Below are 57,547 nucleotides of genomic sequence, written 5' to 3' on the forward strand. Positions count from 1 at the left end.
TGTATTCACATGTGCGCGCGAGAGGGGAAAAAGAAGCAAAAAGGGGGAAAGATAGAAACTAAATGGGTAAAAGGAAAGGATTAGGAGAGGAAAAGAGAAAGATTTGGAGGAAGAAAGAATAGGAATTCAGAAAAGAAAGATAAAGGGGCAAAAAGTCATATTAAAGATTGCCCCTTCATCAAAAAAGTCTTCTTTATCTTAAAAGACAAAGCTACTACTTGCATGCAACACTCGCCACTTGTTCACAGATACTCTTCATACCAGCTACAGAAGGATGACCAGATTGTTTTTCCACATCATGCAAAAGGATGTTCTGCACATTGTAATGACGGCATATCTCTGCCATTGAAGATGTTACTTCAGCTGACAATTCCGAATTGGTAATATTATAAATGGTTGCCTCCGGATACAACTTGATCAGGGAATCGAGCAAAAAGCAAAAAGCCGGACGGAACTGATACAAATCTTCTTTGCTCCAATCGGAATATTGATATTCTCCAATCGGGGCACCTGCCCAACTATCATTTGTCCCACCAAATATAAAAATCACATCGGGACGTCCCAGATTATACATACGGGTGATAAAAGCCCGATCAGAATAGTCGTTCTTATCATAACCGGTACAACAGACGGTAGCTCCCGAAAATGAATTATTACGCTCCAACTGATAGCCGTTTTCCTTTATCAGCCGATACCACCAGGTCTCTTCCACATGCCGTACATCGTTTTGAGCATTCTTACCTCCTACTTCAGCATCGTACCAGCAGATATTAACAGACGGAGAAACATAACCTCCGTACGTAGAATAAGAGTCACCTAAAATAGAAACTTTCTTTTGTGCAAAAGCATTGGTATACAAGCATAAAGAAAGCAAAAGAACAGATAACAAACAAAAATTTCTTTTCATATTAAATCAAACTAAAATATATAACACTTAATCAAGGAAACTGCCCAGTTTAAGCCTGATTACTGAGGTTTCCGGCATACAAAAATAATAAATATAAAGTAAAACAGATGCAGAGCATTATGCCTTATAAGATTTTAAGAAAACAAATATAAAAATCCGTGGATTTTAATAACTTTGCAACCTAATCCTTAAATAATTAACCATATGAAAAAGTATCTTTTACCAATTGTAGCACTTGCTTTTGCCGCTTGTTCTTCGAATGAGCAACAAGCCTCCTACTCCGTGGTTCCCCTCCCGCAAGAGGTTAACCTTACACAAGACTCTCCGTTCAAGCTGACACGAAGCACAATAATAGCCTATCCGGAGAATAACCCGTTACTGAAACGCAATGCAGAATTTTTGGCTGAATACATTGCTCAATCGACCGGTTATACCCTCCAGACTAAAGCCATAAAGGAAGGAGAAAGTGCAACAGGATGTATCACTTTAGGCCTCAACAGCGAAATAACCAATCCCGAGGGATACAAGTTAAGTACTTCGGCAGAAGGCATCCGCATTGAAGGACAGACCGAAAACGGTGTATTCTACGGCATACAGACATTACGCAAATCTATCCCAGCCGTAGCTCAAGGAGCTACCCTCCTATTGCCCGCAGGCGAAATTAACGATGCCCCCCGTTTTGCTTATCGTGGTATGATGCTGGATGTAGGAAGACACTTCTTCCCCGTTGAATTTATCAAAGAGTATATCGACCTGCTGGCTCTGCATAACATGAATACTCTGCACTGGCACCTCACCGAAGACCAGGGCTGGCGAATCGAAATCAAGAAATATCCGAAACTGACCGAAATTGGCTCTACACGAAACCGTACCGTCATCGGACACAATACCGACCAATACGACAACACGCCCTACGGAGGTTTCTACACTCAGGATGAAGCACGCGAAATCGTACGTTACGCGCAAGAGCGCTACATCACCATTATCCCCGAAATAGACCTGCCCGGACACATGCTGGCCGCCCTTGCATCCTATCCGGAGTTAGGCTGTACCGGAGGTCCGTATGAAGTCTGTCCCCGCTGGGGCGTATTCGAAGACGTGCTTTGCATCGGAAACGAAAAGACTTTACACTTCTTGGAAGATGTAATGACAGAAATCATCGATATTTTCCCCTCGAAATATATCCACATCGGTGGTGACGAAGCACCACGTACCCGCTGGGCAAAGTGTCCTAAATGTCAGGCCCTCATCCGTGCCAAAGAACTGAAAGCCGACAAAGAGCACAGCGCCGAAGACCGTTTACAAAGCTATTGCATGGCACACATCGAGAAATTCCTGAATGAGAAAGGAAGACAGATCATCGGATGGGACGAAATCCTGGAAGGCGATGTAGCTCCCAATGCCACCGTTATGTCGTGGAGAGGCAGTGCAGGAGGTATCAAGGCGGCCCAGATGGGACACGACGTCATCATGACGCCGAACACCCATTGCTACTTCGACTACTTCCAGAGTACAGATAAGGCCAATGAGCCTTACGATGCCATCGGAGGTTATGTACCGGTAGAAAAAGTATACAGTCTAGAGCCTACTGAGGGGCTTAACGATGAACAGAAGAAGCACATTCTGGGAGCACAAGCCAACTTGTGGACCGAATACATACTGTCACCCGAACAAGTAGAATATATGGTACTTCCCCGCATGGCAGCCCTTGCCGAAGTACAATGGACGCAACCCGAGAAAAAAGATTATAAAGACTTCGTAAAACGTCTGGTTTCTCTTGTTCATCTGTACCAAAGAGACGGATTGAACTATGCCAAACATATATTCGATATCCAAGCCGAAATATCGACTCCTCAAGCCGGAAGCTCATCGGAAAGAACAGCACAAATCACCTTAAGTACCGTCGATAATGCACCTATTTATTATACCCTCGACGGCAGCCAACCCAGTGAGAAGTCGCAGCAATACGACAATACCGGCATCACCATCGACAAGACAACCCAACTGCAAGCCATAGCCATCCGCCCGGACGGCAGCAATAGCAGGGTACTGAAACGCGACTTCTTCTTCAACAAAGCCACTTTCTGCCCTATCCAACTGACTGGTATACAGCCATCGCCGAAGTATACGTATGCTGGAGCACCCATGCTGGTAGACGGACAACGGGGAAGTGACAACTTCGCTTCGGGCGACTGGCTCGGTTTCATCGGTGGCGACATAACAGCAGTAATCGACCTGGGCAAAAGCGGAAACGAAATCAAAAGTGTCGCTACTCATGGGTTCGTATCTTTGGGCGACTGGATTATGGGATGCAAAGAAATGCGCATAGCTATCTCCGACGACGGGCAGTCCTATCGCGAAATAGCCACCAAAGCATTTCCCGTAAAGACAGCTCCCGGAACAAGAGGCATCGAAGACTATAGCATCGACTTCGACCCCGTACAGACACGTTATGTACAACTTACCTTGAAAACAGCCGTATTGCCCGAAGGACACAACGGAGCTGGCAAACCAGCCTTCCTCTTCCTCGACGAAATAGAGATAAACTGATACCGACAGATCAGAACTGGAAATAAATGAAGGGCTGGATGTCCGAACTCTTCATCTGAATAACCAGATAAATCAGTGCAATCATCAGTACCGCCTTTCCCAGCAGGGGGAGGCGGATTACTGTTTTTGTACAGGCACGTTCCCAACTGTCGGGCAGGAAGTGAAGCATATATCCCAGCCCCATCAGGGCAAACACTTCCCAATAACCGGCCAGCAATTGCGGCAACAGTTGCGGACGGAACACGGTAAAAATCTGCCGAAGCATATCGACCGACGTAGCGAAGTCGGCGTTGCGGAAGAAGATCCAGCAGAAACATACGAAGTGGAAAGTTACGACTACTCCGAAGAAACGCCGGATGCCATGACTCTGCTCGCCCTTCTTGCGCCCCGTCAGCGACATCCAAAACTTATGCACTGCCAAGGCCACACCGTGAAGCACACCCCACAACACAAAGTTCCAGGAAGCACCATGCCACAGCCCACCCAGAAACATGGTAATAATCAGATTGACATACTGCCGCACTTTCCCCTTCCGGTTGCCTCCAAGCGAGATGTACAGATAGTCGCGCAGCCAGCTGGACAGCGAGATGTGCCAACGGCGCCAGAACTCAGTGACAGACGCTGATTTATAGGGCGAATCAAAGTTGATATTGAAATGGAAGCCAAGCAACAAGGCTATTCCTATCGCCATATCGCTATAGCCCGAAAAATCGCAATAGATTTGCAACGCATAGCCATATACTCCCATCAGGTTCTCTACTCCCGAATAGAGCGTAGGATTATCGAAGATGCGCTCTACAAAGTTCACGCTGATATAATCGGATATCACGGCCTTCTTAAACAAGCCGCTCATTATCAGAAAAATGCCGTGCCCGAACATCTCGTCGGAAACAAACAACGGACGGCGGATCTGCGGGATAAAGTCGCGAGCACGCACAATGGGACCCGCCACCAGTTGCGGGAAGAAGGATACATAGAATGCATAATCGAGCAAATTGGTGAGTGGCTTTATCTCGCGCCGATACACATCGATGGTATAGCTCAACGACTGGAAGGTGAAAAACGAAATGCCCACAGGCAGGAAAATGTCCAGCATGGAGAAGCTACCGCCCGTCAGCGACGCCCAGCATTCGAGCAGGAAATTCGTATATTTGAAATAGCACAGCAAGCCCAGGTTGACACAGAGACTGACGACCACCCACAACTTACGTTTCCAGCGGGTCACCGTATGCTCCATCAGCAGAGCAAGCAAGAAGTCGCTTACGGTGACAACGGCCAGCAAAAAGAAATAAGTACCGCTGCTTTTATAATAGAAATAATACGAGAACAACGTGACAAACATCAGCCGGGCCGTCGTACGGCGCTGCAACAGCAGATAGACTACGATAAAGGCTGCAAACAGCCAGAGAAAAATGCCACTGCTGAAAATCATCGGCGAGTGCGGATCGTACAAAAAGACATCGCGCAAACGCGTCGGATCGATATGGAGCCAGGTAAACAAATCATCCATAGAACAACTGAATTTAGAGTTTCGTTAAATCTTATCTTATCCCCAGGCAATAATCGTTGTAAGCCTTCAGCAGAGCCTGATACAGCATTTCGCCCTGCAAACGATAGCCCTCGGGCAAATAGTGTACATGGTCGGGACGCATCAGGCCAGCTTCCTGCCAGTTCAGGCAGGCCCGTCTGACACCTCCTGCTATATTATACAGGTCCCAGACAGCCAGACCGTTGTCGTCGGCATAGCGGCGGATGGTCTGCACGGTCCTATCCGTACGGGGATTGATTTTATAGGTACGACGACGCCGGCTTTGGCGGAAACTTTCGTACGAACCGGGAGGGGTCGTCATCAGCATAGGTACCTCCGGCAAACGTTCGCGCAGCATGCGCACCAGGTCGTCCATCTGTTTGTAGTGGGTCATGGAGTTATATCGGCGGTTATGGCTCTCGTTGGTACCAAACGACAGTATCAACAAATCAGGATGCAAGTCGGCTATTTTGTCTACACGGTCGGGACGGGTAAAGGTGATACAGAATGCACCGTTAATGCCAACGTCGGTATAACTGATTGTGCCAAAATCGCGTTGCATCGCTTCGCCTACCCTGCGGGGGAAGATATGCCCACGAATATGGCTGTCGCCTACATGGACGATGCGCAACGTGTCGGTAACGACGCCAATGTGGCGCAGCCTCAACTGCTCCCAAAACGGCTTGAGGATGCCCAGACTGTCGGTCAGCACGTTGTCGGCCAACTGCCGGAAAGCAGCCGGATACGTCAGCCGCAGCACAGCAATGGTATCGGTACGCATGGAGCAGACCGGCAACGTATCGGAACCTGCCGTCACCTTGTCCGGCATGGGGCAAAGCGGAACCGCATCCTGTGCCTGCACGGCCTGCGCAGCCATCAGCATCCACACCAGGCAGCACAGCACATGTCGCCATCCTGCCGACACCTTGTCAAGGTTCCATTTCTTCATAAGTACGCCTCCTGTCATACTGTTCCTTTCCATAAACCAGTGCTTCGTAAAGCAGTTGCGCCAGGTGTTTTCCACCGCGGAAATTGATGTGGGTATAGTCGTAATTGGCCATCGCAGGTTTCGCCTCCACCAGCCGTACCATGCTGCAATCGCCGCCCATGGCCTCGAACAGATTCCAGAATGCCACACCGGCATCGGCTGCCAGATTCTGCTGATAACGCATCAGGTTCTTCACTCCCGGCATGGTTCGCAACTCGCCTTCTTCGGTCTTGTAGTCACGGTCGCCTACGCCCACAATCAGGATGCCGGCCTGCGGAAAGGCTTCCTTCAGATGCTCCAGTGCGGTATGCATACCGGCAATGTATTTATCGTAGTTCCTGCCAAGCTCGGTAGCCACATTCAGTCCGTACTGAAGAACGATGAGGTCGTAAGGACGTTCGCGACCAAATTCGCGCAGCGTATGCATCGGTATGGAGCGCAGAGAGAGCCCCGACGTGCCACGCAGCGAAAAATTGTCTACCGCTATGCCAGCGTCACCATCCATCGTTGCTCCATAGAACAGCGTAGAGTCGGCCCGTTCCACTGTCCAGCGGACAGACCCGATACGGCCTTCTACGGTCATTGCCTGCAGACTGCCGGTAGGCTGGAATGTTTCAGAAACGGGTTCGTTGCGGTTGACACGTGCCGTAATGGTAACCTCGCCCTTGTTATAGAATAGAATGGAGACGCGCCGGCAGGTATCCAGCAGAGAGGCATACTTGTTCTGTCCCTTCAGTTCGACATAGGCACCGGGTCCGGGAATGAAGTAATGACCGGAAACACCCTGCCGACTCTTGTCGAAAGCCACCGAGTCCATAGCCGAATGGCTTTCCCAACCGCCAAAGGTATGACGCACGGTAGGGCGGAAACCACTGACGTTGGAAGTAATAGGCACAAAACCGACTCCACGGCCACCGTATTTCTGCTGAAGCATCTCGCGCAGATCGGCAGTCAGGATATCGCCTTCGATAAAGGAATCGCCGAAATAGGCTATGCGGACCATCCGGCGCGAACGGGACAACAATTCGTCCAGTGCCCGGTAGAAAGGTGTCATGCCACGCATGGCAGAATCGCTATAGTCTTCGATGCAGGTCATGCCCGTACGGCACGTATCGACAAAGGCCGGCTTCACCTTGGGCGGTGGCGGCAACAGCGTATCCGGTTCTTCGACCGGAGCAGCAGGCGGACGCACATCGCTCAGCAGATCGACCCGCCTCAGCTTATGCCCACCAATCGTCAGCCCGGGCAGCAGGTGCATCAGCAGCAACCCGCCTAATACAAGAAAAATCCAAATGCCCGTATATCGCAAAACACTCTTTTTCATACTTACTTTTTAGAGGAGGGCAAAAGTACGAAAAATGCAGGAAACGTTATCGCTTGTTTCTACGATATTCACGGATAAAGTTTTCCAATTCCTGCGCGCCCCTTTCGGTAGAGATGCCCCGCAGGTAAGTAAACATAATCGATTCGTAAACAGACAGGAAAGAATACTTCTGACAAATGTCCGTATTCATCAACAGGTCCAGCTGTTCGCGCACAAGCAGACCCATGATCTCAAAATTGACATCGTCACGGAAAATACCCTGCGAAACGCCTTCCTTGAAGAACTGGATAGCCGCCTCCGAGTTGCGGTCGTGACGGCGCATCATCATTTCCGACACCCGCGGATATTTCTTTATTTCCTCAAAAAATTTCTTATTGGTGGCATGAAACTGCTCGATGCTGTACTGGAAAAGTTTCAATATCACCTCCAGTACGTTGCTGGCTACGGCAAGTATTTCCTTCAGATACTGTTCCTCCTTTTCCTGCCTGCGCAGCACACACGCTTCCAGCAGCGTCTCCTTATCGGAGAACACCTCGTAGAGGGTACGTTTCGAGATGCCCAGTGAGGCGGCAATCTCGTCCATGGTGATACTCTTGATGCCATGTTTTGTGAATGCCTCGACTGCTGTATCAATGATACGTTCTCTCAGTTCAGCCCGCAAGGCAGAATTCTTCACATTTTCTTCCATATCGCTAATCTCTCTCTGTATAAACTCGTTACTATGGATTTCCTGTTGAATATAAAACGAGACAAAGATAGGAAGAAAACTCAATAAAAAAAGTGAGTTTTCTTCCTATCGTAGAAAGATTAATAAATATTATATAATTCAATAATCAAACTTTGTCCGGTTCAGGAAAGCAACGGTCTTGTGAATTTCCTTGTACATCACGATGTCGTCTTTCACAAAAGGCACTTCCTTGCGGTACTCGTGCAGGAAGCGTTCCAGCAGGGGCGACGTCTTGAGCGGACGGCGGAACTCAATACCCTGCGCAGCGTTCATCAGCTCGATGCTGAGGATGTGCTCCAGATTGTCCATGATGCGGAAGAGCTTGGTGGCGGCATTGGCACCCATGCTGACGTGATCCTCCTGCCCGTTGCTCGACACGATGGAGTCGCTGCTGGCGGCGTAGCAGTACATCTTGTTCTGGCTGACCATCGAGGCGGCTGCATACTGCGGTATCATGAAGCCGGAGTTCAGCCCCGGATTGGCCACAAGGAACTCGGGCAACCCGCGCAGGCCCATGATGAGCTGGGCAATGCGTCGCTCGGAGATGTTGCCTAACTCGGCCAGGGCGATACCCAGGAAATCGTACGAGATGGCCAGCGGCTGACCGTGGAAGTTACCGCCGGAGATGATGCAGTCCTCGTCGGGGAAGATGGTGGGGTTGTCCGTCACCGAGTTGATTTCGGTGAGCAACACCGACGACACGTAGCGGATGGCGTCCTTGGTGGCGCCGTGCACCTGCGGAATGCAACGGAACGAATAAGGGTCTTGCACATGCTGTTTGGGCCGGGCGATGAGCTCGCTGCCCTCCAACAGCGTGCGGAAGGCTGCGCCTGTCTCTATCTGTCCCTGATGAGGGCGTATCTGCTGGATGCAGTCCATGAAGGGGTCGATGCGCCCGTCGAAGGCTTCGAGCGACAGGGCGGCGATGAGGTCGGCCTTCTTGCTGAGGCGCCGGGCCTTGAGGATGGCGAACACACCGTTGGCGCTCATGAACTGGGTGCCGTTGAGCAGCGCCAGTCCTTCCTTGCTCATCAGGTGGACGGGCTCCCAGCCGAACTCGTCGAGCACGCTGATGGCTTCGCGTTTCTTGCCTTTGTAATAGACGTCGCCCACGCCGATGAGGGGCAGGAAGAGGTTGGCCAGCGGTGCCAGGTCGCCCGAAGCGCCCAAGGATCCGCGGTCATAGACGATGGGCATGACGTCGTTGTTGAAGAAGTCGAGGATGCGCTGCACGGTGATGACCTGCACGCCGCTGTGCCCCAACGACAGGGCATGTGCCTTGAGCAGCATCATCAGTTTCACGATAACGGGCCTTATCTCCTCGCCCACGCTGCAGGCATGGCTCTTGATGAGGTTTTCCTGCAGGGTGCCCAGTTCGTCGGGCGAGATGTTCTTGTTGCACAGCGAGCCGAAGCCGGTGGTGATGCCGTACAGGGGTACGTCGGATTCGGCAATCTTCCGGTCCAGATAGTCGCGGCAGCGCTGGATGCGCAGCTTGGCTTCCGGAGCCAGTTCCAGTTTCAGGTTTTCGTTGATGATTCGCTCGATCAGTTCGAAGGTCAGGTCGCCCGACCCTACATAATACACGTTGTTCATACTCGCAGCTCCCGGTTTATTTCGTCCAACAATGCTTTCTCTTTCAGCAGGGCCTGGCGTTCCAGTTCGTCGGCCTCGTCCTGCAAGCTCAGGGCAAACTCCTTGTCCTTCAGCGAGCCTAAGTTGATGCGCACGTTCATCAGTGCGCCCAGCACGGCACTGCGGGCGGTCATCATAGCCACGCAGGCGTCGGTCACGGCGTTGCGGTTGCCGTGGCGGGCCACTTCCACGATGACGCTCATCAGCTCGTAAGCGTTGCGCGCCACCTGCATCGGTACCAGAGCGGCGTGCTTCGTGGCCTCCTGGATGGCGGCGCTGCGGGCACTCTTCTCCTCATCGGTGGCCTTGGGCATCTTGAAGCAGGCAAATACGCGGTCGTAGGCTTCGGAGTCGCGGTCGATGTCGGCCACGAAAACGTCCTTCCGTTCCGCTGCCAGCGCGGCGATGTGCTGCATCTGCTCCTGGCAGGCTTCGTAGTTCTTCTTGCCGAGGGTCAGGTTGGCCACCATGGCGGCTAAGGACGAGGCGATGGCACCACACAAGGCAGCCACACTGCCGCCGCCGGGCACGGGGGCGTTGCCGGCTACTTTATTCAAAAACTCTTTTACGGTTAAATCGACTAACATGATATTCTGATTTTAAGGTTTTACTTCTGTTTTTTCGGGTGTCCGAATGGCGGGACCGACGGGTAAATGTAACTTTTTATAACCATCAGCAAGCCTTTCTGTAAACCACTGACTATCAGAGCTCTATATTTAGACCCTCTCAGTCGTATAGAGAGGGGGTCTCAGTCCTATACTTAGGTACCCTCAGTCCTATACTTAGGCCCCCTCGGTCGTATAGCGAGGTGGAAAGGGCACAAGACTGTCAGGAAAAGCTACCGGTTCTTACCTTCGGTCACAGCCGGACACATTGCTTTATGAGGCAGGTCAGGAGGGATAAATCACTCCTTCCTTGATGGTCGCAATCACGCAGTTCATGCCGATGTAATAGGGCAGGAAATGGTAATTGTCGGTGTTCAGCACCACCAAGTCGCCCTTCTTGCCCACTTCGATGCTGCCTATCGAACCGGCACGGTTCAGCGCGGCGGCACCGTTCAGGGTGAGGGCCGTGATGGCTTCTTCGATGCTCATCTGCATATAGATGCAGCCTAAGGCAAACGTCAGCGGGATGGAACCCGAGAAGCAGCTGCCGGGGTTCAGGTCGGTGGCTAAGGCCACGGCACAGCCGGCATCTATCATGGCACGGCCGCGGGCGTAGGGTTCCTTCAGTGCAAAGGCAGTCAGGGGGAGCAGCGTGGCGACAACTCCCTTCTCGGCCATGGCGCGAATGTCGGCATCGGAGGCATGCAGCAGGTGGTCGGCCGACGTGGCAGACAGTTCCGCTGCTAATCCGGCACCGCCCAAGGGCACTATCTCGTCGGCATGCAGCTTCAGGTTGAAGCCCATCCCGCGGGCGGCGAGCAGCAGTCGGCGCGACTGTTCGATGGAGAATACCCCCTGCTCACAGAAGACGTCGCAGAACTCGGCCAGCCCGGCCTCGGCCACACAGGGCATCACCTCGCGAATGAGGAAGTCGATGTAGTCGTCGGTGCGTCCGGCATACTCCTGCGGCACGGCGTGAGCACCCAGAAAGGTGGGCACGATGTCCACCCGGCGGTGCTCGTCGCCATTCAGGCTGCGCATGATGCGAAGCTGCATCAGTTCCGTCTCTTTGTCCAGTCCATAGCCGCTCTTGCCCTCCACGGTTGTCACGCCCATGGCGTTCATCTGCTTCAGGAAACCTTCGGCCTTGGCGCGCAGACGTATGAAGTTGGAGGCTCGCGTGGCCTTCACGGTGCTGACAATGCCGCCGCCCCGCTCCATGATGCTCATGTAGCTTTCGCCTTTCAGCCGCCACGAGAACTCGTCGGCCCGCTCGCCTCCGAAGACGAAGTGCGTGTGCGAATCGACAAAGCCGGGCAGCACGCAACGGCCGCGGGCGTTGTAGTGCCAGTAGTGCTGATAGTACCCGTCGCGGTTCTCGCCGCGGTTGGGACCCACATAGGTGATGACGCCGTCGGTCACCTCGATGGTGGCGTGGTCCATCACCAGCAACTCGCCCATCTCTGCTCCCTTGCGGGCGGCAAATCCCATTGGGGTCACTACACGGGCATCGAATATAATCAGGTTTTCGCTCATAACTCCTTGTCTTTACTCCATAATGCGTGCTTCCAGTACCTGCTGCATCGAGAAATTCTCCAATCCCAAGTAGTAGGAGGCGGTATCAATCAGGGCTTCCATCGGCACCAAGCCAATGATCTCACTACCCACGATGCTCACGCCGTAACGACGTGCTTCGATACGTACCAACTCGAAGGCACGGTAGAGGGCAGTGCGGGTATAGTCGGTCATGTTGATGGACACCTGCGTGATGCCGCGGTCCTTCAGCTCTACGCCCATCGCCTTGCAGTAGCGCAGGCCGCCGCCAATGAAACGTATCTTCTTGGCAATGTCGTGGGCAATCTCCAGGCTGGGTGTGGAAAGGTTGATGTTGTAGGCCACCAGCGGCATGCGTGCTCCGATGGCCACAGTACCAGCGGTGGGGTGACGCTCGGTCGGACCGTAGTCGGGATGCCATTCGGGCTGGTGTATCTTCTCGGCCATGCCTTCGAACTCGCCTTTACGGATGGCCGCCAGGTTCTCGCGATGGGGAGCCGTGGCCGACTTCTCGTACAGGAAAACGGGCAGCTGGTAGCGACGGGCCACTTCCTCGCCAACTTCGCGCGACAGTGCAATGGCCTCTTCCATCGTCACGCCCTTAATAGGGATAAAAGGCACCACATCGACGGCACCCATACGCGGGTGTTGTCCCTGGTGGTGGTTCAGGTCGATCAGTTCTACTGCCACGCCGATGGCTTCGATGACTGCCTCGCGCAAGGGTTCGGGTTCGCCCACTACGGTCACTACCAGGCGGTTGTGGTCTTCGTCGTTGCTATAGTCAAGCAGTTTCACACCGGCACGTGCACGGAACGGAGCTACAATCTGGTCAATCTTCTGCAAGTCGCGTCCTTCGCTGAAGTTGGGGACGCATTCCATAATTCTGTTCATATACATTAGATATAAGCCTTTCCGTCCTCATCCCCGCCCCTCTCCCAAGGAGAGGGGGAAAAGGAAAGAGCGGAAAAGGGAAAAGTGATTAATATTTCTATTCAGGTAAAGAAGCGTTTATTCTCCCCTCTCCTTGGGAGAGGGGCCAGGGGTGAGACCTGCCAAACTATTTATCAGCTCCTCATCCGCCAAATAGGGCATCGTGATGTGATAGCCGTCTTCATGGGTGCGGTTGAAGGTCTCGCTGGTCTCCATGGCGTGCGGATTGCGGGCCCACGAACGGCGGGCTACACCGCCCATCACGTCCCACAGCATGGCCGAGCGCAGAATCTGGTCTACCCGCTCACTGCCGTCGCACACCATGCCGAAACCACCGTTGATGGCTTTGCCGATGCCTACGCCACCACCGTTGTGCAGGGCTACGAGGCTCATGCCGCGGGCACAGTTGCCGGCAAAGCACTGTACGGCCATGTCGGCCATGACGTTACTGCCATCCTTGATGTTGGCTGTCTCACGGAAGGGCGAGTCGGTGCCACTGACGTCGTGGTGGTCGCGCCCCAGCATGATGGGACCTACCTCGCCACGGCGCACCATCTCGTTGAACCGCAGTGCTATCTTCATGCGTCCCTCTGCATCCTGGTAGAGGATGCGGGCCTGGGTGCCCACTACGAGGTTGTTCTTCTCGGCATCGCGAATCCAGTTATAGTTGTCCCTGTCCTGTCCGCGGCGGGTGGGGTCGATGCACTCCATGGCGGCACGGTCGGTCTTGATCAGGTCCTCGTGCTTGCCGCTCAGACATACCCAGCGGAAAGGACCGTAACCGTAATCGAACAGTTCGGGGCCCATGATGTCCTCTACGTAACTGGGGAAGATGAAGCCGTTCTTGTCGTCTCCGCCGCGGGCTATCTCGGTGACGCCTGCGTCGAAAACAGCCTTCATGAAGGAGTTGCCGTAGTCGAAGAAATACGTGCCGCGGTCCACCAACGTTCGGACAACCTCGAAGTGTCGCTTCAGCGAAGCGTCTACCAGGCGGCGGAATGCGGCCGGATCTTTATGAAGTAACTCGGTGCGTTCGGCAAAGGTGATGCCTGCGGGGCAGTAGCCGCCATCGTAAGCGGCATGGCAAGAGGTTTGGTCGGACAGGAGGTCGATGCGGATGTTGTGGTCGGCGGCATACTCCAGCAAGTCCACAACATTGCCGTGGTAGGCAATGGAAACGGCTTGTTTCTGCTGCATGGCCTCATCGGCCAAGGCAAATGCTTCGGGGAGGGAGGAAGTGACATGCCCTACCCAACCCTGTCGGTGGCGCGTCTCAATGCGCGAAGCGTCCACCTCGGCTATGATGGCTGCCGCTCCGGCCATTTCGGCGGCCTTGGGCTGTGCGCCGCTCATGCCGCCAAGTCCCGAAGAGACGAAGAGGCGGCCTGCCAGATTGCCGTCCTGCGGGATGCCCAGTTTCAGGCGTCCGGCATTGAGCAGGGTGTTGAACGTGCCGTGTACGATGCCCTGCGGACCGATGTACATCCAGCCGCCGGCCGTCATCTGACCGTAGTTGGCCACGCCCATCTGCATGGCGGTATGCCAGTCTTGCTGATTGTCGTACAGCCCTACCATCAGGGCATTGGTAATAATGACGCGGGGCGCTTCGGGTTTCGATTTGAACAGCCCCAGCGGATGTCCGCTCTCGATAACGAGCGTCTGATCCTGCGTCAGCACCTCCAGGTATTGCTTGATGAGCCGGTACTGCATCCAGTTCTGACACACCTGGCCCGTCTCGCCATAGGTAACCAGTTCGTAAGGATAGAGGGCAATGTCGAAACAAAGGTTGTTGTCGATCATCACCTGAAAGGCTTTCCCTTCGATGCAGTTCCCCTTGTATTCGTCAATCGGCTTGGCCTTCAGGTCGCCCTGCGGACGATAGCGGTAGCCATAGATGCGTCCGCGGGTACGGAGCTCTTCCAGAAACTCGGGAGCCAGGGTCTCATGCAGTTCTTTAGGGATATAGCGCAGCGCATTCTTCAATGCCGTGGCCGTCTGCGCGGGAGTAAGTGTATAGCCACGGTCCGGCGCCCGCCGGATGCCCTCCACAAAACTGGGATAGGGAGGCAATGTCTTGCTCAGGGTTATTTCCATGATATGATAGGTTAAGGATTTACAAAGTGTCAGTCCATTACAACTGATTCGTGTTGCAATATAGCAATTAATCCGGAAATACCCAATGAAAGAGGGTGAATATTTATCAAAAGGAAAGGAGAGAAGTCAAAAGCAGATAAAAACCAACCTGCAAGTATGATTCAGGCACGGATACACGACAGAACGGAGAGCTACACTCCGCACTTGTTCGTGCTATCCGTGCCTGAACACATTATCGGTACAATTACTTCCGCGTACACTCCGACTCGTCCATGTACAAATAGGACTTGCGGTAGCCACCGAGATCGACTACAATCTTCTCCAGTACCACGGCGGGGTGAAGTGGCTTGAAGTCGAGCGTATAGGTACCGTCGGACGAAGCGGGAAGGGTGAGCGTTACTTCCTTTTCAATCACGCGGCGGGCCACGGTGGGATAGAATACGGAGTAGACGTTCTCGGGCAGTTCGTTCAGGTTATGGTTGAAGTTGACAGTTTCTTCGTTGCCGCCCCGGAAGCCGACGGTGTATTTGTGGCCCTCAACGTCCTGGAAGGCCAGAGTGGACTTCACTACGACGATGACCTTCACCTGCTTCAGGTTGCGGGCCTCTTCGGGCAACTTCATCTTATAAGAGAGGGACGAACCGGCCACAGGCACAGTATAGGGCATCAGCGTGACGCCGCCCAGCGTGCGACCCATGTCGGGAATCACTTTCCACGACGTACCTTCAGCGGTCTGACACTCGAAGAAGTGGGGAGCCTCCATGGCTACATAACCGTCGGCACCCGTAAAGACATAACCGCCCACGGCTTTCTCGGGCTCGGCGATGCGGAATACTTTAGGCAGACGGTCGGCAGGGAAGTTGTCGTTCCACGAAGTGTATCCGATGTGTTTCTGTATCATCATGTTCTTCCACTTGCCACCGGACATCACGTTGTTGTAGTCGTCGCTCAGGGCCTTATCGCGTGCAAAGGCTTTCTCCACCTTGTCGGCCCAGGCATTCGCTTCTGGATTGCCTTCAGCATAGAGCTTGTGGTTCATGGCCTGGGCGTAGTACATTTCGTAGAGGTTGGACATGGCCTGCACAGGGAAGAGTATCAGTTGCTTGTAAGCGTCGCGGTAGGCAGGAGCCAGCGTGAGGTACTGGCGGAAGGCTTCGGCCTCAAGGCGGGCATAGTCGTCGGCCACCTGCTTCCATTCGCCCGTAGCGAGGTTGTAGGTGCGGGCATCGAGCATCTCGGCAGTCACACGACCGTTGTACTTGCTGTAGAGGTTGAGGATGCGGGCAGCCTCGTCGGCCTGTTCTTCACCGAAAGCCTGGGCACAGAAGTTGCGGGGATGCTGCATGAAGTTCTCGGCAGTATAGGCCAGCGGATTCCAGGCCATGTCGAGGAAGAGGGTGATGGGATATTCCATCGGTTTGAGGTCGCCCACGTTGAGCACCCAGAGTTTATCCACACCGTACTCATAAGTCAGGTGGAGCTGTTCCCACATGCCTTGGATGGGGGTCACGTTCAGCCATTTCGTATTACGGGGAGCGCCTACGTAGTCTACGTGGTAGTACATGCCAAAGCCGCCGGGATGCTTGCGTTCTTCGGCATTGGGCAGACGGCGTACGTTGCCCCAGTTGTCGTCGCAAAGCAGCATGATGACGTCGTCGGGCACGCGCATACCCTTATCGTAATAGTCGAGCACTTCCTTGTAGAGCGCCCATACCTGCGGTGTCTCCTTGGCGGGTCGGCCGGTGACTTCCTTGATGATGCGGCGTTGGTTGTCGACAATGTCTTCGAGCAGTTTCACGTTGGTGTCCTCGCTCATGGCTTCGTCGCCATCGCCACGCATACCGATGGTCACCACGTCTTCGGTACCTTTCATGCGCTCGATGCCCTCGCGGAAGAATTGGTCGATGACTTCTTTATTGGTCGAATAGTTCCAGGCACCGTACTCCTTGCGCTTGCGTGCCCACTCCTGATGGTTGCGTGCCATCGGTTCGTGGTGCGAAGTGCCGATGATGACGCCCATCTCGTCGGCCAACTTGCCGTTCTCGGGGTCGTCGGCATAGAAAGCCCAGCTCCACATGGCAGGCCACAGGAAGTTGCCGCGCAGACGGAGAATGAGTTCGAACACCTTTCCGTAGAATTCGTGCCCGCCGTAATTGGTGCCGAAGGCGTGCTTCACCCATCCGGTCAAGCAGGGTGCCTCATCGTTCAGGAAGATGCCACGATAGGTCACCGCAGGCTCACCGTCGGTATAGACACCGGGACAGACGCAGACAGCCTCGCGGGTCGGTACAGGCACGTCGGCCCACCAGTACCAGGGCGATACACCCATCTGGCGCGACAGCTCGTAGATGCCGTAGATGGTACCGCGCTTGTCGCTGCCAGCAATGAGCAGCACGTCGCCTTCGATTCCCTCAAGGGGTGCGTGGAGGGTGGTGATGATGTATTTCTCGCGGGCGCCTTCCAGCTGTTTCTTGTCCAGCTTCTTGGCTTTTATCAGTTGTTTGATGAGGGGACTTTTATCGGCTGAACCGACAATGATCTTCACGCCGGCAGCAGCGGCGGTAACTTTACCGGGTTTCACCCCGACTACTTTTTCGAAATCGGCCTGCAGGTTTTCCACGGCCATCAGTACGCCCTTATGGTCGTCGTCGCTGCACCAGATAGTGGGTGCGGGACTGCCAGCGGCGTAAAGGGTAAGGCCGCCTTCGGACGGAGCAAAAGTGACAAACTGGTCGGCTGCCTGCACAGACAATACCGACATCCATAATAACAGAAATAAGGTAGAAATGTATTTCATGACATTTTTAAGTTAATAATGCCACAAAAATAACATCTTTCGGGCAAACAGACCTTACGGCTACGTTACATCACAGCCTTTTTGGGGCTACAGAAAGGATATTCGGAGGAAAACAAACCCGTACGGCGGCCATCGTGACTGCTGGTGCGGACGGAAAAGAAGACAGGCAACAAAGTCATTGCACACTGGCTGCACAGCGACTGCACACTGGTTGCAGCATCGCTGCATACAGGTTGCAGAACTACTGCACGCAGGTTGCAGAGCCACTGCAAACGGCTTTGCAGTAACACTGCACACAAGCTTGCAGTAACGCTGCAAACAGGCTTGCAGTCGGACTGCAACCAGTGTGCAGCGGTGTACAGTCCTGCCGGGCAGGACACAACCATCCGTATGATGAAGGAGAATTACCAGACTAAGGCTTGCTCGTAACCGTCGAAACGGGGTGCCGCAGCCAGTCCCATGTCACGGAAGACAGCTGTTATCCGGCGTTGTTCTTCGGGAGTAATGAGACGCTTGCCGTTACGGCTGAGGTAGAAATAGCGTTCGCACGAGAAACAACCCACTATGCGGGCGCGCAGCTCGGCGGCCTGCTTCACAGGAACTTCGTCGAACAGATGCATCATTCCCCGGGCAAAGCGTACCGGTGTGTCGGGACGGTAAAGGGGACAGGCGGAAAGGTCGGGCAAGCGGTCAACGTAACAGGCATTGACCGTATGCAGCGTCTGGGGTTGCGGGTCTTCGCTCTGTTCAAGCAGACGGGCGGCAATGGCGCGCAGGCAAGTGGCACACTTGGGGCATTTGTCCCGTCCTGCAAAGCAATAGGTATAGGCACGGGGCACGTCTTGTAGCTGTATCATAAAGGTTCGTTTTTGGTTTGTATCATCTTCAGGTACCGACCGACTACTTCGGCCGACTCGCTTGTTTCGCCCTCGAAGCGGGCTCGCAGTTCGGGAAAGGCGGACAGCAATTGCAACATCTTCTCCTTGCCGACAAATTCGGAACGGCCCGTCTCGGGGTCGAGCTCGTAGTACACACGGTCGTGCACAAGTCCCGAAGCGGCAATGGCGTCGCCCACCTCGCCTCCCAGCTTGGCAGCATCGGCAGGCATCAGCGTACTGGTGGCCGCCTGGCCTACGGGTTGTGCAGAGAAATAAATCTTTCCTCCCACCCACATGGCGGGCGCATACCACTGGCCGAAACGGTAGCGTTTGTAACGCATCTTGCGGCAATTGACGTAAAGTGCCGTGTCCACGCGCACGGCATAGCAGCGCTTGCGCAGGTAACGGCTCATGCCCGAGTTCTCGGGAGCCGTAATGCGGTAGTCGGCACCGCCCATCAGATAAATCTGATTCTTCGAACGCCGCTCCACTTGCAGGGTTGTCACCGTGTCGCCCTGCTCCTCACGCAGTTCTTTCAGGTTGGCATACATGATTTGCTGCGCCGTGCAGGGCAAAACGCCCCCCAAGATGCTCAGCAACAAAGTCCATAATACGACCCTTTTCTTCATATCGGCTGTCTTTATTTAACGATTTTTCCGTGTTAAAGGTAGTCTATTTTGGAAAAACCTGCAAGAATGAGACAAAAAGATTGTATCAGCCATTCCCAGAAGACTCCTGCAATCACTCTCCCCGCTGCAGTTTCAACAAAGTCTCGGCATAATTGCGTCCCAACTTCCGGTATCCTTCGGGCGAGAAGTGGAACACATCGGCAGGCTCTACGGCACTGCCTACCCCCGTACAGCCTTCCGAAGAAACCACATGGGCAGTAGGTATCACATCGGACACAGTGGCAATAATGCTGTTCATCCCCCAGCAAAGCCCGCCTTCCTCCTGACGCAGCATCTCGCCAATCAGTATGGGCACCTCGGCAGCCTCCAGCCCTAAGTCGGCCAACAGATCACCATATATCTTCTTCACCTTGCCCGGCCAGTCCTGCTGCATGTTGTTCGATTCACCCTGATGCAGCAAGATGCCTTTAATGACACCTTCCTGCTGTGCCAGCCGCGCCATCTCGACCAACTTGCCGTAAGGCCAGCCACCGTAAGCATTCATCAGCCCCTGCTGCCAGGCATCAGCATTCTGATAGTAGTCGGTATAATGGTCCTTGTCGAAAGCGTCGATGCCTGCTCCGCCCAAAGCCACCACAATCACTCCAACCCTGATATCCGGGTTGTCTGCCACCAGCGTGCGGCCGAAATAATCGGCAGGCGTCAAGCCAGTTTCGGCACGGCACAACGGCGGCACAGCCGTATACCACTGCCCCGGCACGCGGTTCCAGTTGCCCGCCACGACAGCCATCATGCGGAAACGCTCGTCCACTCCTTCCAAGTCCTGCGGCTCGATAGCCGTGTAATCGGGACGGGCGTACCCCTCCATATTCGATTGTCCGAAACACAAATAAATGTGGAAGTTGGGATCGGCACCAGTCTCCGGTTCATCGGTCTCTTCAGAATCTTCGGGTCCGTCGGGAACAACCGGCGGTGTATTTCCGTCCAACTCGGGTTCATTACTACAACCGGGCAAGGCCCACGCCAGCATTGCCGCCAAAAAATAAAAAGCAAGTCTTTTCATACTATTAATGTTACGTTCTAAGGTATATGCTTCTACTCTCTCCTCTACCCCAACTGGCAACAGCCCATTGAAGCAAACGCACAAAAATAGCCCCATGCCCTCAGGCAGACAAAGAAACATGTTACAAATACTTTCGATGAGGTAACATCCGGCTTAAAATATATTAAAAAGCTCCATTCCTTTTGGGGGGACAACTTGTAAGTCGGGGGGATGGCCGCTTAAAAACAACCTTTTGCTTTGTAGCCCCCTCACCTTTCCATATCTTTGCCCTCACAAAAAAACATAGCAAACCCATGGACAACATTCAACAGATAGCAGCCCGCTACCGCAGTCAGGTAGAAGAGGCGCAACAGGAACTCAACCGTGTGCAACAACGCATTTACCGCATCGGGACGCTACGCGTCGTACTGTTCGTGGCCTGCGTGGCCGGACTGATTTACTTTTGGGACGAGAGCTGGAGCGTGCTTTGCGCCATTGCAGTTGTCACCATGCTCCCTTTCCTGCTGCTGATAAAGCGGCACAACCGCCTGTTTGCCCGCAAAGACTACTTGGAAAAGAAAGTGGAAGTGAACCGGCAGGAACTGGCCGCGCTGGACTATGACACCTCGGCCTTCGACGGCGGCGATGAATACACCGACCCCGCCCACCTGTATACGTTCGACCTCGATGTCTTCGGGCAGCGTTCGCTGTTTCAGTACATCAACCGCACCTGCACGCAACCCGGCAAAGCCCGGCTCGCCTCCTGGCTGAACAAGCATCTGGAGAACCGCGAAGAAATTGTCCGTCGTCAGGAAGCCGTACGCGAACTGGCTGCCGAACCCGTGTTCAGACAACGCTTCCGCATACTGGGTCTGCTCTACAAAGGAAAGAAAGCCGACGAAAACGAACTGCGTGCCTGGGCCGAAAGCCCCAGCATCTTCCGGAAAAGACGAGTGCTGCGCCTGCTGCCCGCACTGGTAACGGGTGTCAATGCCCTGTGCCTGCTGGCCGTAGTCTTCGGACTGCTGTCGGGCACCGTGTGGGGAGTCGTCTGGATGGCATTCGTCGTAGGTAGTTTCGCCTTTACGGGGAAAGTCACCAAGATACAGTCAGTCTACGGCAAGAAGCTCCAGATACTCGGCACCTATGCCAACCTGCTGAAGCTGATGGACAAGCAAGACGTACAAGCCCCGTTGCTGAAGAGTATCAAAGAGGAAATTGGTGGCGAACAGCGGAAAGCCTCACAGTCCATCCGACAGCTCAGCAAACTGATGAACGAGCTGGACCAGCGAAACAACATGTTCATGTACGCCGTGCTCAATGGTTGCTTCTTCTGGGAACTGCGACAAATCATGCGCATCGAAGCCTGGAAAGAACAGCATGCCGCCGAACTGCCCCGCTGGCTCAACGCTATCGGAGAGATGGATGCCCTTTGCTCGCTGGGCACCTTCGCCTACAACCACCCCGGCTACGTCTACCCCACCTTCACCGACAAGCCTTTCTGCTTCCGCGGCACCGCACTGGGTCATCCGCTGATGCACCGCGACCGCTGCGTGCGCAACGACATCGACATCGCCAAGCGACCTTTCTTCATCATCATCACCGGAGCCAACATGGCGGGTAAGAGCACCTACCTGCGCACCATCGGAATTAACTACCTGCTGGCCTGTATCGGTGCTCCGGTCTTTGCCCGCGAACTGCAACTCTACCCTGCCCGACTCGTCACCAGCCTGCGTACCAGCGACTCGCTCAACGACAATGAATCCTATTTCTTCGCCGAACTGAAACGACTGAAACTCATCATCGACAAACTACAGGCAGGCGAAGAACTCTTCATCATCCTCGACGAAATACTGAAAGGTACCAACTCGATGGACAAGCAGAAAGGTTCGCTCGCCCTCATCCGCCAGTTCATGACGTTGCAGGCCAACGGCATCATCGCCACACACGACCTGCTGCTGGGTACGCTGGCCGATGCCTACCCCGACGACATCCGCAACTTCTGCTTCGAAGCCGACATCAAGGACAATGAACTGTCCTTCTCGTACCGGCTCCGTCCCGGCGTAGCACAGAACATGAATGCCTGCTTCCTGATGAAGAAGATGGGAATAGCCATGACGGAATAGGCACAAGCGGCAGGAATATAAAAAAAGGGATCGGCCGGATAACAGCCAATCCCCTACAAAGCTTAAAGTCAAGTCTAAACCTGTCGCAGGTATCTTATTTACATTTTAGATATAAAAGTAGAAAGTGCAGCTGCCTCCGTTCCGGTGAAATACTTCACTTTGGTTACAGGAGTATACGTATACGGAACAAACTGGAACAGCTGAACAGCCACAAACTTACTGTCTTTGGTAATCATCACGTCCATACGCACATTACCGCTGGCACCGCTCTTCACGCCAGCCACCTCGGCCGATAAGTTATCGAGCATATCTGTCAGACGATTCAGATATTTCAAATCGAAAAACAGGCTACGTTCGGTAGCCACACTGCCGGTAGGCAGATAAATAAGCTGCTTCGACTTCCAGAAGATACGAAAAATTCCTCCCAATATCAGCACCGTACCACATACCATAAGGGCCATACTAGCCGTAGAAGTATTGTCAGTCATGCCGAAAACAGCAACAAACAAAAAGATTCCCAAGAGTACCATTACCCCCGAATAGAGCAAAGAAGCCACACTGGTACGCTTTACAATGTCAGGATGAGTTAATGTGAAAATAGTTGTGTTAGAAGTTTGAGTCGCCATAATATTTGTTTTTAAAGAATGAAATAAATTAAGTAAATAGGTCAGCCTACGGCCAGAAGCACCAAGAGACCGACATGCAAGAATCGGGCATTTTTTTCCCAGTTAGGAAAAAATATCTCCCCTATTGGGAAAAAAATAAAGCCTAATATTGCTTAAAAGGAAACCCCATCGAAGGCTACAGAAAGCCTGCACAAATAAAAGGGGATAAGAAACAGGATTCTCTAAAAACACTAAATGAGAATACGCCGCAGTGCAAAGATATAATAATCGCACACCGGACTACAGATGCGGCAGGGCAAGGCATCATAAAACGTCCCTTGACACTGACTACGAACAGCCTCGTAATGGGCTATCTCGCCTACCCTTTCCTTCAAAAAACAAAGATATTCCATCACAGCCGAACGCTGCATGCGTGAAAAAGTTACAAGCTGCGAACAGCTGTTAGCACCGGCCAGTTCGGCATCGGGTAGACATGGCCATTGAGGCATGGTAAAACATTCCCCTTCTTCCTGCAACGAAGTCATCTGTTCCGTCAGCACACGAGAAACCGATTGGAGTGAATCACCCCCCAATGCTTCGTCCATGCGCTGTCCCAGAGCCAGTACAAGAATCAAAATACCAATGATTTTTACGAACTTAGCCATATCACCTACAAATATAACCAATAATTTACAAGTACAGAGTTCCAGGGAAATCTTTTAATGTTTGTACACAAAAATATAGAAATAAAAAAAGTCGCCCCAATCACGGGGCGACTTTTCCATATAAAAGAATAGTTGATATTATTCAGCCTTAGCTTCTTCTGCTTTAGCTTCTTCTGCTTTAGCTTCCTCAGCAACAGGAGCTTCAGCAGCAGGTGCAGCCTCAGTAGCGGCAGCAGAGCTCTTCTTAGAACGGCGAGTACGAGTAGCCTTCTTGGCAACTTTGTCCTTAGCCATGTTTTCGTTGTAGTCAACGAGTTCAATGAAGCACATTTCTGCATTATCACCCAAACGGTTACCAGTCTTGATGATACGAGTATAGCCACCCGGACGGTCTGCAATCTTCACAGAGATTTCTTTAAACAGTTCAGTTACAGCATACTTGTCCTGCAAATTGCTAAATACTACACGACGAGAGTTTGTCGTATCGTTCTTTGACTTCGTAATCAAAGGCTCAACAAACTTCTTCAGAGCTTTAGCCTTTGCAACGGTCGTAGTGATTCTTTTGTGCTTGATCAAAGAACACGCCATATTGGCCAACATAGCGTTTCTGTGAGAAGCAGTACGACCCAAATGATTGAATTTCTTATTATGTCTCATTGTTTATTCTTTATCTAATTTATATTTAGAAATATCAGTTCCAAACGACAGATTCAGACTTTCCAGCAAATCATCAAGCTCGGTAAGCGATTTCTTTCCGAAGTTTCTGAACTTCAGCAGATCCGTCTTGTTGAACTGAACCAAGTCGCCTAATGTTTCTACATCCGCAGCCTTCAAGCAGTTGAGGGCACGAACAGAAAGATCCATATCCACGAGTTTGGTCTTCAGCAACTGACGCATGTGCAATACTTCTTCATCAAACTCTTCGTTGCTGTCAGAATCACTTGTTTCCAAAGTGATCTTTTCGTCAGAGAAGAGCATAAAGTGATAAATCAGTATTTTGGCTGCTTCCTTCAGAGCTTCCTTCGGGTGAATGGAACCGTCGGTAGTAATTTCAAGTACCAGCTTATCGTAGTCAGTCTTCTGTTCAACACGGAAAGGCTCGATCTGATACTTGACATTACGTATCGGAGTATAAATAGAGTCGATAGGAATTACGTTCACATCGGTGCAATATTCGCGGTTTTCATCAGCAGGTACATAACCGCGACCTTTGTTAATCGTAATGTCTATCTGCATAGTTGCCTTTGAATCTAAATGACAAATAACTAATTCAGGATTTAACACTTCAAATCCAGTCAAATACTTACCTATGTCACCTGCTTTAAATTCAGTAGAATTCTCAATGGTAATACTTACTTTCTCACTTTCGAATTCTTCAACTACTTGCTTGAATCTCACTTGTTTCAGATTCAAGATAATGTTAGTAACATCCTCCTTAACTCCCGGTACACTGGAGAATTCATGCTCAACACCTTCAATCTTGATGGTGGTGATAGCAAAACCCTCCAAGGAAGAAAGCAGGATGCGGCGCAGGGCATTACCCACGGTAATACCGAAACCGGGCTCCAACGGACGAAATTCGAATTTTCCGAATTTAGAGTCCGCTTCCAACATTAATACTTTATCAGGTTTTTGAAATGCTAATATCGCCATGAAATTAATTATTATTTAGAATACAACTCTACGATCAAATGCTCTTTAATGTTTTCAGGAATGTCTGCTCTTTCAGGAACATGCAACAGTTTACCAACCTTCAGAGTTTCATCCCACTCCAACCAAGGATACTTGCTGTGATTGAAACCAGCCAATGAGTTAGCGATAACTTCCAATGACTTAGATTTCTCACGTACTCCAACAATCTGACCGGGTTTCACTGCATATGAAGGGATGTTTACAACTTCACCATCCACTGTGATATGCTTGTGACTAACCAGCTGACGGGCAGCTGCACGAGTAGGAGCAATTCCTAAACGGTATACAACATTGTCGAGACGACCTTCGAGCAATTGAAGCAATACCTCACCAGTAATACCTTTTGCCGTAGCTGCCTTCTCGAACAGGTTACGGAATTGTTTTTCCAAAACTCCATAGGTGTATTTAGCTTTCTGCTTTTCACGAAGTTGCACACCATATTCAGAAGTTTTTCTCTTTCTTGAATTACCGTGTTGTCCGGGAGGATAATTCTTCTTAGACAAAACTTTATCTGCTCCAAAGATACCTTCACCGAATTTACGGGCTATTCTTGATTTTGGTCCAGTATATCTAGCCATTTCTTTTAATTTTTAATTGTTAGTCATGAACTTAATTTGTTGCAGCCGCGATTGCAGAGAAGAATTATACAATCCAATAACAAAATCAAGTGTCATTTAAATAAAGGTAAATCTTAAACTCTACGTCTTTTCGGAGGACGACAACCATTGTGAGGAAGCGGAGTTACGTCGATAATCTCAGTAACTTCAATACCTGCACCGTGTACAGTTCTAATAGCAGACTCACGTCCGTTACCTGGACCCTTCACATATGCCTTAACCTTTCTCAAACCAAGATCATAGGCAACCTTAGCACAATCTTGTGCAGCCATCTGTGCTGCATAAGGAGTGTTCTTCTTAGAACCTCTAAATCCCATTTTTCCGGCAGAAGACCAAGAAATGATCTGACCTTCGCTATTTGCCAGAGAAACAATAATGTTGTTGAAAGATGAATGAACGTGCAATTGTCCATTAGCATCTACCTTTACATTTCTCTTTTTTGCTGCAACTGTTTTTTTTGCCATATCAACAATTATTATTTAGTAGCTTTTTTCTTATTAGCAACGGTTTTCTTTCTACCCTTACGAGTACGAGCATTGTTCTTTGTGCTCTGGCCTCTAACAGGCAGACCGATACGGTGACGTACACCACGGTAGCAACCGATATCCATCAAACGTTTAATATTCAATTGAACCTCAGAGCGAAGATCACCTTCTACTTTGTACTCTGCGCCAATGATCTCACGAATCTTGGCAGCCTGATCATCCGTCCAGTCTTTTACTTTCAGGTCTCTGTCAACACCTGCTTTATCCAAAATTTTTGCTGAACTACTACGACCTATTCCGTAAATATAGGTCAACGCAATTTCACCTCTCTTGTTTTGAGGCAAATCGACACCAACTATTCTTATAGCCATATACTAAATTATTTTTTTTGCAAAAATAATAATATTATCCTTGACGTTGTTTATACTTAGGATTTTTCTTGTTAATAACATACAAACGGCCATTACGTCTAACGATCTTACACTCTGGCGTACGTTTCTTTAAGGATGCTCTTACTTTCATATCTTAATTTTATTTATATCTAAATACAATTCTTCCTTTCGATAAATCGTAAGGAGACATTTCAACTCTTACTTTATCTCCTGGCAAGATTTTGATATAATGCATCCGCATCTTACCTGAGATATGAGCAGTAATCTCATGTCCGTTTTCTAATTCAACGCGAAACATTGCATTAGACAATGCTTCAACTATAACTCCATCTTGTTCTATTGCAGATTGCTTTGCCATATTAATTTCTTAAATTGCTTTATCTCCTAATACTTCTTCAATGAACTTGAACGATGACAAGATATCAGCTTCACCAGACCCTATTGCAATTGTATGCTCGAAATGAGCAGCACATTTACGATCTTTCGTTCTTACTGTCCAGCCATCCCGCTCCATCACAATTTGACGGCTTCCCAAGGTAATCATCGGCTCAATAGCAATGCACAATCCTCGTTTCAACATCGTACCGTAACCACGTCTGCCGTAATTAGGCACTTGCGGATCCTCGTGCATCTCTTTACCGATACCATGACCTACAAACTCACGCACCACACCATAAGAATTGGATTCGCAATGCTGTTGGATGGCATATCCGATATCACCCAGGCGTTTACCCTGAACAGCATTTTGAATTCCTATGTATAATGCCTCTTTTGTTACTTTAAGCAATTTGCGTACTTCCTCATCAACTTCACCTACACAGAACGTATAAGCAGAATCACCACAAAATCCATTCATGTAAGTACCACAATCGACCGAAACTATATCGCCGTCTTTCAGTACTACATCACTTGGTATGCCATGTACCACCTGCTCATTCACAGAGGTACAAATCGAAGCTGGAAACGGATCGCCATATTGATTGGGGAAACCCTTAAAAGTGGGAATAGCACCATTATCTCTAATGAATTCTTCCGCAACCTTATCCAGCTCCTTTGTAGTGACTCCAGGCTTAATAATCTTGGCTAATTCACCAAGCGTTTTTCCTACAAGCAAATTACTCTCACGGAGCAGCTCTATTTCATCTTCAGTTTTAAGAAATATCATTTCCTCAAAAAAGATTAATATGCAGCTACATTACCACTACGGCCTTTGATACGACCAGATTTCAGCAAACCGTCATAATGTCTCATCAACAGATGACTTTCAACTTGCTGCAGTGTATCAAGAACCACACCTACAAGAATTAACAAAGATGTACCGCCAAAGAACTGAGCAAATTCGGCTTTTACTCCAAATACACCAGCAAAAGCAGGCATAATGGCAACCAAGGCAAGGAAGAAAGAACCTGGCAAAGTAATGCGTGACATAATCACATCAATATACTCTGCTGTTTGCTTGCCCGGCTTAATACCAGGAATAAAGCCATTGTTACGCTTCATATCCTCGGCCATCTGAGTCGGATTAATGGTTATTGCAGTATAGAAATAAGTAAATAATATAATCAACACTGCAAAAATCAAATTGTACCAGAAGCTTGTATGATCAGTTAATGCATGAACGAAACCGCTTGCATTATTTACATTTGAGAAACCAATAAAGGTAATGGGGATAAACATGATTGCCTGAGCAAAGATAATAGGCATCACATTGGCAGCATTCACTTTCAAAGGAATATACTGTCTTGCGCCACCGTATTGCTTGTTACCGACAATTCTCTTTGCATACTGTACAGGAATCTTTCTCGTACCCTGAACAAGCAGGATTGCAAAAGCGATAACGACTAACAAAACAACAAGTTCGATCAAGAACATAACCAAACCACCAGTCTTATCAGTCATACGAGATACCAGTTCCTGGAACAGAGATTGCGGCAAGCGTGCAATAATACCCACCATAATGATCAATGAAATACCATTACCGATACCTTTATCAGTAATTCTCTCACCAAGCCACAAAATAAACATACTACCAGCAGCTAAAATGATGGTAGAATAAACGATAAACAGAGTCCAATCTAATGAAGCACTTAAAGAAGGTCCAGCCTGCATTTTAAGATTCATCAAATAAGAAGGAGCCTGGAACAAAAGAATCACAATGGTCAGATAACGAGTATACTGATTCATTTTCCTTCTACCGCTTTCACCTTCACGCTGCAATTTCTGGAAATACGGAACAGCGATTCCCAGCAACTGAATAACGATGGAGGCAGAGATATACGGCATAATACCCAAAGCAAAAATAGATGCATTGGAAAATGCTCCTCCGGAAAACATATTTAACAAAGCCAAAAGGCCCTCGCTTGTTTGCTCGTGCAACTGAGTCAACATTGACGGGTTAACACCTGGCAATACAACATATGAACCAAAACGGTAGATTGCCACAAACAATATGGTAATGAGGATCCGTTGTCTCAGATCCTCAATTTTCCATATATTCTTTAATGTTTCAATAGCTTTTCTCATTGAATTAGAGTTTTACCACTTGTCCACCAGCAGCTTCGATGGCAGCAGCAGCAGTCTTAGAGAATGCATGTGCCTGTACATCCAACTTAGCAGTCAAAGTTCCGTTACCTAACACTTTTACCAACTGGTTTGAAGAGATGAAACCAGCATCAACAAAATCGTTGATACCTACAGTCTGCAAATTCTTAGCTTCAGCCAGTTTCTGGATTGTATCCAAGTTAATAGCCTTATACTCTACGCGATTGATATTTTTAAAGCCAAACTTCGGAACACGGCGTTGAAGAGGCATCTGACCACCTTCGAAACCGATCTTCTTAGAATATCCAGATCTTGATTTAGCTCCCTTATGACCTCTTGTAGAAGTGCCTCCCAAACCAGAACCCGGACCACGTCCAATTCTCTTTCTTGATTTAGTAGATCCCTCTGCAGGTTTTAAATTACTTAAGTTCATATTGTAATTCGTTTTATTATTCAACAAATAATTACTTAACAATGGTAACCAAGTGTTTAACCTTATCCACCATTCCAAGAATTGAAGGAGTGCATTCGTGTTCAACCACACGATTCAACTTATGAAGTCCCAGTGCATCGAGAGTTCTCTTCTGGTCAGCAGGAGCACCAATTCTACTTTTTACTTGTTTAATCTTTATAGTCGACATAATTTTCCTCCTTATCCTCTAAAAACTTTTTCAATACTGATACCTCTGTTCTGAGCTACCATACGAGCATCACGCATTTCGCTTAATGCCAGAATTGTAGCCTTCACCAAGTTATGAGGGTTAGAAGAACCTTTTGATTTAGCCAAAACGTCCGTCACACCTACACTTTCGAGTACAGCACGCATTGCACCACCGGCAACCACACCCGTACCGTGAGAAGCAGGCTTGATGAATACTTCAGCACCACCAAACTTAGCCGACTGTTCGTGAGGAACAGTTCCCTTCAATACAGGTACTCTTGTCAAGTTCTTCTTTGCAGATTCTACACCTTTTGCTATAGCAGCTGTTACTTCACTTGCCTTACCAAGTCCCCAACCGATGATACCTTCTTCATTACCTACTACCACAATGGCAGAGAAGCTGAAAGTTCTACCACCTTTTGTCACCTTGGTCACACGATTAATAGCAACTAATCTATCTTTCAGTTCTATATCGTTTGAAATCTTAACTCTATTATTAAGTCCTGCCATAATGATTAAAATTTAAGTCCACCGTTACGTGCAGCATCAGCCACTTCTTTTACTCTCCCATGATATAAGTAACCATTACGGTCGAAAACAACAGTAGTAATTCCAGCTTCCTGTGCTTTCTTAGCGATCAGCTCGCCTACCTTAGCAGCTTGTTCCTTCTTAGGCATCTTTTCAGTCATACCCAAAGAAGAAGCGGCAGCCAGTGTTCTACCTGACAAATCATCGATAACCTGAACATAGATTTGCTTGTTGCTTCTAAATACACTCATACGCGGACACTCAGGAGTACCTGAAACTTTATTGCGTACTCTATATTTGATTTTAATTCGTCTTTCTATTTTTGTTGTCATAATATTCTATCAATTTAAATGATTATTTAGCGCCGGCCGATTTACCAGACTTTCTACGAATTTCTTCGCCAACAAACTTAATACCTTTACCTTTGTAGGGTTCAGGCTTACGGAAAGAACGTATTTTAGAGCAAACTTGACCAAGCAATTGCTTATCACAAGATTCCAGAATAATCAACGGATTCTTATTTCTTTCAGACTTAGTCTCTACCTTCACTTCAGGCGGCAACTGTATAAAGATACTGTGAGTATATCCCAAAGCCAGTTCAATGATATTTCCTTGGTTAGAAGCACGGTAACCTACACCGACAAGTTCCAACTCTTTCTTATATCCTTCAGATACACCAACAACCATGTTGTGAACCAATGCACGATACAAACCGTGGAACGCATGTTTTTGCTTCGGATTATCCAACATTGCGTTCTCGTTCTCTGTCAAAACTACATGACCGTCTTCGATGGCAACATTGATAGCAGGATTTACGTATTGGCTCATTTCGCCTTTAGGTCCCTTTACGGTTACTACATCATCCTTCAAAGTAACTGTTACTCCGGCAGGAATGCTAATGGGTAATTTTCCTATTCTTGACATTGCTTATTCCTCCTCATTAATATACATAACACAAAACCTCACCACCGATCTTCAGTTCAGCGGCTTCTTTGTTGGTCATTACACCTTTGGAAGTAGATATTATAGCAATACCCAAACCATTAATAACACGCGGCATATCCTTGTAACCAGTATATTTACGCATACCTGGAGAAGAAATTCTTTCCAGTTTCTTGATAGCGTTTACCTTGTTAACCGGATCATACTTCAAGGCTACCTTGATTGTACCTTGAGGACCATCTTCTACAAACTTGTAATTAAGAATGTAGCCTTTCTCAAAAAGAATCTTAGTGATTTCTTTTTTCAAATTTGAAGCCGGAACTTCCACAACTCTGTGCTTCGCTTGAATAGCGTTCCGCAACCTCGTCAAATAATCTGCTATTGGATCAGTCATATAAAAAATAAATTAAATTAATCAGGACTACCCTGACAATATTTAAAAAATAATAATTACCAGCTTGCTTTCTTTACACCCGGGATAAGACCGTTTGAGGCCATCTCACGGAACTGGATTCTGGAAATGCCGAACTGACGGATATATCCTTTAGGACGACCAGTCAGCTTGCAACGATTGTGCAGACGAATGGGGTTAGCATTCTTAGGCAATTCCTGAAGCTTTTGTGCAGCCTCATAAGCCTCTACAGGGTCACCCGTTCTAACGATTTTCTTCAGGGCAGCTCTTTTCTCGGCATATCTGGCTACTAATTTTGCACGTCTTACTTCACGTGCCTTCATTGATTCTTTTGCCATAACTTATCAATCTTTTTTAGCGTTCTTAAACGGTAAACCGAATTCCTTCAACAAAGCATAACCTTCTTCATCTGTCTTCGCAGAGGTTACAAAGGTAATATTCATACCGAGAATTCTTGTAATACTATCGATATTTATTTCAGGGAAAATGATTTGCTCCTGAATACCAAGGGTATAGTTACCCTTACCATCGAACTTACTTTCAATACCTTTGAAGTCACGGATACGGGGAAGAGCGACACGAACCAATTTCTCAAGGAATTCGTACATTCTCTCACGACGCAGAGTCACCATTACGCCAATAGGCATTTTCTTACGCAACTTAAAGTTTGCAATATCTTTACGAGAAACGGTTGCTACGGCTTTCTGGCCAGTAATAGCAGTCATTTCGTTAATTGCCACTTCAATAATCTTCTTGTCGGCAACAGCCATACCCAGACCTTGATTGATCACAATCTTCTTAAGTACGGGTATCTGCATAGAAGAAGAATACTGGAACTGTGATTTCAATGCAGGAGCGATACGCTCTGCATATTCTTTCTTAAGGCTAGCAGTATTACTCATTACTTAATCTCCTCTCCTGATTTTTTAGAATAACGCACTAAAGTCTTCTTGCCATTGGCATTAGTACTAACTTTTCTACCAACACGAGTTGGTTTACCAGTCTTCGGATCAACCGGATTCAAGTTTGAAATGTGGATAGAAGCTTCCTGCTTCACAATACCACCCTGGGGGTTCTTAGCGCTCGGCTTTGTGCTCTTCGACACCATGTTGATACCTTCAACGATCGCACGTTTTTTCTCAACAAGAACCTTCAACACGCGACCAGTCTTACCCTTATCTTCACCAGCGTTTACGTAAACTGTATCGCCTTTCTTTATATGTAACTTACTCATTACCTAAATCTTTTACAAAATTAAAGTACTTCAGGAGCGAGTGACACCACTTTCATGTTAGTAGCACGGAGTTCACGAGCTACCGGACCGAAAATACGACTACCTCTGATTTCGCCTGCATTGTTCAACAACACACAAGCGTTGTCATCAAAACGTATATAAGATCCATCCGGACGACGGATTTCTTTCTTAGTACGTACGATCAAAGCCTTAGACACTGCACCTTTTTTAATATCACTCGAAGGGATGACGCTCTTGATAGAAACAACAATAACATCCCCTACAGAAGCATAGCGACGACCTGTACCGCCCAAAACGCGAATACAGAGGGCTTCTTTTGCCCCACTGTTGTCACATACTGTAAGTCTGGATTCTGCTTGTATCATAATTACTTAGCTTTTTCTACAATTTCTACTAATCTCCATCTCTTGGTCTTGCTCAAAGGACGAGTTTCCATGATACGTACAGTATCACCTACATTACACTCATTCTTCTCATCATGAGCATGGTACTTCTTAGTCTTGCTAACGAACTTACCATAAATGGGGTGTTTTTCCTTAAATTTGGCAGCAACTGTGATAGTCTTGTCCATCTTGTTGCTAAGCACAACCCCAGTTCTTTCTTTTCTTAAATTTCTTGCTTCCATCAAACTCATCATTTATTGTTAAGTTCTCTTTGACGTAACTCAGTCTTCATACGCGCGATTGTTCTGCGTAACTGTTTGATCTGAGCAGGATTATCCAAAGGAGAAATAGAATGATTCAAAACCATTTGATCATACTTTGCTACTTCTGCTTCAACTCTTTCTACCAAGTCACTGGTAGACATTTCTCTAATTTCTGCTATTTTCATACTCCTTACGCATTTTGATTTTGAACATCGTAATCACGTCTTACCACGAACTTAGTAGTGATAGGAAGCTTCTGTGCTGCCAAGCGCAAAGCTTCTTTAGCGATCTCATAAGAAACACCCTCGGCTTCGATGATAATTCTACCCGGTGTTACAGGAGCTACGAATCCTTCGGGATTACCTTTACCTTTACCCATACGTACGTCAGCAGGCTTTCTCGTAATAGGTTTATCGGGGAAAATGCGAATCCAAATTTGTCCTTGACGTTGCATATATCTCGTTACTGCAATACGTGCAGCTTCAATCTGACGGCCTGTAATCCATTTCGTCTCCAAAGCTTTGATACCAAATGACCCGAAAGCCAGCTGGTTACCTCTTTGGGCATTGCCTTTTTGACGGCCTTTTTGTTGTCTTCTGAATTTTGTTTTTTTCGGTTGTAACATAATTCCTAAAAATCAAATTCGTTAGCGATTATTTTTCTTTCTTTTGAAGTTCTTTCCGCCATTGTTTCCGCTATTGCTTCCACGACCACTTTCCTTGCTTTGTGTAAAGTTCGGAGCCAATTCTCTCTTACCATAAACTTCACCTCTACAAATCCAAACTTTAATACCGAGAAGACCAACCTTCGTCAATGCTTCTGCATGACAGTAGTCGATGTCTGCTCTGAAAGTGTGCAACGGAGTTCTTCCTTCCTTATACATTTCAGAACGTGCCATTTCAGCGCCATTCAAACGTCCTGAAATCTGAATTTTAATACCTTCCGCACCCATACGCATTGTATTAGCGATAGCCATCTTGATGGCACGACGGTAGGCAATCTTACCTTCAACCTGACGGGCGATGTTATTAGCCACGATAACGGCGTCGAGTTCAGGTCTCTTAACTTCGAAGATATTAATCTGGATGTCCTTATCGGTAACCTTCTTCAATTCCTCTTTCAACTTATCAACTTCCTGGCCACCCTTACCGATAATGATACCCGGACGTGCAGTACAAACGGTAATAGTCACGAGTTTCAGTGTACGTTCGATTACAATTCTTGAAACGCTGGCTTTAGCAAGACGAGCGTTCAGATATTTGCGAATTTTGCTATCTTCCAACAAAGAATCGCCGTAATTCTTTCCACCATACCAATTGGAATCCCAGCCTCTGATAATTCCTAAACGGTTGCTTATTGGATTAACTTTTTGTCCCATTTACCTTAATTTTGATCTTCGTTATTACTTTTAGAACCAACGAACAATGTTACGTGATTTGAACGCTTGCGAATTCTGTAACCTCTCCCCTGCGGAGCCGGACGCATTCTTTTCAGCGTAGCACCACCATCAACATAAATCTTTGTTACGAACAATTCGCCACTTTCAGCCTTACGTTCGTTTTTCTGCTCCCAGTTAGCAATTGCAGAACGCAGCAGCTTCTCCACTCTCGCAGCAGCCTCTTTAGAAGAGAACTTCAAGACGCCAAGCGCTCTGTTCACTTCCATACCGCGAATCATGTCTGCCACGAGACGCATCTTACGCGGGGAAGTAGGAACATTTTGCAATTTCGCAAAATACATGGATTTAAGGGCTTCTTTTCTTTTATCAGCCGATATTTTTTTTCTTGCTCCCATTATATTATTACTTTATTATTTCAGATAAATCCTGTCTTTATTTTTTCTTGTTACCAGCGTGTCCTCTGAATGTACGAGTTGGAGCAAATTCGCCCAACTTGTGTCCTACCATATTTTCGGTAACGTAAACAGGAATGAATTTATTTCCATTGTGAACTGCAACAGTATGGCCTACGAAATCAGGCGAAATCATTGAAGCTCTGGCCCAAGTCTTAACTACAGCCTTCTTGCCAGATTCATTCATGGCAAGCACTTTCTTCTCAAGTTTAACGTTAATATACGGACCTTTTTTTAATGAACGACTCATAATTTTCTCAATTAATCAGATTACTTCTTTCTTCTCTCAATAATATACTTAGATGATTGTTTCTTCGGAGCTCTTGTCTTAAGACCCTTAGCATACAATCCCTTACGAGATCTCGGATGTCCTCCTGAAGCACGTCCTTCACCACCACCCATCGGGTGATCAACCGGGTTCATAACAACACCACGGTTATGCGGACGACGTCCTAACCAACGAGAGCGTCCTGCCTTACCAGAACTTTCCAGTCCGTGATCTGAATTACCAACGCTACCTACTGTAGCCTTACAAGTGCAAAGGATCTGACGAACCTCGCCTGAAGGCAACTTGATAACGCAGTACTTACCTTCTCTTGAAGTCAACTGAGCAAAATTACCAGCCGAACGAACCAAAGCAGCACCTTGTCCGGGGCGTAATTCGATATTGTGAATTACAGTACCTACCGGGATATTTTGAAGAGGGAGTGCGTTTCCGATCTCCGGAGCCGCATCCGCACCTGACATTAAAGTCGCGCCAACTTGCAATCCATTGGGAGCAATAATATATCTTTTTTCACCATCTGCATAAAACAACAGAGCGATACGAGCCGAACGGTTCGGATCGTATTCAATTGTTTTAACCACTGCAGGTACACCGTCTTTATTTCTCTTGAAGTCAATGATACGAATTACCTTCTTATGACCACCGCCGATGTAGCGCATAGTCATCTTACCTTCGTTGTTACGACCACCTGAAGATTTCTTACCAAATACAAGAGACTTTTCTGGTACTCGTGCAGTAATTTCTTCGAAAGTACCAATAATTTTATGTCTTTGCCCCGGTGTTGTGGGCTTAAATTTACGTACTGCCATTTCTATTAAATATTGCTATAAAAATCAATAGTATCTCCTTCTTTCAACGTAACGATGGCTTTCTTAAAAGCGCTCTTACGACCATTGATGATACCTGCACGTGTGTAACGGCTCTTGTTCTTACCGTCATAGCGCATTGTGTTTACATCAACTACTGTAACGTTATAAAGGGCCTCAATTTCTTTCTTAATTTCCAGTTTATTAGCTTCAGGACGCACGACAAAGCCGAAACGATTGTTCGCCTTATCAGTAATTGCAGTCATTTTTTCTGTCACTAACGGTTTAATAATAATTCCCATTATCTAAGCCTCCTTTTTACATTAAGATATTGTCAATAGCAGAAAGTGCGCTTTCAGTAAGCACAAGAACTCCAGCGTCCAATACTCTATAAGTATTCAACCCGGAGATAGTCTGCACGTTAGCACCCTTCACGTTACGAGCTGACAAATATACATTTTTATTTGCTTCCGGTAAAACTAAAAGCAGCTTTTTATCAGAAACTTTAAGATTTTTTGTCATTGCAACAAAATCTTTAGTCTTTGGAGCCTCAAAAGCGAAGTCTTCAACCACAACAATGGCGTTTTCTTTTGCTTTATAAGACAAAGCTGATTTACGAGCCAAAGCTTTTACTTTCTTATTCAGTTTGAAGTAGTAATCTCTCGGTTTCGGACCAAATACGCGTCCACCACCAACAAGTACCGGCGAATTCATGTCACCACGACGTGCACCGCCACCACCTTTTTGACGACCGATTTTACGAGTAGAACCACTGATCTCACTTCTTTCTTTCGATTTGTGAGTGCCCTGACGCTGGTTTGCCATAAACTGTTTAACGTCCAAGTAGATAGCGTGGTCGTTGGGCTCAATTCCGAAGATAGACTCGTTTAACGTAATCTTTCTCCCAGTGTCTTCACCTTTAATGTTATATACGTTAACTTCCATTATTTCTCAATTATTACGATTGAACCTTTGCAACCAGGAACAGAACCTTTCACCAAAAGAAGATTGTGTTCCGCGATTACTTTTAATACTTGCAGGTTTTGAACAGTTACTCTGTCGCCACCAAGCTGTCCGCCCATGCGCATTCCTTTGAATACTTTTGCAGGATACGAACAAGCACCGATAGAACCCGGTTTACGAGCGCGGTTATGCTGACCGTGAGTAGTCTGACCTACACCACCAAAGCCGTGACGCTTAACAACGCCTTGGAAACCCTTACCTTTAGAAGTACCTACTACGTCTACAAAATCGGCATCGTTGAACAGTTCTACAGTTACAGTATCACCCAGATTCAACTCTGTCGCAAATTCTTTGAACTCAGCCAAGTGTTTCTTGGGTGTTACTCCAGCCTTCTTAAAATGGCCCATCAAAGGTTTTGTAGTATGCTTCTCTTTCTTATCCTGGAAGCCCAGCTGAACAGCTGCATAGCCGTCCTTTTCTACAGTCTTCACTTGAGTAACAACACAAGGACCTGCTTCGATAACAGTGCATGGCACGTTTTTGCCCTCGGCACTGAAAACGGATGTCATTCCGATTTTTTTTCCTAATAATCCTGGCATTTCTCTAAATTTTTAATACTTAACTTACACTTTAATTTCTACTTCCACACCGCTCGGCAACTCCAGCTTCATCAGAGCATCTACTGTCTTAGCTGTTGAGCTATAGATGTCGATCAATCTCTTATAAGAAGAGAGTTCGAATTGTTCACGAGACTTTTTGTTTACGAAAGTCGAACGGTTTACAGTAAAGATGCGCTTGTGAGTAGGCAGAGGTATCGGACCGCTGACGATAGCACCTGTAGTCTTTACTGTTCTTACAATCTTTTCAGCTGACTTGTCAACCAAGTTGTGGTCGTAAGATTTCAGTTTGATTCTAATTTTTTGACTCATTACTTTTATTATTAAAATTATTATTCTAAAGAGAGTCCGCAGGTTAAGAGTCATTCGCTAACCTGCGGTACTCTGATTGTATTCTGTTGATTAAATCAGGTCAACACGTCCCTTCACTTCTTCCAATACTGCCTTGGCAATAGAAGTAGATACTTGTGCGTGATGATCGTAAGTCATAGAAGAAGTAGCACGACCAGAAGTAATGGTACGCAATGCTGTTACATAACCGAACATTTCAGCCAGCGGAACCATAGCCTTCACGATACGGGCACCTGAGCGGCTTGACTCCATACCTTCTACCTGACCACGACGTTTGTTCAAGTCGCCGATCACGTCACCCATATTCTCTTCCGGAGTAACAACTTCCAGCTTCATGATAGGCTCCATCAGCACAGGACCGGCCTTAGAACAAGCATTCTTATAAGCCTGGATTGCACAGATTTCGAATGACAGCTGGTCAGAGTCTACCGGGTGGAAAGAACCATCGAGCAAAGTAACCTTCAAGCTATCCATCGGGAAGCCGGCCAATACACCGTTCTTCATAGCTGTCTGGAAGCCCTTCTGTACAGAAGGAATGAATTCCTTAGGAATGTTACCACCGGTTACTTCGTTGATGAACTGCAGACCGCCTTCCTTGAAGTCCTCGTCAACCGGACCAACGTTAACGATGATATCGGCAAACTTACCACGACCACCGGACTGTTTCTTGTAAACCTCGCGGAGGTTAACAGTCTTCGTGATGGCTTCCTTGTAGTTAACCTGAGGCTTACCTTGGTTACATTCAACCTTGAACTCACGTTTCAGACGGTCGATAATGATATCCAAGTGAAGCTCACCCATACCGGAGATAACTGTCTGACCGGTCTGTTCGTCGGTACGAACGGTAAAGGTCGGGTCTTCTTCAGCCAGCTTGGCCAAACCATTGGACAGCTTATCCATATCCTTCTGAGTCTTAGGCTCAACAGCGATACCGATAACCGGTTCGGGGAAGTCCATAGACTCGAGTACGATCGGTGCATCCTCGTCGCAGAGGGTATCACCCGTACGGATATCCTTGAAACCAACACCTGCACCGATATCACCGGCAGATACTACTTCTACAGGGTTCTGCTTGTTAGAGTGCATCTGGAACAGACGAGATACACGCTCCTTCTTGCCCGAACGGCTGTTGTAGATATAAGAACCGGCTTCAACCTTACCAGAGTAAACACGGAAGAATGTCAGACGACCTACATAGGGGTCAGTAGCAATCTTAAATGCCAAAGCTGCAGTCTTTTCGTCTTCATCAGGCTTACGGTCTTCCTCTTCACCAGTCGAAGGATTAGTACCTACGATGTTAGGAGTATCCAGCGGAGAAGGCAAGAAAGCACATACATAGTCAAGCAGTGTCTGAACGCCCTTATTCTTGAAAGAAGAACCGCAAAGCATCGGCACGATATCCATCTTCAAGGTTGCAGCACGCAATCCGCGAAGGATTTCTTCTTCAGTGATAGTAGAAGGATCATCAAAGAACTTCTCCATCAAAGCGTCATCATATTCAGCTACCTTTTCCAGCATTTTTTCACGCCACTCTTCAGCTTCGGCCTGCAAGTTGGCAGGAATTTCCTCAACGTCATAGTCAGCGCCCATGGTTTCATCGTGCCACAGGATAGCTTTCATTTTGATCAGGTCAACGACACCCTTGAAGTTTTCTTCTGCACCGATAGGAATTACAACCGGACAGGGATTAGCACCCAAAACGTCCTTCATCTGACGAACTACTTCAAAGAAGTCGGCGCCCGAACGGTCCATTTTGTTTACATATCCGATACGGGGAACATTGTACTTGTCAGCCTGACGCCATACAGTTTCAGACTGCGGTTCAACACCACCTACTGCACAGTAAGCAGCAACAGCACCGTCAAGTACACGCAATGAACGTTCTACTTCGGCAGTAAAGTCAACGTGTCCCGGAGTGTCAATCAGATTGATTTTATATGTATTGCCTGCATATTTCCAACGAGTAGTTGTAGCAGCAGAAGTAATAGTAATACCACGCTCCTGTTCCTGTTCCATCCAGTCCATTGTGGCAGCACCATCGTGCACCTCACCGATTTTGTGAGTCAGACCTGTGTAGAACAAGATACGTTCTGAGGTTGTTGTCTTACCGGCATCGATGTGAGCCATGATACCGATGTTACGAGTCAAATGTAAATCACGCTTTGCCATTTTCTAAATCTTTAAGTTTTTAATTATTAATAGGTACCACTATAACATTAGAAACGGAAATGAGCGAATGCACGGTTAGCTTCTGCCATTCTGTGCATATCTTCTTTACGTTTGAAGGCACCTCCTTGTTCGTTGAAAGCGTCCATGATTTCGGCAGCCAGCTTGTCAGCCATTGACTTACCACCACGCTTGCGAGCAAAGATAATTAAATTCTTCATTGAAATAGACTCCTTACGGTCGGGGCGGATTTCGGTCGGAACCTGGAAAGTAGCACCACCTACACGGCGAGATTTTACTTCAACTTGAGGAGTTACGTTGTCCAAAGCTTTTTTCCAAATCTCAAGAGCAGATTTCTCTTCGTTCTGCATCTTGTTCTTCACTGTTTCCAGAGCTGCATAGAAGATTTCGTAAGATGTATTCTTCTTGCCGTCGTACATCAGGTGGTTAACGAACTTGGAAACTTTCACATCATTAAAAACGGGATCCGGAAGGATGACACGTTTTTTCGGTTTTGCTTTTCTCATTTGTCTGAAAGAATAATGTTTTTCGTTCTTGGTTGTTTACTTCTGTCTTCTTCAACTCTCCCTCCGGAGAATTTACTCAACCTTTAGCATCTCCAACAAACTAAAACGTAAGTTATTACTTTAATTGTTAATGTTCTGAGCTCTTAGTCCACCTAATTATTTCTTCTTAGCGGGAGCTGCCTGTCCTGGTTTCGGGCGCTTTGCACCATACTTAGAGCGACGTTGTGTACGACCGGCTACACCTGCAGTATCCAAAGTACCGCGAACGATGTGATAACGTACACCCGGAAGGTCCTTTACACGACCACCACGTACCAGTACGATAGAGTGTTCCTGCAAGTTGTGTCCTTCGCCCGGGATGTAAGAGTTCACCTCTTTACCATTGGTCAAACGCACACGAGCTACTTTACGCATAGCTGAATTCGGTTTCTTCGGAGTGGTTGTATACACTCTCACGCAAACGCCACGTCTTTGAGGACATGAATCCAAGGCAGGTGACTTACTTTTGTCAACCAGCACCTGGCGTCCTTTTCTTACTAATTGCTGAATTGTAGGCATTTTAATTGTTTTTAGTTATATATTATTGTTATATTAATTCAGAAACTATACACTTTTTGGCTGCAAAGATACTAATAACTTTTGAATAATCAATGCACTACGTACAATTATTTATTTTTAACGTATTATTTTTCACGGTCATTACACATTTCACATCCATCGCACAAACCTCCCCAATCAAACACCTGGCAATGTTGCAACCAAAGCCACGGACAGCAAACCTGCGGCGAAGACAACCGAACATTACACACCTCTCAACTGTTATTTATAAAGGTGGCATCTGAAAAAACCATCCGGAAAATACCGGCGAAGACACCGATCGGCCACCTGCTATTTATGTAACAAACCCTAAAAACAAAAGCGTATGAATATAAAAAGAATCATCGCCCGCGAGATACTCGACTCGCGCGGCAACCCTACAGTAGAAGTAGACGTAACACTGGAATGCGGCGCCATGGGGCGTGCCGCCGTACCCTCGGGTGCATCGACCGGCGAACACGAAGCCTTGGAGCTGCGCGACGGCGACAGGCAACGCTACGGCGGCAAAGGCACTCTGAAAGCCGTAGACAACGTAAACCATGTGATTGCCCCTGCCCTCATCGGCATGTCGGCACTTCAACAGCGCGCCATCGACCACAAGATGCTGCAACTGGACGGCACACCTACCAAGTCGAACCTGGGAGCCAACGCCATTCTCGGCGTCTCACTGGCCGTAGCCAAAGCAGCCGCCAATGCCCTCAACATTCCCTTGTACCGATACATCGGCGGTACCAACACCTATGTGATGCCCGTTCCCATGATGAACATCATCAATGGTGGCTCGCACAGCGATGCTCCCATCGCCTTTCAGGAGTTCATGATACGGCCCGTAGGTGCACCGTCGTTCCGCGAAGGACTGCGCATGGGGGCCGAAGTGTTCCATGCGCTGAAGAAAGTGCTTCACGAACGCGGCCTCAGTACGGCTGTAGGCGATGAAGGCGGATTCGCTCCTGCCCTGAACGGCACCGAAGATGCGCTGGACTGTATCATGGCCGCCATCCGCACCGCCGGATACGAACCGGGCAAAGACGTCAAGATAGGCATGGACTGCGCTTCCAGCGAATTCTATAAAGACGGAGTCTATGACTACACCCTCTTCGAAGGCCCCCAAGGCAAGAAACGTTCTGCCGACGAACAGATAGCCTACTTAGAGGAACTCATCAACAAGTACCCCATCGACTCCATCGAAGACGGCATGAGCGAAAACGACTGGGAAGGCTGGAAGAAGCTGACCGCCCGCATCGGGCACCGCTGCCAGCTGGTAGGCGACGACCTCTTTGTCACCAACGTCGAGTTCCTCCGCAAAGGCATTGCCGAAGGTTGCGCCAACTCCATCCTGATCAAGGTCAACCAGATCGGCTCGTTGAGCGAAACGCTCGACGCCATCGAAATGGCCCACCGCCACGGCTACACCACCGTCACCTCGCACCGCTCGGGCGAAACGGAAGATGCCACCATTGCCGACATTGCCGTAGCCACCAACAGCGGACAGATCAAGACCGGGTCGCTGAGCCGTTCGGACCGCATGGCCAAGTACAACCAGTTGCTCCGCATCGAAGAAGAGCTGGGCGACCTGGCCGTATACGGTGTACCTAAATAAACACAGTGAAGGTGTGTCAAATTAAGAAACCGCTTTCCTTTAGGCACGGATTACACGGAATTTCACGGATGATTATTCTTCTTTCTCTGCGTTTTTCCGCGTAATCCGTGCCTAAAAATAACAAGATGGCAGTTACTTTTAGTTTTGACACACCTTCCTTACTTTATATAGAATGCCTTTTATAGCATCAGGCTTCACCCTTCAACGGGAAGATGGCCTGACGGCCGGCACCTTCCTGAGGTACCCGGATTTCGCCAAACACTCTTTCGTATTTGGCAATATTTTCTTCCAACGCACGAAGCAGACGTTTAGCATGCTCGGGCACCATAACGACACGCGACTGCACACCTGCCTTGGGCATTCCCGGCAACACGCGTACGAAATCGAATACAAACTCCGAACTGCTATGAGTAATGATAGCCAGGTTCGAATAAGTGCCTTGAGCCACGTCTTCCTTCAATTCTATTTGTAACTGTCCGTTATTATTTTCCTGATTTTCCATAAATATATGTTTTTAGTTATTGAATCTGTCACAAAAGTACGGAATACTATTCGAAAAATACAAGTAAAAACGCATAAAAGATAACTTAGGTATCGGATTTAATATGCTTCCAGGAGTGAAAGAAGTTATCACTTCACTTAGAAATAAAAGCAGAAGTTTTCCTTCCTGATGAGAAAAAAATAAAAAAGAGAGTTCGCATTTTTCATGATTACGTTATTTTTGCAGAGTAATGAAACCGAAAATCTTTGTATTGTGAAATGAAAGCAAATGGCATAAACTTCGGAAAACTATTGATGCTCAGCTGTGTGCTCGCCGGATTATTGACCGCTTGTAACAGTCAGCCAGATGTCGCCCGCTTGCTGCGACATGCCGATTCAATGTTGACAGACCAGCCAGACTCCGCACTATGCCTATTGAATGACATTCTGGATGAATCGTCCTTTACACCACCCGAACAAATGCAGTTAATATGGGACAAAGCAATGGCACACTACCGGTTAGACATGTCGTTGGCCGAAGATTCATTGATAGGAAAGGCTGCTGCTTATTACCGCCAGTCGGGCGATTCGAGCAAACTCTACGACGGCTATCTGCTGGAAGGTATGTACCTGCGATGGGCAAACCGAGACAACGAGGCCATCGCTGTGTTTGATGAAGGCATTAATTTGGCCATTGCCAGACAAGACACAGCTGACATGCTGGTATTACAACGCAAGAAATTGGAAGTGTACTACAAACAGAGCCGCTACAAGGAATGCCGGAAAATGATAGAAGATATGTTGCGCATAGCCGACAAACTACCAGTAGAGGAACATTATCAGATGGTCTATTCACTGGCGTTAGTGTCTCAACTGGATGGTGATTTGTCTAATATGGATTGTTTAGAAAAAGCAGCCAATCTGGCGTTTGCTGCCGGTGATACGGCTTTTGCCTATCATATCCAACGCAATCATGGCGATGCGTTTATGCTAGCCGGCCGATACCGGGATGCCATAGAGCAGTTTCATCAGCTGATGAAGGCAAAGTTCTCTTTCACTACATCTTTCATTAATGCCATTAAATTGAGCATGGCTTATAGCTATTTCTGTCTGGAGCAATTTGATTCTGCCCGATATTATGTGAACCAGGTAGAACAATCTTTGGACGACATGCGCAAACGAAATAAGAATCAGACTCAACTGATTGAGAAAGGACGGGTATATCTATTGCGTGCCGTATTGGACAACAGGGTCGGTAATCCGATTGATATAGTGGGATTTGAACGTTATTGCGACTCCATAGAGGTCTCTCTTGCCGAAAAGCACCAGACAGAACTACGCCAACAGGAGACCCGTACTCGCTTACAGCAACAGAACTATGAACTTACCATCCGGCGCCAACGGCTGGAATTTCAGATTGTGCTTATCATCGCTTTGCTGCTGGGTATGGTTCTTATTCTAATAATAATGTACCAGCGGAATCTGAAGCGCAAAGAGCAAGTTATCCGTCAACTTTCGGACGATTTACAGAAACATCTGCGCCAACTGAAAGATAATGAAAGACTGATAACCCAGAATCAAGAAAGTATCAGGGAGCTACAAATGCAACTGGTACACCAGCAAGCTCATGAACAACAGGAACAACAGACATTCATCGAAAATCTGAAACTACAGAATCAGGAACTGACACAGCTCAATCAGGATTTGCAACGACAGATTGATATTTACTGGAAACAGTTGAACGATATGCCCTCCAAAGATAAGTTTACTCAGAAACTTACTGCTGAAGTATTGCAACTAAAAGACCGAGAACTTCTGTTGACCACACAATTGATAACCTCTACCCCATTGGTAAAAGAGCTACGCACTTCACCCCGTTTTCTACAATCAGAAGATTTTAATCATCTGACTACTTTGGTCAACAAGGTGTATCCCGATTTCACCTTACGGCTCATGAAGCAATACCCTCGTCTGACAGACGTTGACTTACAGTTGTGTATTCTTTTAAAATTAAATTTTAGCATTGCCCAGATTGCGGCCTTTACAGCGGTTTCTCCTACTTCTGTATCGCAGCAGAAGTCACGTACCAAGAAGCGTATCTTGCAACAGACACCTGATACTTTTGCTGATGGAGAAACGCTCGATTCATGGTTGTACAGGTTCTAAAAAATAGAGACTGTATATATCGTAATATTAGCAAAAACAAATAAGCACCTGTATAACAATAGGATACACATAAAAGCCTGTATATACGAGTTTGTTTAAATGTAAAAAAGAATCAGTTAACTTTGCCCAAAATAACTGAAACGTGAAAAATAAACTCCAAGCATGAAGATAAAGGCTCAGAAAAAACTATCCGAAAAACGAAACGAAACCCGATCTCCAGTCTGCATTGAATCCAATAAACAGCGCATACAAATATTGACTTCCGAAATGGAGCAATTGAAAGAACGGGAATGCAGACTGGCCGAACGTTTGATAGCCGAGCAGCCTTTGGTCAATGAGTTAAGAAGTAATCCCCGTTTCCTTAAAGAAGAGGACAGACTTCTTCTTTCAGCCTTGGTGGACGATATCTACAATAATTTCACGGTCCGTCTTACCACCCGTTTCCCAAATCTGACAGAGGTCGATATTCAATATTGCATCCTCCTTAAGCTCCATTTCTCAGTACCTCAAGTGGCTATCCTATCCGCCATATCACGTACTTCGGTCTATCAGCAGAAAGCACGCATTAAGAAACGGCTCTTACTGATGGATCCTAACCTCTTTATCAATGGTGAAACGCTGGATGCCTGGCTACACAAGTTCTAAACACATGATAATCAATAAATTTATATAGCATGAATACATTAAAACAACTTTTCTTGATATGTTGTGGCCTAATATATGCCTGTACTTTATCGGCGCAAAACATGAGTGGTAAAGTAACGGACGAGCAACAGCAACCCTTGTCTTACGCCAACGTGGTTTTCCTCTCCCTGCCCGACTCGGCATTTGTGGCGGGAGCGGTGAGCGGCGAGGACGGTAGTTTCAGCCTGTCGGCAGAAGGCGGGAAGGGCGTGCTGAAAGTATCGTGCATCGGTTATACTACTTTATATAAGGATTGCGGACCGGGCGAACAGCTGTCGCTGCAACTGAAAGCCGATGCGCAACTGTTGGACGAAGTAGTGGTGAAGGGCGACCTGCCCAAGACAAGGCTGAAGAACGGAGCCAGCATTACGAACGTGGCCGGAACCATATTGGAGAAGGCGGGAACCGCAGAAAACCTGCTGGACCGCATACCGGGTGTATCGGCCGGTGGCGGGGCGGTAAGCGTCTTCGGACGCGGAGCGGCGGAGGTGTACATCAACGGGCGCAAGGTGCGCGACTCCTCCGAACTGGATCAGCTGGCCAGCGACAACATCAAGTCGGTAGAGGTGATCAACAACCCCGGCGCCCGCTATGCGGCTTCGGTGAAGGCAGTGGTGCGCATCACCACCAAGCGTGCGCCGGGCGAGGGATTCGGCTTCAACAACCGTGCTTATGCCAAATTCAACAAAGACTGGACGGTGCTCGACCAGTTCAACTTCAACTACCGCTCGGGAGGCTTCGACCTGTCGGGCATGCTGGCAGCTTCCGACGGGCATGCATGGAGCGAAAGAAACGTTGTGCAGGATACTTATCTGGACAAGCTGTGGAACCAGCACATGCACATGGACGAAAAGGAACATTCGCAGAACCTCTACACCATGCTTTCGGCCAATTATACGTTCGGCAACGGGCATGCACTTGGAGTACGCTATAACTGGAAACGTCAACCCCGTTACGACAGTTGGGGAACACTGGACAGCGAAGTGCTACAGAACGGAGAGCAAGACGAACTGTTGCGGAGTGTCTATGAAAGCACTTCACGAGAAACCAGTCACACGCTGAACTTCTATTATGCAGGCCAAGTGGGAAAATGGAACATAGACTTCAATGCTGATGCCTTGTGGAACGGAAATGATACAGACGGATTTACCGATGAACAGGTTACTACCCCATCGGGAACGGAGACCGACCGTCGCCAGGTGAATACCTTCAGTCGGGCAGACAACAGCCTGTATGCCGGAAAATTAGTACTGTCGCGCGAATGGTTAGGTGGCGAACTTTCGCTGGGTGGCGAATATTCGCACAACACGCACGGCAACGACTATGTGAATCCCGAAGGACTGTTAGAAGATGACCACAGCGAGATAAGGGAAGGCAACGCTTCGGGCTTCGTGGAATATGGGCGTTCGTTTGGTTCGGTCTATGTGCAGGCAGGTGTGCGTTTCGAACATGTGGCAGCCGACTATTACGAAGGAGGCAAACGGGTAGAAAGCCAAAGCAAGCAGTACAATGACTGGTTTCCGTCGGCTACGGTTGTTGTGCCTGCAGGAAATGTACAGTTGGCACTGAGCTATGCTTCGGACATTGTGCGCCCGTCGTACCACATGCTGAGAGGGAACATTGTTTACAATAACCGTTATACTTACGAAAGCGGCAATCCACTACTCCGTCCGCAAGTGGCACAAAACCTAATTCTGAATGCCGTATACGACTGGACGCAACTGACGCTGGGCTATGTGCACACGAAAGACGCGATTGTCACAACCAGCATCCCCTATTCGGACACCGATCCTTCCATCGCGTTGCTGACCAATACGAATGCTCCGGCATACAATCATACGTTTGCTTCGCTCTCGCTTACTCCTACCATCGGCATCTGGTCACCGCAGCTTACGGCAGCAGTCGTCAAGCAATGGTATCACACAGATACTCCCTGGGGGCGACTCAATCTGGACAAACCGTTGATAAGCCTTTCGTGGGAGAACAGCCTGAAACTTCCCGGCGGTTTCCTGTTAAACGCCGATGCTTCGTGGAGTTCGTTAGGTCATGAGGAAAATACGGAAGTGAAGCGACAGTTGTGGTCGGTCAATGCAATGCTTTACAAAGGTTTCCTGAACGACAGGCTTACGTTCCAGCTTCAGGCTACCGACTTGTTCAACAGTACCCGTTCGCGTTCGCTGGTGTACTTGGGCAACCTGCGTACTTTCTATACGGATGCCGAACCGAACAGCCGAAGCGTCAGCCTGACCATCCGCTACAAGTTCAACGCAACCAAGAGCAAGTACAAGGGTACGGGTGCGGGCAGTTCGCAGAAGAACCGGATGTGATTGGTTGACAAGTGGGACGAGTTGACAAGGGGACGAGGTTATAGGAGGAAAAGGAGAACTTGCTCCTGAATGACAGAAAAGAATATCAAAACAAAATAAAAAGCAACTGATTATGAAACGACTATCAACCTGCATATTGCTGTTGGCAATGGCAATATGTGCAAGCGGTCAGACTCTGACCGGAAAAGTGACGGACGAGCAACAGCAACCCTTGTCTTACGCCAATGTTGTTTTCCTCTCCCTACCCGACTCGGCATTCGTGGCGGGAGCGGTGAGCGGCGAGGACGGTAGTTTCAGCCTGTCGGCAGAAGGCGGGAAGGGCGTGCTGAAAGTGTCGTGCATCGGTTATACCACTTTATATAAGGAATGCGGGCCGGGCGAACTGCTGTCGCTGCAACTGAAAGCCGATGCGCAACTGTTGGACGAAGTGGTGGTGAAGGGCGACCTGCCCAAGACGAGGCTGAAGAACGGAGCCAGCATTACGAACGTGGCCGGAACCATACTGGAGAAGGCGGGAACGGCAGAAAACCTGCTGGACCGCATACCGGGTGTATCGGCCGGTGGCGGGGCGGTAAGCGTCTTCGGGCGTGGAGCAGCGGAGGTGTATATCAACGGGCGCAAGGTGCGCGACTCCTCCGAACTGGACCAGCTGGCCAGCGACAACATCAAGTCGGTAGAGGTAATCAACAATCCCGGCGCCCGCTATGCGGCTTCGGTGAAGGCGGTGGTGCGCATCACCACCAAGCGTGCGCCGGGCGAAGGATTCGGCTTCAACAACCGGCTGTTGGGACAGTACCAGTACGACTGGACGGTGCTCGACCAGTTCAACTTCAACTACCGCTCGGGAGGCTTCGACCTGTCGGGCATGCTGTTCGGAAGCAATGACCGGGACGAGTATTTCAAGACGGTCCGGCAGGATACCTACTTGGACAAGACATGGACGCAGCATTCCGACCTGTCCAACCGCTCGCACTCGCAGCATCTGGAGGGCATGCTGTCGCTGAACTGGCAGGTGAATCCCGCCCATGCGCTGGGCGTGCGATACAACTACAAGCGTACCCCCAAGTCGGCTTCGGACCTGTCGATGCATACCGACGTGCTGCTGGACGGAGAGGCGTATGAACAGGCGGAGAACACGAACGCTTCGGATGCCCGCCAGACGGACCATCGGCTGAACCTTTACTACAACGGCACCGTGGGCGGATGGAACGTGGACTTCAACGCCGACGGTCTGTGGAACGAGAGCAAGGGAAGAAGCCTCGGACGGGAATACACCCGGACGCTGGATCTGCCGGAAGAAGCCAGGGACATCACCACTTTCGACGAGAGCCGGAACACGCTGTATGCCGCCAAGCTGGTCGTTTCGCATGCGTTGGCGGGCGGCCAGTTTGCAGTGGGCAGCGAATATACGCGAAACAACCGGACAAGCCTGTACGACAACCGCGAAGGCATCCTGCAAGGCGAGGACGACGAAGTGAAGGAAGAAATGTGGGCCGTGTTTGGCGAGTACAGCCGCCAGTTGGGACAGGGCAGCGTGCAGGCAGGTGTGCGCTACGAGCATCTGAAGAGCGACTACTACGAATACGGCGTGTTCAACAAAGAGCAAAGCCGGAAGTACTCCAACGTGTTTCCTTCCCTCAGCCTGTCGCACCCCATCGGCCAGGTGCAGTTGCAGCTAAGCTATGCCGCCGACATCACCCGCCCCGACTACAGCCTGCTGAACAGCGCTCCGCGCTACGTCAACCGCTACACCTACGAAGCCGGCAATCCGCTGTTGCAGCCTACGTTGAGCCACAACCTCACCTTGGACGTTGCCTGGAAGCAGCTCTACTTTTCGGGAGGCTACCGGCACATCAAGGACGGCATGACCAGCTTCTGCGACTCGTACTCGGCGGACAATCCCGCCATCAGCCTGCTGCGACCGGTCAATATAGAAGACTTCGACAAAGCGTATGCCATGGTGGCCTACAGCCCGAAGTTCGGCTGCTGGCAACCGCAATGGGTGGCCAGCATGGAGCAGCAATGGTACAAGGGGAGCACGCCCGAAGGCAGCCGGATGTTCAATCATCCGTTGGGCAGCTTCCTTTGGAAGAACAGCCTGGAACTGCCTTGGGACATCCTGATGTATGTGGACGCGACCGTAATAACCCAGGGACATAGCGAGAACGTGCACAACGACAAGACCCAGTGGCGGCTGGACGCTTCACTGTACAGGGAGTTTGCCGGGAAACGCCTGTCGTGCCTGCTGAGCGTGACGGACCTGTTCAGCACCATGACGAACCACGTGACGGCCTATAGCGGAATCCGCACCCTGACAATGGGCACCGACACGCGGCGCACCTTCACCGTGACCTTGCGATACAAGTTCAATGCGACCAAGAGCAAGTACAAGGGGACGGGTGCGGGCAGTTCGCAGAAGAACCGGATGTAGGTTAGTTGACGAGTTAACGAGGGGGAAGGCCATAGGGAAAAGAAGGAAATTCCTTATGGCCTTGTTCATTATCCAGCAGTCTCAAACAGCATAAAAAAAGAGATGCTTGCACGGCTCATGAGCGACACAAGCACGGCTCGTGAGAAACACTTGTACGGCTCGCGAACAACACTTGCAATACTCGTGGGAGTTGCAGGCAATACTCGCGGGCTTTACTTACCAAACTCGTGGGCTTTGCAGGCTAAACCTGACGGGATTGCTTGTAAAACTCGGTGACATTGCTTGTCATATCCGGCGGGATTGCTTGTTACGTCGGCTAACTACCGATGTTACGCCGCTAAAGTAGGTGGTTATGAATGAAAAGTGAATAATGAAAAACGGGGGAAGGATGGATACGCGGACGACGCGGAGGGGACGGACGAACACGGATGAAAAGGAGAAAAGGAGAAATTGGGTTCACGCTTTCAACAAGGAAAATTAGTGCTGAAAATCAGACGGATGTGGTGAAAGATAAAGCTTCACGTTGATTCAATTAAAAATGAATAATTAAAAATTAAAATCCGCGTTCATCCGCTCATTCCGTGTAGTCCGCGTATCCATCTTTCACCACAAATAGTTCACCCACAGAATATTACGGTGAAACTTCACCCTGCAAACTGATAAAAGCTCTGTGTCCTTCCGTGGTGATTGAAAAAAGAAGTTGATTTTTGTTGATTATTTCACCCTCATCCACTTGACAAAGGCCTTCCGATTTTGTATCTTTGGGGAACAGTTAATAAGTTAATGAGTTGACAAGTTGACGAGTTAACAAGTTAACAAGGGAACGGGGAAACTCGGGGTCTGTAACCGCGTCCCCCGTCCACTATCACTTAAACCCCAAAATCGCTATGAACCTGATTACGAACCTGAAAAGCTGGTTCCTTCCGTGGAACGCACGCAAGGACAACACGACAAACGACACGACTAACACGAACGACACGACGACAGCTTCCTCTTCCGCTTCTGCCTACGAACAGTTGTTCTCCGACCTGCAACACGTCTGTACCCGCCTGCCCGGAGGCGAAGTATTTGTAGTGATGGGCGGCGGCGAGTTCAGCGTCCGCATGACATGGACGCCCGACGACCGTGCCAAAGGCGAACAAAAACGTATGTTCAGCCTGAACGGCGGGAACGAAATCATTGAATGGGTGGATGCACAACCCGATGAAGCTGCTGAGGCGCGTATCCTGACAATGGAGCAACCACCTGTCATTGAAGAGAATACGGTGAAAGATGCGCTAAAAGAGGTGGTAAAAGATATGCCCCAAAAAGTTCTCGCCGCACCTGCTGAAGAATCCCCTACCCAACCCGAAAAGCCCTCGCGCCAGCAACAGATGATGCAACGCCTGATGCGCTACCTGAAACTGCACTACGCTTTCCGCTACAACCTGCTGACGGAACGAACGGAGTGCGCCCGTGTGAATAACGACCTAACGGGCAATCCGCACCACCTTATTTATACTCCCGTGGACAACCGCACGCTGAACGGCATCGCCCTCGACGCCATCGACAGCGGCGTGGATTGCTGGGACCGCGACGTGAAACGCTACGTGGAGTCCGACCACGTGCAGGCTTATCACCCGTTCGACCTCTACTTCAAGCAACTCCCCGCATGGGACGGTACCGACCGCGTGACCGACCTTGCCAAACGGGTTGCTGACAGCGACCTCTGGACACGCGCTTTCCACCGCTGGATGCTGGCCGTCACCGCCCAGTGGACAGGCCGTGGCGGAGAGGGACGACGTGCCAACAGTGTGGCTCCGCTACTGGTCAGCACCGCACAAGGCTTTGGAAAATCCACCTTCTGCCGCCTGCTGCTTCCGCCCCAGTTGCGCGATTACTTCACCGAAAGCTTCGACCTGACCAACGCCACGGCGGCGGAGAACAAACTTGCCTCGTACGGACTCATCAATTTGGACGAGTTCGACCGCCTGCCTGCCAGCCGAATGCCCCAGCTGAAGAACCTGATGCAAATGGAAGCCTTGCGCGTACGTCGCGCCTATCGCCGCACGGCAGAGGCACTGCCCCGCATCGCCTCCTTCATCGGCACCAGCAACCGCCGCGACCTGCTGACCGACCTTTCGGGCAGCCGCCGCTTCATCTGTGTGGAGGTGGAGCACCCCATCGACTGCAACACGCCGGTGGATTATGAACAGCTTTATGCCCAGCTGCTGCACGAGTTGGAGAACGGCGAACGCTGCTGGTTCAGCAAGGAAGAGGAAAACGAAATCCAGCAGGCCAATCGCCCGTTCTACCGCGTCACGCCCGCCGAAGAGTTGGTCAGCTCCTGCTTCCGCTTCGCCGAGCCGGGCGAGCAGGGGGCAAGATTAATGTCGGCGGCGGATATCTATGCAACTGTGAAGAAGAAGAATCCTGCTGCTCTGAAGGACTGTTCGTGTACGTCGTTCGCCCGGCTGTTGGCGCAGTTGGGGCGCAGGGTGCATACGAAATATGGGAACGGGTATTGGGTGGAGCCTCACCCCCGGCCCCTCTCCCAAGGGGAGGAGGGAACGGAGCGGGAATGAGAGAATTTCATCGGCTTCGGTAGGGTGCTTCGTGACCGACAGGCATAAAAAAAAGAGATGTGCCAACCTTGACACATCTCCTTTCTTCCTTTATATCTATCTGTTGGTAGATTATTCCTCTACTTTCTCGTCAACTGCATAGTCGAGCACTGTCTTCTTGTTGGCAAGCATACGGTCGTATTCTTCCTTCGAACCGACAATGATCTTCTCGAACTCGCGCTGGCCTGTACCGGCAGGAATCAGGTGACCGCAAATCACGTTCTCCTTCATACCCTCCAGCTTATCAACCTTACCGTTGATGGCAGCTTCGTTGAGCACCTTCGTCGTTTCCTGGAAGGAAGCAGCCGACATGAAGCTCGAAGTCTGCAATGCGGCGCGGGTAATACCCTGAAGAATCTGAGTAGAAGTGGCGGGAACGGCATCGCGTACCTCAACCAGTTTCATGTCACGACGCTTCAGCATCGAGTTCTCGTCACGCAACTTGCGGGCAGTTACGATCTGACCCGGTTGCAGGTTCTGCGAATCGCCTGCATCGACAACCACCTTCTTGCCCCAGATGCGGTCGTTCTCTTCCATGAACTCCAGCTTGTCCACTACCTGCTGTTCGAGGAAGCGGGTATCGCCCGGCTCATCGATTTCGACTTTACGCATCATCTGGCGTACGATGATTTCGAAGTGCTTGTCGTTGATCTTCACACCCTGCAGACGGTATACGTCCTGAACTTCGTTCACGATATATTCCTGTACGGCCGTAGGACCTTTGATGGCCAGGATATCGGCCGGAGTAATGGCACCGTCGGACAACGGAGTACCGGCACGTACATAGTCGTTCTCCTGAACCAGAATCTGCTTGGACAGAGGTACCAGATACTTCTTCACCTCACCCGTCTTGGAAGTAACGACAATTTCGCGGTTACCACGTTTTACCTTACCCATCGTAATCTCACCGTCGATTTCGGAAACCACGGCAGGATTGGACGGATTACGTGCTTCGAACAACTCGGTAACACGAGGAAGACCACCCGTGATATCACCCGCCTTACCAACGGCACGCGGAATCTTCACGATCACCTCACCGGCTTTCACCTTCTGGCCGTCTTCCACAACAACGTGACCACCCACCGGCAAGTTGTAAGTACGTATCAGTTCACCGTCTTCGGTCATGATGTGTGCGGTAGGCACTTTCGTCTTGTCCTTCGACTCGATGATGATGATTTCACGCAAACCGGTAGATTCATCCGATTCTACCTTATATGTTACATTCTCGATTACACCTTCGAACTCAATCTTACCGGTAGCTTCGGTAATGATAACGGCGTTGAACGGGTCCCAACGGGCAATCAGCTTGCCCTTCTCTACCAGTTCGCCATCGGCAGCATACAGAGTAGAACCATAAGGCACATTGTGTGTAGAAAGCACGATTCCTGTATTTACATCCACGAAACGTACTTCAGCCAGACGGCCTACAACTACCTTGGCCGGTTCGCCCGACTCGTCAACGATGTCTACCGTACGAAGTTCCTCAAACTCCAGACGGGCATCGTTCTTGGCTACGATACTTGCGTTGGCCGCAATATTGGCGGCCGTACCACCGGCGTGGAATGTACGAAGTGTCAGCTGTGTACCCGGTTCACCGATAGACTGCGCTGCAATGACACCGACAGCCTCGCCCTTCTGTACCATACGGCTGGTAGCCAGGTTACGTCCGTAACACTTGGCACAAACACCTTTCTTCGATTCGCAAGTCAGCACGGAACGGATTTCGACACTTTCGATCGGAGAATCCTCGATCTTCTGTGCGATGGCTTCGGTGATTTCCTCACCACCGGCAACAATCAGCTCACCTGTAGTAGGATGAACGATGTCGTGCACAGATACACGTCCCAAAATACGTTCGTACAAAGTAGCGATCACTTCATCGTTGTTCTTCAATGCCGTGCAAACCAATCCACGAAGCGTACCGCAGTCTTCTTCGTTGATGATCACATCGTGAGAAACGTCTACCAGACGACGTGTCAGGTATCCGGCATCGGCTGTCTTCAAGGCTGTATCGGCCAAACCCTTACGGGCACCGTGCGTAGAAATAAAGTACTCCAACACGGACAAACCTTCCTTAAAGTTCGAAAGAATCGGGTTCTCGATGATCTGACCACCTTCGGCACCGGCTTTCTGCGGCTTGGCCATCAAACCACGCATACCGGACAACTGACGGATCTGCTCTTTAGAACCACGGGCTCCGGAATCCAGCATCATATATACAGAGTTGAATCCCTGGTCGTCGTTCGAAATGGTCTTCATCAAGATATTGGACAACTCTGAGTTGACATGTGTCCAGATATCAATCACCTGATTATAGCGTTCGTTATTGGTGATGAAACCCATATTATAGTTATTGATCACCTGCTCTACCTCTTCATATCCCTTCTGTACCAAGGCCTCTTTTTCTTCGGGGATGATGATATCGCCCAAGTTGAACGACAAACCACCCTTGAAGGCCATGTAGTAACCCAGGTTCTTGATTCCATCCAGGAAGTCGGCAGCTTCGGACACACCACAAACCTTGATTACGTGGCTGATGATATCGCGAAGTGACTTTTTAGATATAATCGTATTGATATAACCGGCTTTAGCAGGTACTATCTCATTCACAATAACACGTCCTACAGAAGTATCATGCATCATTTTGTCGACGATATTTCCATTCTCGTCCACATCCTTGACTACGACACTTACCGGAGCGTGAATGTCGCACTTACCTTCATTGTAGGCAATAAGCGCTTCTTCGGGGCCATAGAAAGTCAAGCCTTCACCTTTGGCACCCTTACGCAACTTGGTGATGTAATACAAACCAAGCACCATATCCTGTGCAGGCACTGTGATAGGAGCACCGTTGGCAGGATTCAAGATGTTGTGCGACTGAAGCATCAGCATCTGTGCTTCCAGAATTGCCTCGTTGCTCAAAGGCAAGTGAACGGCCATCTGGTCACCGTCGAAGTCGGCGTTGAATGCCGTACAAGCCAACGGGTGCAACTGAATAGCCTTACCTTCGATCATCTTCGGCTGGAATGCCTGAATACCCAGACGGTGCAGTGTCGGGGCACGGTTCAGCAACACCGGATGACCTTTCATCACATGCTCAAGGATATCCCAGATAACAGGCTCCTTGCGGTCTACAATCTTCTTGGCGCTCTTTACAGTCTTCACAATACCGCGCTCAATCAGCTTACGGATGATAAACGGTTTGTAAAGCTCGGCAGCCATCAGTTTAGGAATACCGCATTCGCCCATTCTCAGTTCCGGACCTACAACGATTACCGAACGTGCAGAATAGTCGACACGTTTACCCAGCAAGTTCTGACGGAAACGTCCTTGCTTA

Annotated in this window: 60 protein-coding genes (1 of these 60 cut by a window edge); 8 read left to right on the forward strand and 52 right to left on the reverse strand. The window is 49.0% G+C overall.

All coding sequences use genetic code 11. The features are described from left to right. Positions 1-214: 214 nt before the first annotated feature. Positions 215-907, reverse strand: a complete 693-nt coding sequence (locus Q3C19_RS09870) for an SGNH/GDSL hydrolase family protein (protein ID WP_071148659.1) — start codon at positions 905-907, stop codon at positions 215-217. Positions 908-1,111: 204 nt separating this feature from the next. Here Q3C19_RS09870 and Q3C19_RS09875 point away from each other — a divergent pair, with 204 nt between their 5' ends. Continuing rightward, positions 1,112-3,457 carry a glycoside hydrolase family 20 protein gene (locus Q3C19_RS09875; protein ID WP_302729022.1) on the forward strand — a complete coding sequence of 782 codons (2,346 nt, stop codon included), beginning with the start codon at positions 1,112-1,114 and terminating at the stop codon, positions 3,455-3,457. Between the two features lie 10 nt (positions 3,458-3,467). Here Q3C19_RS09875 and Q3C19_RS09880 read toward each other — a convergent pair whose 3' ends face one another. From Q3C19_RS09880 to Q3C19_RS09945, 14 genes are all read right to left on the reverse strand, one after another. Further along, a complete protein-coding gene (locus Q3C19_RS09880; RefSeq protein ID WP_302729111.1) occupies positions 3,468-4,958 on the reverse strand; it encodes an MBOAT family protein in 1,491 nt (496 codons plus the stop codon). Between the two features lie 40 nt (positions 4,959-4,998). Next, positions 4,999-5,967: an SGNH/GDSL hydrolase family protein gene (locus tag Q3C19_RS09885; RefSeq protein ID WP_302729024.1), complete on the reverse strand. Its 969-nt coding sequence runs from the start codon at positions 5,965-5,967 to the stop codon at positions 4,999-5,001. Next, on the reverse strand, positions 5,915-7,297 hold the full coding sequence (locus tag Q3C19_RS09890) for an SGNH/GDSL hydrolase family protein (RefSeq protein ID WP_302729026.1): 1,383 nt from the start codon (positions 7,295-7,297) through the stop codon (positions 5,915-5,917). The genes Q3C19_RS09885 and Q3C19_RS09890 overlap by 53 nt, the downstream gene beginning before the upstream one ends. 46 nt (positions 7,298-7,343) lie before the next feature. Continuing rightward, positions 7,344-7,985 (reverse strand): TetR/AcrR family transcriptional regulator, encoded by a 642-nt coding sequence (locus Q3C19_RS09895; RefSeq protein ID WP_277121119.1) that lies wholly within the window; start codon positions 7,983-7,985, stop codon positions 7,344-7,346. 138 nt (positions 7,986-8,123) lie between these two features. Continuing rightward, positions 8,124-9,620, reverse strand: a complete 1,497-nt coding sequence (gene hutH, locus Q3C19_RS09900) for a histidine ammonia-lyase (RefSeq protein WP_071148653.1) — start codon at positions 9,618-9,620, stop codon at positions 8,124-8,126. Continuing rightward, positions 9,617-10,246 carry a cyclodeaminase/cyclohydrolase family protein gene (locus tag Q3C19_RS09905; RefSeq protein WP_071148652.1) on the reverse strand — a complete coding sequence of 210 codons (630 nt, stop codon included), beginning with the start codon at positions 10,244-10,246 and terminating at the stop codon, positions 9,617-9,619. The genes hutH and Q3C19_RS09905 overlap by 4 nt, the downstream gene beginning before the upstream one ends. Positions 10,247-10,549: 303 nt before the next feature. Beyond that, the gene (gene hutI / locus Q3C19_RS09910) at positions 10,550-11,800 is read right to left on the reverse strand and encodes an imidazolonepropionase (RefSeq protein ID WP_302729031.1); all 1,251 of its coding nucleotides are present in this window, start codon (positions 11,798-11,800) and stop codon (positions 10,550-10,552) included. A 12-nt stretch (positions 11,801-11,812) separates the two neighbouring features. Then, a complete protein-coding gene (gene ftcD, locus Q3C19_RS09915) occupies positions 11,813-12,709 on the reverse strand; it encodes a glutamate formimidoyltransferase (protein ID WP_302729033.1) in 897 nt (298 codons plus the stop codon). 117 nt (positions 12,710-12,826) lie between these two features. Further along, positions 12,827-14,842 (reverse strand): urocanate hydratase, encoded by a 2,016-nt coding sequence (locus tag Q3C19_RS09920; protein ID WP_302729035.1) that lies wholly within the window; start codon positions 14,840-14,842, stop codon positions 12,827-12,829. A 244-nt stretch (positions 14,843-15,086) separates the two neighbouring features. Then, complete coding sequence (locus Q3C19_RS09925) at positions 15,087-17,639, reverse strand: glycosyl hydrolase 115 family protein (RefSeq protein WP_302729037.1); 2,553 nt, start codon at positions 17,637-17,639, stop codon at positions 15,087-15,089. Positions 17,640-17,704: 65 nt separating this feature from the next. After that, positions 17,705-17,929 (reverse strand): hypothetical protein, encoded by a 225-nt coding sequence (locus Q3C19_RS09930; RefSeq protein WP_162493691.1) that lies wholly within the window; start codon positions 17,927-17,929, stop codon positions 17,705-17,707. A gap of 114 nt (positions 17,930-18,043) precedes the next feature. After that, positions 18,044-18,496: a DUF6078 family protein gene (locus tag Q3C19_RS09935; RefSeq protein WP_287642315.1), complete on the reverse strand. Its 453-nt coding sequence runs from the start codon at positions 18,494-18,496 to the stop codon at positions 18,044-18,046. Beyond that, a complete protein-coding gene (locus tag Q3C19_RS09940) occupies positions 18,493-19,146 on the reverse strand; it encodes a DUF6563 family protein (RefSeq protein ID WP_277121110.1) in 654 nt (217 codons plus the stop codon). Before Q3C19_RS09940 ends, Q3C19_RS09935 begins: the two co-directional genes overlap by 4 nt. A gap of 112 nt (positions 19,147-19,258) precedes the next feature. Further along, positions 19,259-20,209, reverse strand: coding sequence for a sialate O-acetylesterase (locus tag Q3C19_RS09945; protein WP_302729042.1), 951 nt, complete (start codon positions 20,207-20,209; stop codon positions 19,259-19,261). Between the two features lie 293 nt (positions 20,210-20,502). Here Q3C19_RS09945 and Q3C19_RS09950 point away from each other — a divergent pair, with 293 nt between their 5' ends. Next, entirely contained in the window at positions 20,503-22,314 is a 1,812-nt protein-coding gene (locus Q3C19_RS09950; protein WP_302729044.1) for a MutS family DNA mismatch repair protein, read from the forward strand. Positions 22,315-22,412: 98 nt separating this feature from the next. On the opposite strand, the gene Q3C19_RS09955 is transcribed toward Q3C19_RS09950, so the two are convergent. The 35 genes from Q3C19_RS09955 to rpsL form a co-directional block, all read right to left on the reverse strand. Next, a complete protein-coding gene (locus Q3C19_RS09955) occupies positions 22,413-22,940 on the reverse strand; it encodes a hypothetical protein (protein WP_277121107.1) in 528 nt (175 codons plus the stop codon). Between the two features lie 230 nt (positions 22,941-23,170). Next, entirely contained in the window at positions 23,171-23,584 is a 414-nt protein-coding gene (locus Q3C19_RS09960) for a hypothetical protein (protein ID WP_302729046.1), read from the reverse strand. A 138-nt stretch (positions 23,585-23,722) separates the two neighbouring features. Then, positions 23,723-24,241: a 50S ribosomal protein L17 gene (gene rplQ, locus Q3C19_RS09965; protein WP_302729048.1), complete on the reverse strand. Its 519-nt coding sequence runs from the start codon at positions 24,239-24,241 to the stop codon at positions 23,723-23,725. Between the two features lie 3 nt (positions 24,242-24,244). Continuing rightward, positions 24,245-25,237, reverse strand: a complete 993-nt coding sequence (locus Q3C19_RS09970) for a DNA-directed RNA polymerase subunit alpha (RefSeq protein ID WP_071148642.1) — start codon at positions 25,235-25,237, stop codon at positions 24,245-24,247. A gap of 11 nt (positions 25,238-25,248) precedes the next feature. Further along, positions 25,249-25,854: a 30S ribosomal protein S4 gene (gene rpsD, locus Q3C19_RS09975; protein WP_022161568.1), complete on the reverse strand. Its 606-nt coding sequence runs from the start codon at positions 25,852-25,854 to the stop codon at positions 25,249-25,251. A 113-nt stretch (positions 25,855-25,967) separates the two neighbouring features. Then, on the reverse strand, positions 25,968-26,357 hold the full coding sequence (gene rpsK / locus Q3C19_RS09980) for a 30S ribosomal protein S11 (RefSeq protein WP_007567382.1): 390 nt from the start codon (positions 26,355-26,357) through the stop codon (positions 25,968-25,970). Positions 26,358-26,368: 11 nt separating this feature from the next. Continuing rightward, complete coding sequence (gene rpsM / locus Q3C19_RS09985; protein WP_022161567.1) at positions 26,369-26,749, reverse strand: 30S ribosomal protein S13; 381 nt, start codon at positions 26,747-26,749, stop codon at positions 26,369-26,371. A 34-nt stretch (positions 26,750-26,783) separates the two neighbouring features. Further along, positions 26,784-26,900: a type B 50S ribosomal protein L36 gene (gene ykgO / locus Q3C19_RS09990; RefSeq protein ID WP_002558051.1), complete on the reverse strand. Its 117-nt coding sequence runs from the start codon at positions 26,898-26,900 to the stop codon at positions 26,784-26,786. 9 nt (positions 26,901-26,909) lie between these two features. Then, the gene (gene infA, locus Q3C19_RS09995) at positions 26,910-27,128 is read right to left on the reverse strand and encodes a translation initiation factor IF-1 (RefSeq protein WP_002558052.1); all 219 of its coding nucleotides are present in this window, start codon (positions 27,126-27,128) and stop codon (positions 26,910-26,912) included. Positions 27,129-27,137: 9 nt separating this feature from the next. Beyond that, positions 27,138-27,935 carry a type I methionyl aminopeptidase gene (gene map / locus Q3C19_RS10000; protein ID WP_022161566.1) on the reverse strand — a complete coding sequence of 266 codons (798 nt, stop codon included), beginning with the start codon at positions 27,933-27,935 and terminating at the stop codon, positions 27,138-27,140. 14 nt (positions 27,936-27,949) lie between these two features. Further along, on the reverse strand, positions 27,950-29,293 hold the full coding sequence (secY, locus tag Q3C19_RS10005) for a preprotein translocase subunit SecY (protein WP_302729057.1): 1,344 nt from the start codon (positions 29,291-29,293) through the stop codon (positions 27,950-27,952). A gap of 4 nt (positions 29,294-29,297) precedes the next feature. Further along, a complete protein-coding gene (gene rplO, locus Q3C19_RS10010; RefSeq protein WP_022161564.1) occupies positions 29,298-29,744 on the reverse strand; it encodes a 50S ribosomal protein L15 in 447 nt (148 codons plus the stop codon). 31 nt (positions 29,745-29,775) lie between these two features. Further along, on the reverse strand, positions 29,776-29,952 hold the full coding sequence (gene rpmD, locus Q3C19_RS10015) for a 50S ribosomal protein L30 (protein ID WP_004291222.1): 177 nt from the start codon (positions 29,950-29,952) through the stop codon (positions 29,776-29,778). Between the two features lie 11 nt (positions 29,953-29,963). Beyond that, the gene (gene rpsE / locus Q3C19_RS10020; protein WP_302729060.1) at positions 29,964-30,482 is read right to left on the reverse strand and encodes a 30S ribosomal protein S5; all 519 of its coding nucleotides are present in this window, start codon (positions 30,480-30,482) and stop codon (positions 29,964-29,966) included. Between the two features lie 5 nt (positions 30,483-30,487). Next, entirely contained in the window at positions 30,488-30,832 is a 345-nt protein-coding gene (gene rplR, locus Q3C19_RS10025) for a 50S ribosomal protein L18 (RefSeq protein WP_022161562.1), read from the reverse strand. 22 nt (positions 30,833-30,854) lie between these two features. After that, positions 30,855-31,424 carry a 50S ribosomal protein L6 gene (rplF, locus tag Q3C19_RS10030; protein ID WP_022161561.1) on the reverse strand — a complete coding sequence of 190 codons (570 nt, stop codon included), beginning with the start codon at positions 31,422-31,424 and terminating at the stop codon, positions 30,855-30,857. Between the two features lie 16 nt (positions 31,425-31,440). Further along, complete coding sequence (rpsH, locus tag Q3C19_RS10035; RefSeq protein WP_022161560.1) at positions 31,441-31,836, reverse strand: 30S ribosomal protein S8; 396 nt, start codon at positions 31,834-31,836, stop codon at positions 31,441-31,443. 56 nt (positions 31,837-31,892) lie between these two features. Further along, positions 31,893-32,192 carry a 30S ribosomal protein S14 gene (rpsN, locus tag Q3C19_RS10040; protein WP_022161559.1) on the reverse strand — a complete coding sequence of 100 codons (300 nt, stop codon included), beginning with the start codon at positions 32,190-32,192 and terminating at the stop codon, positions 31,893-31,895. 6 nt (positions 32,193-32,198) lie between these two features. Next, positions 32,199-32,756, reverse strand: a complete 558-nt coding sequence (gene rplE / locus Q3C19_RS10045) for a 50S ribosomal protein L5 (protein WP_022161558.1) — start codon at positions 32,754-32,756, stop codon at positions 32,199-32,201. Continuing rightward, positions 32,756-33,088, reverse strand: coding sequence for a 50S ribosomal protein L24 (gene rplX, locus Q3C19_RS10050; protein ID WP_022161557.1), 333 nt, complete (start codon positions 33,086-33,088; stop codon positions 32,756-32,758). The genes rplE and rplX overlap by 1 nt, the downstream gene beginning before the upstream one ends. Positions 33,089-33,108: 20 nt before the next feature. Next, positions 33,109-33,474 carry a 50S ribosomal protein L14 gene (rplN, locus tag Q3C19_RS10055; protein WP_022161556.1) on the reverse strand — a complete coding sequence of 122 codons (366 nt, stop codon included), beginning with the start codon at positions 33,472-33,474 and terminating at the stop codon, positions 33,109-33,111. Positions 33,475-33,476: 2 nt separating this feature from the next. Continuing rightward, positions 33,477-33,746 (reverse strand): 30S ribosomal protein S17, encoded by a 270-nt coding sequence (rpsQ, locus tag Q3C19_RS10060; RefSeq protein WP_113740847.1) that lies wholly within the window; start codon positions 33,744-33,746, stop codon positions 33,477-33,479. After that, entirely contained in the window at positions 33,743-33,940 is a 198-nt protein-coding gene (rpmC, locus tag Q3C19_RS10065; RefSeq protein ID WP_022161554.1) for a 50S ribosomal protein L29, read from the reverse strand. The genes rpsQ and rpmC overlap by 4 nt, the downstream gene beginning before the upstream one ends. Positions 33,941-33,945: 5 nt before the next feature. Further along, positions 33,946-34,380: a 50S ribosomal protein L16 gene (gene rplP / locus Q3C19_RS10070; protein WP_022161553.1), complete on the reverse strand. Its 435-nt coding sequence runs from the start codon at positions 34,378-34,380 to the stop codon at positions 33,946-33,948. Between the two features lie 21 nt (positions 34,381-34,401). Next, the gene (rpsC, locus tag Q3C19_RS10075; protein WP_005656540.1) at positions 34,402-35,133 is read right to left on the reverse strand and encodes a 30S ribosomal protein S3; all 732 of its coding nucleotides are present in this window, start codon (positions 35,131-35,133) and stop codon (positions 34,402-34,404) included. A 5-nt stretch (positions 35,134-35,138) separates the two neighbouring features. Continuing rightward, positions 35,139-35,549 (reverse strand): 50S ribosomal protein L22, encoded by a 411-nt coding sequence (gene rplV / locus Q3C19_RS10080; protein WP_022161552.1) that lies wholly within the window; start codon positions 35,547-35,549, stop codon positions 35,139-35,141. 37 nt (positions 35,550-35,586) lie between these two features. Continuing rightward, entirely contained in the window at positions 35,587-35,856 is a 270-nt protein-coding gene (rpsS, locus tag Q3C19_RS10085) for a 30S ribosomal protein S19 (RefSeq protein ID WP_022161551.1), read from the reverse strand. 20 nt (positions 35,857-35,876) lie between these two features. Further along, positions 35,877-36,701, reverse strand: coding sequence for a 50S ribosomal protein L2 (gene rplB / locus Q3C19_RS10090; protein ID WP_071148639.1), 825 nt, complete (start codon positions 36,699-36,701; stop codon positions 35,877-35,879). 5 nt (positions 36,702-36,706) lie between these two features. Beyond that, on the reverse strand, positions 36,707-37,000 hold the full coding sequence (rplW, locus tag Q3C19_RS10095; RefSeq protein WP_022161693.1) for a 50S ribosomal protein L23: 294 nt from the start codon (positions 36,998-37,000) through the stop codon (positions 36,707-36,709). 16 nt (positions 37,001-37,016) lie between these two features. After that, positions 37,017-37,643 (reverse strand): 50S ribosomal protein L4, encoded by a 627-nt coding sequence (gene rplD / locus Q3C19_RS10100; RefSeq protein WP_022161692.1) that lies wholly within the window; start codon positions 37,641-37,643, stop codon positions 37,017-37,019. After that, positions 37,643-38,260: a 50S ribosomal protein L3 gene (gene rplC / locus Q3C19_RS10105; RefSeq protein ID WP_022161691.1), complete on the reverse strand. Its 618-nt coding sequence runs from the start codon at positions 38,258-38,260 to the stop codon at positions 37,643-37,645. Before rplC ends, rplD begins: the two co-directional genes overlap by 1 nt. A 24-nt stretch (positions 38,261-38,284) precedes the next feature. Continuing rightward, positions 38,285-38,590 carry a 30S ribosomal protein S10 gene (gene rpsJ, locus Q3C19_RS10110; protein WP_004291244.1) on the reverse strand — a complete coding sequence of 102 codons (306 nt, stop codon included), beginning with the start codon at positions 38,588-38,590 and terminating at the stop codon, positions 38,285-38,287. A 90-nt stretch (positions 38,591-38,680) separates the two neighbouring features. Beyond that, entirely contained in the window at positions 38,681-40,798 is a 2,118-nt protein-coding gene (gene fusA / locus Q3C19_RS10115; RefSeq protein WP_302729071.1) for an elongation factor G, read from the reverse strand. Between the two features lie 47 nt (positions 40,799-40,845). Next, positions 40,846-41,322 (reverse strand): 30S ribosomal protein S7, encoded by a 477-nt coding sequence (gene rpsG / locus Q3C19_RS10120; RefSeq protein WP_022161689.1) that lies wholly within the window; start codon positions 41,320-41,322, stop codon positions 40,846-40,848. A gap of 156 nt (positions 41,323-41,478) precedes the next feature. Beyond that, a complete protein-coding gene (rpsL, locus tag Q3C19_RS10125; RefSeq protein WP_021846443.1) occupies positions 41,479-41,880 on the reverse strand; it encodes a 30S ribosomal protein S12 in 402 nt (133 codons plus the stop codon). Between the two features lie 364 nt (positions 41,881-42,244). Here rpsL and eno point away from each other — a divergent pair, with 364 nt between their 5' ends. Beyond that, positions 42,245-43,519 carry a phosphopyruvate hydratase gene (gene eno, locus Q3C19_RS10130; protein WP_302729074.1) on the forward strand — a complete coding sequence of 425 codons (1,275 nt, stop codon included), beginning with the start codon at positions 42,245-42,247 and terminating at the stop codon, positions 43,517-43,519. A gap of 187 nt (positions 43,520-43,706) precedes the next feature. On the opposite strand, the gene Q3C19_RS10135 is transcribed toward eno, so the two are convergent. Next, the gene (locus tag Q3C19_RS10135; RefSeq protein WP_022161755.1) at positions 43,707-44,021 is read right to left on the reverse strand and encodes a DUF3467 domain-containing protein; all 315 of its coding nucleotides are present in this window, start codon (positions 44,019-44,021) and stop codon (positions 43,707-43,709) included. Between the two features lie 257 nt (positions 44,022-44,278). Between Q3C19_RS10135 and Q3C19_RS10140 the strand changes: the two genes are divergently transcribed. From Q3C19_RS10140 to Q3C19_RS10160, 5 genes are all read left to right on the forward strand, one after another. Then, positions 44,279-46,165 (forward strand): hypothetical protein, encoded by a 1,887-nt coding sequence (locus Q3C19_RS10140; protein ID WP_235817041.1) that lies wholly within the window; start codon positions 44,279-44,281, stop codon positions 46,163-46,165. A gap of 162 nt (positions 46,166-46,327) precedes the next feature. Beyond that, complete coding sequence (locus Q3C19_RS10145) at positions 46,328-46,810, forward strand: hypothetical protein (protein ID WP_235817040.1); 483 nt, start codon at positions 46,328-46,330, stop codon at positions 46,808-46,810. 101 nt (positions 46,811-46,911) lie between these two features. Further along, entirely contained in the window at positions 46,912-49,176 is a 2,265-nt protein-coding gene (locus tag Q3C19_RS10150) for an outer membrane beta-barrel protein (protein WP_302729077.1), read from the forward strand. A 112-nt stretch (positions 49,177-49,288) separates the two neighbouring features. Further along, positions 49,289-51,607 (forward strand): TonB-dependent receptor, encoded by a 2,319-nt coding sequence (locus Q3C19_RS10155; RefSeq protein WP_302729079.1) that lies wholly within the window; start codon positions 49,289-49,291, stop codon positions 51,605-51,607. A gap of 887 nt (positions 51,608-52,494) precedes the next feature. Next, positions 52,495-54,171, forward strand: a complete 1,677-nt coding sequence (locus Q3C19_RS10160; protein ID WP_302729081.1) for a VapE domain-containing protein — start codon at positions 52,495-52,497, stop codon at positions 54,169-54,171. Positions 54,172-54,282: 111 nt separating this feature from the next. Here Q3C19_RS10160 and rpoC read toward each other — a convergent pair whose 3' ends face one another. Next, positions 54,283-57,547: the 3' portion of a DNA-directed RNA polymerase subunit beta' gene (gene rpoC / locus Q3C19_RS10165; protein ID WP_071148633.1), read on the reverse strand. The gene runs 1,031 nt beyond the window's last position; only the last 3,265 of its 4,296 coding nucleotides appear in the window; the start codon falls outside the window, past its right edge; the stop codon is at positions 54,283-54,285.

This window comes from Bacteroides sp. ET489, from assembly GCF_030518095.1.
Classification (GTDB): Bacteria; Bacteroidota; Bacteroidia; order Bacteroidales; family Bacteroidaceae; genus Bacteroides; species Bacteroides ndongoniae.

What these genes read in the sequence shown, in the direction of transcription:
- Q3C19_RS09870 (WP_071148659.1), bottom strand. Translation starts at nt 907, where the DNA reads ATGAAAAGAAATTTTTGTTTGTTATCTGTTCTTTTGCTTTCTTTATGC.
- Q3C19_RS09875 (WP_302729022.1), top strand. Translation starts at nt 1,112, where the DNA reads ATGAAAAAGTATCTTTTACCAATTGTAGCACTTGCTTTTGCCGCTTGT.
- Q3C19_RS09885 (WP_302729024.1), bottom strand. Translation starts at nt 5,967, where the DNA reads ATGGAAAGGAACAGTATGACAGGAGGCGTACTTATGAAGAAATGGAAC.
- Q3C19_RS09890 (WP_302729026.1), bottom strand. Translation starts at nt 7,297, where the DNA reads ATGAAAAAGAGTGTTTTGCGATATACGGGCATTTGGATTTTTCTTGTA.
- Q3C19_RS09895 (WP_277121119.1), bottom strand. Translation starts at nt 7,985, where the DNA reads ATGGAAGAAAATGTGAAGAATTCTGCCTTGCGGGCTGAACTGAGAGAA.
- hutH (WP_071148653.1), bottom strand. Translation starts at nt 9,620, where the DNA reads ATGAACAACGTGTATTATGTAGGGTCGGGCGACCTGACCTTCGAACTG.
- Q3C19_RS09905 (WP_071148652.1), bottom strand. Translation starts at nt 10,246, where the DNA reads ATGTTAGTCGATTTAACCGTAAAAGAGTTTTTGAATAAAGTAGCCGGC.
- hutI (WP_302729031.1), bottom strand. Translation starts at nt 11,800, where the DNA reads ATGAGCGAAAACCTGATTATATTCGATGCCCGTGTAGTGACCCCAATG.
- ftcD (WP_302729033.1), bottom strand. Translation starts at nt 12,709, where the DNA reads ATGAACAGAATTATGGAATGCGTCCCCAACTTCAGCGAAGGACGCGAC.
- Q3C19_RS09920 (WP_302729035.1), bottom strand. Translation starts at nt 14,842, where the DNA reads ATGGAAATAACCCTGAGCAAGACATTGCCTCCCTATCCCAGTTTTGTG.
- Q3C19_RS09925 (WP_302729037.1), bottom strand. Translation starts at nt 17,639, where the DNA reads ATGAAATACATTTCTACCTTATTTCTGTTATTATGGATGTCGGTATTG.
- Q3C19_RS09935 (WP_287642315.1), bottom strand. Translation starts at nt 18,496, where the DNA reads ATGATACAGCTACAAGACGTGCCCCGTGCCTATACCTATTGCTTTGCA.
- Q3C19_RS09940 (WP_277121110.1), bottom strand. Translation starts at nt 19,146, where the DNA reads ATGAAGAAAAGGGTCGTATTATGGACTTTGTTGCTGAGCATCTTGGGG.
- Q3C19_RS09945 (WP_302729042.1), bottom strand. Translation starts at nt 20,209, where the DNA reads ATGAAAAGACTTGCTTTTTATTTTTTGGCGGCAATGCTGGCGTGGGCC.
- Q3C19_RS09950 (WP_302729044.1), top strand. Translation starts at nt 20,503, where the DNA reads ATGGACAACATTCAACAGATAGCAGCCCGCTACCGCAGTCAGGTAGAA.
- Q3C19_RS09955 (WP_277121107.1), bottom strand. Translation starts at nt 22,940, where the DNA reads ATGGCGACTCAAACTTCTAACACAACTATTTTCACATTAACTCATCCT.
- Q3C19_RS09960 (WP_302729046.1), bottom strand. Translation starts at nt 23,584, where the DNA reads ATGGCTAAGTTCGTAAAAATCATTGGTATTTTGATTCTTGTACTGGCT.
- rplQ (WP_302729048.1), bottom strand. Translation starts at nt 24,241, where the DNA reads ATGAGACATAATAAGAAATTCAATCATTTGGGTCGTACTGCTTCTCAC.
- Q3C19_RS09970 (WP_071148642.1), bottom strand. Translation starts at nt 25,237, where the DNA reads ATGGCGATATTAGCATTTCAAAAACCTGATAAAGTATTAATGTTGGAA.
- rpsD (WP_022161568.1), bottom strand. Translation starts at nt 25,854, where the DNA reads ATGGCTAGATATACTGGACCAAAATCAAGAATAGCCCGTAAATTCGGT.
- rpsK (WP_007567382.1), bottom strand. Translation starts at nt 26,357, where the DNA reads ATGGCAAAAAAAACAGTTGCAGCAAAAAAGAGAAATGTAAAGGTAGAT.
- rpsM (WP_022161567.1), bottom strand. Translation starts at nt 26,749, where the DNA reads ATGGCTATAAGAATAGTTGGTGTCGATTTGCCTCAAAACAAGAGAGGT.
- ykgO (WP_002558051.1), bottom strand. Translation starts at nt 26,900, where the DNA reads ATGAAAGTAAGAGCATCCTTAAAGAAACGTACGCCAGAGTGTAAGATC.
- infA (WP_002558052.1), bottom strand. Translation starts at nt 27,128, where the DNA reads ATGGCAAAGCAATCTGCAATAGAACAAGATGGAGTTATAGTTGAAGCA.
- map (WP_022161566.1), bottom strand. Translation starts at nt 27,935, where the DNA reads ATGATATTTCTTAAAACTGAAGATGAAATAGAGCTGCTCCGTGAGAGT.
- secY (WP_302729057.1), bottom strand. Translation starts at nt 29,293, where the DNA reads ATGAGAAAAGCTATTGAAACATTAAAGAATATATGGAAAATTGAGGAT.
- rplO (WP_022161564.1), bottom strand. Translation starts at nt 29,744, where the DNA reads ATGAACTTAAGTAATTTAAAACCTGCAGAGGGATCTACTAAATCAAGA.
- rpmD (WP_004291222.1), bottom strand. Translation starts at nt 29,952, where the DNA reads ATGTCGACTATAAAGATTAAACAAGTAAAAAGTAGAATTGGTGCTCCT.
- rpsE (WP_302729060.1), bottom strand. Translation starts at nt 30,482, where the DNA reads ATGGCAGGACTTAATAATAGAGTTAAGATTTCAAACGATATAGAACTG.
- rplR (WP_022161562.1), bottom strand. Translation starts at nt 30,832, where the DNA reads ATGACAACAAAAATAGAAAGACGAATTAAAATCAAATATAGAGTACGC.
- rplF (WP_022161561.1), bottom strand. Translation starts at nt 31,424, where the DNA reads ATGTCAAGAATAGGAAAATTACCCATTAGCATTCCTGCCGGAGTAACA.
- rpsH (WP_022161560.1), bottom strand. Translation starts at nt 31,836, where the DNA reads ATGACTGATCCAATAGCAGATTATTTGACGAGGTTGCGGAACGCTATT.
- rpsN (WP_022161559.1), bottom strand. Translation starts at nt 32,192, where the DNA reads ATGGCAAAAGAATCAATGAAGGCACGTGAAGTAAGACGTGCAAAATTA.
- rplE (WP_022161558.1), bottom strand. Translation starts at nt 32,756, where the DNA reads ATGAGTAATACTGCTAGCCTTAAGAAAGAATATGCAGAGCGTATCGCT.
- rplX (WP_022161557.1), bottom strand. Translation starts at nt 33,088, where the DNA reads ATGAGTAAGTTACATATAAAGAAAGGCGATACAGTTTACGTAAACGCT.
- rplN (WP_022161556.1), bottom strand. Translation starts at nt 33,474, where the DNA reads ATGATACAAGCAGAATCCAGACTTACAGTATGTGACAACAGTGGGGCA.
- rpsQ (WP_113740847.1), bottom strand. Translation starts at nt 33,746, where the DNA reads ATGATGAGTTTGATGGAAGCAAGAAATTTAAGAAAAGAAAGAACTGGG.
- rpmC (WP_022161554.1), bottom strand. Translation starts at nt 33,940, where the DNA reads ATGAAAATAGCAGAAATTAGAGAAATGTCTACCAGTGACTTGGTAGAA.
- rplP (WP_022161553.1), bottom strand. Translation starts at nt 34,380, where the DNA reads ATGTTACAACCGAAAAAAACAAAATTCAGAAGACAACAAAAAGGCCGT.
- rpsC (WP_005656540.1), bottom strand. Translation starts at nt 35,133, where the DNA reads ATGGGACAAAAAGTTAATCCAATAAGCAACCGTTTAGGAATTATCAGA.
- rplV (WP_022161552.1), bottom strand. Translation starts at nt 35,549, where the DNA reads ATGGGAGCAAGAAAAAAAATATCGGCTGATAAAAGAAAAGAAGCCCTT.
- rpsS (WP_022161551.1), bottom strand. Translation starts at nt 35,856, where the DNA reads ATGAGTCGTTCATTAAAAAAAGGTCCGTATATTAACGTTAAACTTGAG.
- rplB (WP_071148639.1), bottom strand. Translation starts at nt 36,701, where the DNA reads ATGGCAGTACGTAAATTTAAGCCCACAACACCGGGGCAAAGACATAAA.
- rplW (WP_022161693.1), bottom strand. Translation starts at nt 37,000, where the DNA reads ATGGGAATTATTATTAAACCGTTAGTGACAGAAAAAATGACTGCAATT.
- rplD (WP_022161692.1), bottom strand. Translation starts at nt 37,643, where the DNA reads ATGGAAGTTAACGTATATAACATTAAAGGTGAAGACACTGGGAGAAAG.
- rplC (WP_022161691.1), bottom strand. Translation starts at nt 38,260, where the DNA reads ATGCCAGGATTATTAGGAAAAAAAATCGGAATGACATCCGTTTTCAGT.
- rpsJ (WP_004291244.1), bottom strand. Translation starts at nt 38,590, where the DNA reads ATGAGTCAAAAAATTAGAATCAAACTGAAATCTTACGACCACAACTTG.
- fusA (WP_302729071.1), bottom strand. Translation starts at nt 40,798, where the DNA reads ATGGCAAAGCGTGATTTACATTTGACTCGTAACATCGGTATCATGGCT.
- rpsG (WP_022161689.1), bottom strand. Translation starts at nt 41,322, where the DNA reads ATGAGAAAAGCAAAACCGAAAAAACGTGTCATCCTTCCGGATCCCGTT.
- rpsL (WP_021846443.1), bottom strand. Translation starts at nt 41,880, where the DNA reads ATGCCTACAATTCAGCAATTAGTAAGAAAAGGACGCCAGGTGCTGGTT.
- eno (WP_302729074.1), top strand. Translation starts at nt 42,245, where the DNA reads ATGAATATAAAAAGAATCATCGCCCGCGAGATACTCGACTCGCGCGGC.
- Q3C19_RS10135 (WP_022161755.1), bottom strand. Translation starts at nt 44,021, where the DNA reads ATGGAAAATCAGGAAAATAATAACGGACAGTTACAAATAGAATTGAAG.
- Q3C19_RS10140 (WP_235817041.1), top strand. Translation starts at nt 44,279, where the DNA reads ATGAAAGCAAATGGCATAAACTTCGGAAAACTATTGATGCTCAGCTGT.
- Q3C19_RS10145 (WP_235817040.1), top strand. Translation starts at nt 46,328, where the DNA reads ATGAAGATAAAGGCTCAGAAAAAACTATCCGAAAAACGAAACGAAACC.
- Q3C19_RS10150 (WP_302729077.1), top strand. Translation starts at nt 46,912, where the DNA reads ATGAGTGGTAAAGTAACGGACGAGCAACAGCAACCCTTGTCTTACGCC.
- Q3C19_RS10155 (WP_302729079.1), top strand. Translation starts at nt 49,289, where the DNA reads ATGAAACGACTATCAACCTGCATATTGCTGTTGGCAATGGCAATATGT.
- Q3C19_RS10160 (WP_302729081.1), top strand. Translation starts at nt 52,495, where the DNA reads ATGAACCTGATTACGAACCTGAAAAGCTGGTTCCTTCCGTGGAACGCA.